Origin of the sequence: Bacillus sp. NMTD17, from assembly GCF_002998735.1 — a bacterium.
Lineage (GTDB): Bacteria > Bacillota > Bacilli > Bacillales > Bacillaceae > Bacillus.
The window spans coordinates 575,759-633,429 of sequence record NZ_PVRH01000001.1; the positions used below are offsets into that span (position 1 = coordinate 575,759).

The following is a 57,671-nucleotide window of genomic DNA, read 5'->3' on the forward strand; positions in this document are numbered from 1 at the left end:
GTGTGGTATGATTGAAGTAGAAACCATCAATGGGCTCATTGACCTGCGCGGGAAAAGTGAATCAATTGATGCCCAAAGCTTTAACGGAAACATTGCTGTTCAGCTGTCGGATGAAAAGTGCCGTTCCATTTATGCGAAAACGACAACAGGCAGTGTGGACGTCCAGATCCCGCGTACGTGTGCAGTGACCGCTGAACTGAAAAGCAATCTTGGGTCTATTTCTCATGATTTGCTTGATGCAGAGATGATTAAAGAGAAAAATGAAACATTACAAAAAGAGAAAATGATCAAAGCCAATCAACAGGCAGTGAACAGTATATCCATTTTTGCAGAAACAAAAACAGGTTCAATTCAAGTAAAGCACCAATCAGACAAGGAGTGATTCTACATGAAGAAGCTTTATCGTTCAGCAACAGATAAAAAAATAGCGGGTGTTGTTGGTGGACTTGCCGAATACTTAAGTGTCGATGCATCCCTGCTTCGCATTTTAACGGTCATCATCGGATTTTTGACAGCATTTATGCCTATCTTCCTGGTCTACTTCATCTGGTATTTTGTTGTTCCGGAAGAAGGCACTAACTAAATGCTTAGATGGATCGTCAGTATTTTAGTAAATGCATTACTTTTAATCGTCATTGCTGGATATTTTGATTCAGGCATTCTGCCAGGGCTCGGAAGCGTATATATTGAAGGGTTTGGGGCAGCCATTGTCGCAAGTATCATTTTATCCTTGCTCAATATTTTAGTGAAGCCGTTTTTGATCATTTTAACGCTTCCAGTAACCGTCCTTTCACTAGGATTGTTCTTGTTTGTGATTAATGCCATCACATTGATGATGACATCGAGCTTTATGGGTGATAGTTTTAACATTGATGGGTTTGGAACGGCCATTTGGATGGCTGTCATTTTATCCATTTTCCATCTGTTGATACAAAAAGGAATTGTGGAGCCGTTAGCGAAAAAAAGCTAACGGTTTTTTTGTACCATTTTGTATCGTTTCTCCGTTTCATCTGTCATAAAAACTTCCTTCAGGAGACACAATATCCGAAGGAGGCGGTGCACGATGGTGAACGTGAGCAGACAAATCATGCTTTTATGTTTTTTTATCATTCTTTTTTGTTTCAATCAGCCTGCTTCAGCAGGGCCTTTTATTCAAACACAAGTCAATATACCGGACAAGCCTTTTTCTCCTTTTATCTTTGATCGATTTCATGTGGATGTCCGTCCAGTTCTAGGGGAAAAAAGCCGTGATCTCCAGTTTCGTGCGTCTATTACGGATCCGGAACAAATTTTGTCTGCGAACTTGTACTATAAACAAAGTGATGAACTAGGGTACCGTTTGATCCCAATGGAACGGTTACCAGGTATGAAGCCAGAATTTACAGCGAAAATTCCGCCAGATCAATTATGGAATTCAACCGTTCGTTACTATACAGAGTTTCTTACGCAAAAGTCCGTGATCAAAACGGCAGAACATTCTGTCCACTTAAATGGATTTGAAGAGGATCTTTCTCGCATTCCGGACTTAGTCATCTCGGAAATTGTTGTCAATTCAAAGAATCGCAAAGGCAAAGATGCCTTTGAATTTATCGAGGTGTATAACACGACACATGAGCCAATCTCTCTTAAACATTATCAACTTCGCTACCGCAATCCTGCACAAGGAACTGAAATGGATGATGTGTATTCCTTTCACGCAAATCCAGTCACCATTTCACCTGGAAAACCTTATGTTTTCTGGCTGAGGAAAAAAGGGCAGGAGCATTTAACTGTAGCGGACTTCAATGCCATGTACAAAAGTCAATTAAAAGAGGGTGAGCATGTATCTGTCATCGAGAGCAAAGGGCTGTCCAACTCTAAATCTCGTCTTGTTTCAATCACAACAAATATAGGGGAGGAGATTTCTTCAGCAGCATTTCGTTTGAAGCCATCATGGTTTAGTGAGCATAAATCTTTGCTGTTTAAATATCCAATGGACGGTACTTCGCAAATGAAGCTGATCTCGAAAATTGAAGAAGAGCCTACGCCTGGAAAAGTGCTAAAAGCACAAATTCCATCTGAGAAAAAAGAAATTTCTCAAGATATCCATAAACCTGTGATTGAAGATATGACAGTGAGGAAACCAGTGAAACCAACTGAAAGCATAGAGATTAAAGCGGATGTACAGGATGATCAGGCCGTCAAAACCGTCAAGCTTCGCTATCGAACAAATCGGAAAGATGATTTCAAGGAAATACTGCTTCAAAAAGATCATAACGACCGGTTATTTCATCATATTATTTACTCACCCGAGTTGATTGGTAAAGAACAATTGGAATATCAGCTTGAAGCGTCAGACGGCGAAAATACAGCAATGACGATGAAAAAAATGATTGATGTGGAGCAGGTTAGCAAAGCCCACGGCCTTCGATTCAATGTAGAAGAAGGAGATACGGTTTCAGGATTATTTCCATTAAAGGCAACGTCTGATCGGAAAAAAAGCATTGAATTATTGATAGATGGAAAGCGGAATCAGCAAGTATTTTCTGCCCTTGAAGCAGATCCATATATCGCATTTGATGTCAAAGGGACAAATTTATATTTTAAAAATGGTGTGTCCATAGGTAAGCACTTACTTTCTATTTTTGATGATTCGACAAAAGTGTATCGTACCTATACAATGCCAATACCAGAAGCAGAGATGAAAAAAGCAGGTCCCCAAACGATCTCCTTCCATGCTGGAACGAAGTCTTCTCCAGTAGATCGGCTGCCTGGAGAGAATCACGATGATTTTGAATTAAAAAACGTCCGGATGATCCTGTCGAATGGAACACAAATTCCTCCAATCAATGCAAAGCCGCAAAAAGAATGGAAAATGGGAGACAGCGGTAACGCCAAAAAGGTAAGAATATTTCAATTTGAAATTCCAAAAGAAGCTTATGTTTCAACCTATATGAAGTGGGACACAAGAAGGCTGAAAGAGGGGCCACATTTGATTGAGGCCAAAACCTCAGACGAGCATGCATCTGTACATGTGAATGTCGATAACACAGGTCCGAAAATCAAGACCAACGTTCAAACAAAGGATCCATATAAAGGTGCCTTTACGTTAAAAGCAAAGGTTACGGATCGTTGGAGTGACATAGAGGAGATGAAGGCATATGTAAATGGCAAGCCAATTTCCTTGCCATATCAGACGTCCTCTAGCGAATTAAACCCGGGTGAGCACACATTGACAATTAAAGCAAAAGATGCCGCAGGGAACATGTCGACGTTGAAAAAAGAATTCAAAACGGTACATGAACACCCTGAGACACCAGAACGAGTAGCAGATAAGACGAAAATGAAATCGTCTAAGCAAACTGTGCTCACCAAGGATCCAACGAATGATAAGCTGGATTACTCCTTTTACCGTGCCTACCAATATACATCGCTGCATCCATCAATGAAGATTTTGAAATATGCAGCGGAGACAGAACCGCCAAAAAGCTTTAACGAAAAAGGAGAAATGATCTTTTCTAATCAAGAAAGGAATCGCATTGCATTTGCTGATGGTAAGTCAGTTGAAACGAAGGATTTACATCGTTTTCCCTATCATCGTTTTCAAATCAAGGTTCATCAAGATGTACGTGAAAAGGATGTCGTCGAAGCGATGTGGAAAGGGAGTTCATTGTCAGGGAGAAAGGTGACCATGTATGCATGGAATCATCAGCAAGAAAAGTGGGATAAAATCACTCATCATTTTGCTAAAGATCAAAAAGAATTTTACCTGAAAGGACTGCTGTCAGTAAGACAGTACATGAAGAATCATACGTTTGATTTGCTTGTACAGGATGAAATCAGCAAAGCGCAAAAGCCATATAAGATGGTTTGGATGTCTGACACACAATATTATGCAAAGAGCTATCCTCATATCTTTAAACAAATGGTCGAGTGGATCCGAGACCAGAGGGAGAAGTTAAACATTCAATATGTGTTCCATACAGGTGACATTGTGGATGATTCAAAGGATAAACAATGGCATCGTGCCGATACGTTTATGCGTGTGTTAGATGAGCATCAGATTCCTTACGGTGTTTTAGCAGGAAATCATGATGTTCGACATAAGGACGGCTTATATGCGGAATATGGGAAATATTTCGGGGAGAAACGCTTTGCAAATAAACCTTACTATGGTGAATCCTATCAAAACAATCGAGGTCATTATGATCTCATCTCTGCCGGTGGCAATGATTATATGATGGTATACATGGGCTGGGGGATTAAGCAAGATGAAATTGATTGGTTAAACCGTGTGATTTCTGAGCATCCAGATCGCATCGTCATTTTAAATTTCCATGAGTATTTGTTGGTGAGTGGCAACCGCAGCCCGATTGGCGACCTCATCTTCCATCAGGTGGTGAAACGCCATCCCAATATTGTGGCAGTATTTAGCGGCCATTATCACGGAGCAAGCAGGAAAGTAGATGAGCTTGACGATGACCAGGATGGCAAAGTAGACCGGAAAGTATATCAAATACTCGCTGATTATCAGTCAGGACCTGAAGGTGGACAAGGGTTTATGAGGCTGATAACAGCCGATCAAGAAAAAAACCAGCTTCATTTTACGACGTACTCACCTTATATGAATCAAGAGCATTTCTATGATCCTAAAACGTATGGAGAACAGGATGAATTTTCAATTGATGTGGATTTGACGCCGAAAATGAAATCTGTTAAAACCAATTATTTTGAACTTAATGTCTACACAAATGTCCTGATAGGAGAGGCACGCGGTGTAAAAAGCGGCAAAAAAGCAAGCTTTGAGTGGAAAGGCTTAAGGCCAAATGAAGACTATTATTGGTACACTGTAGCAAAAGATCGTTTTCAAGGAAAAGCAATTTCGCCTATATGGAAAATTCATACAAAAGATGATCGTGAAGCAACATTTCTTAGGAAATAAAAAACAGTGCTCCTCCTTTTATGAGGGCACTGTTTATCTTTCCATTGTATGAATGAGCTTGTAACGATCCCCTCTATACACGGAGAGAACATACTCAAACGGAATGTCATTCTGAAAATAAGTCGTTCTTGCGATTGAGAGCACGGGATCGCCTGTTGAAATAGACAGCACGTGTGCTTCTTCCTTTGAAGCTACATTCGCTTCAAGCTCTTGTTTTGCATGAGCAATTGCAAGGCCTGTTTGAGTCTCTATATATTCATATATAGAGCCAGTTAAATGTTCCTTTGTTAAATCTCCTGCAAATGCTTCAGGGATATAGCTCGTTTCAATCGCCATCGGTTCATCATTTGCAAGGCGTATCCGTTTGAGTTCAAAGATAGCATCGCTATTTGACAGTTGTAAGACAGGCAGTAAGTGCTCTGGACATACGGTTTTTTTGAAGTCAATCAGCTGGCTTGAAGCTTTAAGCCCACGCTGGCGCATATCCTCTGTAAAGCTTGTTAAGCCTTGAAGCGGCTGTTCAAACTTTTTTCGGCTAACAAAGGTGCCTTTTCCTTTTTGTCGATACAAATATCCTTCGTTCACAAGGTTCGATAAGGCTTGTCTGACAGTCATTCGACTTATATCAAAGCGTTCGGCATATTCTCTTTCAGAAGGAATGAGTGTATCAGGTGCTAATGTTCCATCCTCAATCTGTTTTTTCAAGTTCTCCATAATCTGATGGTACATCGGAATAGGTGACTGCTTATCAATAAACATGTGAAAATCCTCTCGTGTTTAGCTTTAGCGTAGTGAACCAGCTTCTCGATCAATCAAAATTGTCACATCTTCATGAAGTTTCAGAGCAGATGCTGGGAAGTCTGGATGTATCTCAGTCTGTTCTAAATATTGTATCACTTTCGCTTTTGATTTTCCTGATGCAAGAAGGAGAATCTTTTTACTTGAAAGAATGCTTGCAATGCCCATGGTAATGGCATGTGTAGGCACCTTATCAATAGAAGAAAAGTATCTTGCATTGGCCTCCCGGGTGTTTTCATCTAGTTGCACGACATGAGTCTTTGAGTTAAATGGGGTACCGGGCTCGTTAAAACCGATATGTCCATTTTGACCGATTCCAAGAAGCTGAAGGTCGATGCCGCCTATATCTTGAATGAGCTGATCATATCTTAAGCATTCTTTTTCTAAATCAGGTGCAGCGCCATTTGGAAGGAAATACTGATCCTGAGGGAGATCAATATGATCAAATAAATGACGTTTCATGTAGGTCATATAACTATTTTCATGATCTGGATCAAGTCCTGCATATTCATCTAAGTTGACTGTTTTTGTTTGTTTGAAAGACAATTGGTGTGCTTGATGAAGGTGAATTAACTCTTGATATGTATCAAGAGGTGTACCGCCCGTTGCTAGGCCAAGTACTGCATCTGGTTTAGAAGCGATTGTGCGTGCGATAAGGGCTGCTGCTTCTTTTCCTAATTGTTCTTTATCTTCAAATTCGATGATCTTCATTAGTGGTTGGCCTCCTTTTTCTCAAAGACGATTTGTCCACGGCAGATCGTCATCATTAGTTCGCCAGATTGATCCCAAATCACAAGGTCTGCTTGTTTTCCAACTTCGATCGAACCGAGCTGCTGGTCAAGTCCTAGCTGAATGGCTGCATTGGTTGAGGTCATCTTCGCTATCTCTGTCCATTCACAATGTGTAATCTGTTTCATCCGTTTGACGCCATCTTTCATTCTCAGGATCGATCCTGCAAGTGTACCATCTGAGAGTAATGCTTTTTCGCCGCTGACTGTGACTGTTTGACCGCCAAATTCGTACGTCCCATTCCCGAGTCCTTTTGCGCGCATCGAATCTGTAATCATGATCAAACGATCACTTCCTTTTGCCAAATATGCAAGCTTGATGGAAAGTGGATGGGAGTGAATCCCATCTGTAATCAGCTCAGTATGAAGATTCTCGTTCGTAAGAGCAGCCCCAACAGCGTTTGGTTCACGATGTTGAAATGAACTCAGTGCATTATAAAGATGCGTGACATGGCGTGCACCATGATTAGCTGCTAATTCAATCATGTCATGATGGGCATTCGTATGTCCAATAGAAGGAATGATGTTTTTTTCTTGCAACAGAGAAAGAAAAGCAAAGTCAGGGTCTTCCTCAGGTGCAAACGTGACAATTCGAATAAGCTGTTGAGAAGCATCCAGCCATTTTTCAAAAAGAGGGAGATCGGGCTGCTTTATCCATTGAACAGGCTGTGCCCCTGCTTTATCTTTAGAAATAAAAGGACCTTCAAGATGGATACCTAAACATTGTGCCTGAACTCCTGCTTGTTCTTCATTATAATGTTTCCACTGAGCGACATTTTTAAGTGCTTGCTCAATCTCATGATGGTTTTGAGTGATGGTTGTTGCTAAAAAACTTGTCGTTCCTTCTGACGGTAAGTAGTCAGCGAGTGTATTCATGGCTTCTGATGTCGCATCCATCATGTCTGCTCCATATCCGCCATGGATGTGAATATCAATCATTCCGGGAAGTAAATAAAAGTTTTCCCGGGAAATATATACTTTTTCATAATTTCCTGTCGGTGGTGATGTTGAAATATAGTCAATCTTGCCGTCGCGTAAACCGACAAAACCGTTTGCAATCATTTCAGTCTTTGTCACAATATGAATATTGGAGAGCAATAAAGAGCTGCTCATGATTGTGCCCCCTTTAGTCATTGTCTTTGACTTAGTTTACCCTTTTTAAGTATAGTTGTCTATACCAGTGAAACAGATGAAACAGGATCAGGATAAAATACTGTTTTGGGATCATCATTGAAAGTGATAAAATAGAGCTGTATTTCTGAATCGCCTGTGATAAAAGGAGGAAGAAACGTGCCGAAAGTTCGTACGAAGGACATAATGGAACAATTTCATCTTGAACTGGTAAGTGGGGAAGAAGGGATTAATCGTCCCATTACAATCAGTGATCTTTCCAGACCAGGTATTGAAATGGCTGGTTATTTTACATATTACCCAAAAGAAAGAGTTCAACTTTTAGGGAAAACAGAGCTTTCTTTTTTTGAACAACTCCCAGAACGCGAACGAAAGCAGAGAATGATGTCTCTTTGTACAGATATTACCCCTGCAATTATTTTGTCACGAGATCGTGAAGTGCCGAAGGAATTAATTGAAGCTTCAAATGAAAATGGCGTCCCTGTGTTACGATCAAGCCTAAAAACGACAAGACTTTCGAGTCGGTTGACCAACTTTTTAGAAAGTAAGCTTGCACCAACGACCGCCATTCATGGCGTGCTCGTAGATGTATATGGTGTAGGTGTATTGTTAATTGGAAAAAGCGGAGTAGGAAAAAGTGAAACAGCCTTAGAATTAGTGAAGAGAGGACACAGGCTGGTCGCAGATGATTGCGTGGAAATCCGTCAAGAGGATCAGGATACGTTAGTTGGAAGCGCACCAGAGCTGATTGAACATCTTTTAGAAATCCGTGGACTAGGCATCATTAATGTGATGACCTTATTTGGAGCCGGTGCTGTCAGAAGCTATAAGAGAATTACGATTGTGATGAACCTTGAGCTTTGGGAACAAGGCAAACAGTACGATCGTTTAGGACTTGAAGAAGAGAAGATGCGAATCATCGATACAGATGTACCGAAGCTGACCATCCCTGTCCGGCCAGGACGAAACTTAGCGGTCATCATTGAGGTGGCTGCGATGAACTTCAGGTTAAAACGCATGGGACATAATGCGGCGGAACAATTTACAAGTAAACTTGCCGATGTCATTGAAGACAATGGCCAGGATGAATAGGAGTTGTCTATATGAACGAAGCGATTCAGCCAATTGATCCGATTGCTTTTCAGCTCGGACCTATTTCGGTTCATTGGTATGGTGTGATCATTGGGGTCGGAGCCTTGCTGGGACTCTGGCTCGCACTGAGAGAATGTGAGAAGAGAGGAATCAATAAAGATACGTTTATTGACTTAATCTTATTTGCGATTCCAATAGCCATTATTTGTGCACGAATTTATTATGTATCCTTCGAATGGGATTACTATCAGCAGCATCCAAATGAAATCATTAAGATTTGGAATGGCGGAATTGCTATTCACGGCGGGCTGATAGGTGCTGTGCTGACAGCGATCGTCTTTACAAAAGTGAAAAAGGTATCCTTTTGGAAAATAGCCGATGTAGCAGCACCTAGTATTTTACTAGGGCAGGCGATTGGTCGCTGGGGGAACTTTATTAATCAGGAAGCGCATGGTGAGGCGGTTTCAAGAGCCTTTTTAGAGAATTTGCATCTGCCAGAGTTTATCATTAATCAAATGTATATTGATGGGGCCTATTATCACCCAACGTTCTTATACGAATCATTATGGAATCTTGCCGGTGTTGTGATCTTGATTTTATTACGCAGAACATCGCTGCGCAGAGGCGAAATCTTCTTGTCTTATTTAATCTGGTATTCAATCGGTCGTTTCTTCATTGAAGGGATGAGAACGGACAGCTTGATGCTGACAGAACATCTACGAATCGCTCAAATGATTTCGATTGCCATTTTTGCAGTGGCTGTTCTGCTGATGATCTTTAGAAGAATGAAAGGATACGCATCGATTCCTTATAAAGAGAACAACTCATCGAATTAAGCAGGGGGGATCAGAAGAGATGGGAGAGACATGGAAAAGCGGCTTAAAGGCAGGGCTATCGACAACTTGGACACTTGGAAAAGTCATCTTTCCGGTTACCATTCTCGTCAGTATCTTGCAGCATACGCCTGTTATGAATTGGATCATACAATTCATACGGCCATTTATGGGGTTGTTTGGTCTTTCAGGAGAAGCGGCCATTCCGCTTGTATTAGGAAATGTGCTGAACTTGTATGCGGGCATAGCCGCCATTCTGACACTAGATCTTCCTGTGAAGGAAGTGTTCATTTTGGCCGTGATGCTGTCCTTTTGCCATAACCTGATCATCGAATCGACAGTGGCAGCAAAGGTTGGACTCAGAGTGTCTATCATTTTGCTGGTCAGAATCAGCCTTGCTGTTATTTCGGCTATTGTCATTCATCTCGTTTGGCAGGGAGGCCAGGAGCCAGCACAATATGGACTGCTGACGGCAGCTCAGCCGGCTGATGAGCCTTCCAGCTGGTACATGATTGTCCTTCTCGCTTTACAAAAAGCCGTACTCGGTGTGGTCCAGCTCGCCTGTATCGTCATCCCTCTCATGATCATCATTCAATTCATGAGAGATTTAGGATGGCTCCATACGCTGTCTAAGTGGCTGTCTCCATTTACGAGAATGCTTGGAATGAAAGAAAATACGTCGATGACAATGGTAGCTGGATTAACCATAGGTCTGGCATACGGAGCCGGCGTGATGATGAAGGCAGTGGAAGAGGACGGCGTGAGTAAAAAGGATTTAACCCTTGCTTTCATTTTCCTTGTTGCCTGCCATGCAGTGGTCGAAGATACGCTGATATTTATTCCACTTGGGATTCCTGTGTGGCCGCTTCTTGTCATCCGTCTGATATCTGCTATTTTATTAACAGCTGCCATTAGCTATATTTGGCGGAAGCGGGAGCTTGCAGCTGTTAGAAAGGAAGCCATATGAACGAATCAACTATTAACACCGTGCTATTTGATTTAGATGGCACATTAATCAATACGAATGAATTAATTATTGCTTCATTTCAACATACGCTTGATCATTATTATCCTGGTCAGTACAGCCGTGAAGAGATCCTTCATTTCATTGGTCCATCATTGTTTGATACATTCTCTGCGATGGACCCTGAGCTAACGGATGATATGATTCAGATGTATCGAACGTTTAATCATCAACAGCATGATCTGCTTGTGACTGAATATGAGACTGTTTTAGATACATTGAAAGTCCTGCAGGATCGAGGATTTAAACTTGGGATAGTCACAACAAAAATACGTGATACGGTTTTAATGGGTTTGAAGCTGACAGGTTTAGAGCCATTCTTTGAGGTGATTGTGACGCTCGATGATGTCCAAAATGAGAAGCCGCATCCAGAACCTGTCCAGCTGGCATTATCCAAGCTTGGCAGTGATCCGCATGAAGCGGTGATGGTCGGTGATAATTATCACGACATTTTGTCTGGTCAAGCGGCAGGAACAAAAACAGCAGGTGTTGCTTGGTCGATTAAGGGAGAAGAGGCCCTTTTAAAGCATCGCCCTGATTTCATGCTGAAGAAAATGAGTGATCTCCTGGCGATTGTTGGAGCTGATTGAGTTGAGAAAAACAGATCGTTATCCTGTAAAAGGGGTCAATTCGTTACGACAAGTCTATCGGACGGTTCCCTTTTTCAAAGTGGTGAAAAACTTTATTTTCATTCAAATAGCACGGTACACGCCTTTTATGGGAATGAAAAATTGGATATACCGAACCTTTCTTCGTATGAAGGTCGGCGAGGATACGGCGTTTGCCTTAATGGTCATGGTGGATCTCATGTTTCCTGAGAAAATCACGGTCGGTCGAAATAGTGTGATTGGCTATAACACGACCATCTTGTCCCATGAGTATTTGATTAAAGAATACAGACTTGGGGAAGTCTATATTGGTGATGAAGTCTTAATTGGAGCCAATTCAACCATTTTACCTGGTGTAACCATTGGGGATGGGGCGATCGTATCGGCTGGTACACTTGTTCATAAGGATGTTCCAGCGGGCTCATTTGTTGGAGGAAATCCAATGCGCATGATTTATACGAAAGAAGAAATGAAAGCACGTCAATCTACGTCTGCTGAGTAGCTCGGCAGACTTTTTTGTTGACAATATGTTATGGTGTAACTATAATGATTACAACAGAGGTGAGAAAACATGAAAATCAGCAGCAGATTCACTGTCGCTGTCCATATTCTGGCCTTGCTATCACTTGAAAAAGGATCATTACAGACATCGGAGGATATCGCGGGAAGTGTGAATACAAACCCAGTGGTCATCCGCCGCATTATGAGTAAATTAAAAAAAGCAGGCCTAATCTCAACGAGTCTTGGCAAAGGTGGTTCTCAGTTGAACCGCAGTGAAGACGACATCACGCTGCTTGATGTGTATAAAGCGGTTGAAGTCGTGGATGAGGGAGAGTTGTTTCAAATCCATGAAAGCCCAAATCCTGACTGTCCGATCGGTGCAAATATTCAGGCTGTGCTTGAGTTAATCTTGTGCCGCGCTCAAAGTGCGATGGAGCAAGTGCTTGCTGAGATCAAATTAAGTGAACTAACGCATTTGTTAATCAAAAAAATTGGATGATTATTCAATTTTTTTTACCTCTGTTGTAACTATAATTGTTACACCTTTATTTATTAAATAAAATCATTTTACAGGAGGAATTCATATGAAGATTGGTATTATTGGCGCTACAGGTAAAGCAGGACAGGAAATTGTAAAAGAGGCTCAATCTAGAGGACATGAAGTGACAGCCATCGTTCGAGATGCACAAAAGGTGACAGATTCATCCGTAGCTGTTATCGAGAAGGATGTGTTTCATTTACAAGCAGAAGACATCAAAGGCTTTGATGTCATCGTCAATGCATTTGGTGCACCTGCTGGACAAGAGCACCTTCACGTAGAGGCTGGGAAAAAGCTTATTGATATTTTGAAAGAGGTACCCGATACGCGTTTAATCGTTGTGGGCGGAGCAGGCAGTCTATTTGTTGATGAGGCTCAAACAACAAGACTTGTTGATACACCAGAATTTCCAAAGGAGTATGTGGCGACTGCTTCACAGCAAGGTGAAAACCTAAAAGATCTTCAACAGACCGAAGGATTAAAATGGACTTTCCTCAGCCCTGCTGCATTCTTTGACCCAGAAGGCAAACGCACAGGTTCTTATGTGAAAGGGAAAGACCAGCTGATTGTCAATTCTAAAGGTGACAGCTATGTGAGCTATGCCGACTACGCCATTGCCCTTGTCGATGAAATTGAGCAGGCTGCCCATGTTGGAGAACGTTTTACCGTTGTATCTGAAGCAGAATAAGTCGTTTCACTGCCTCTAAAAACGATGAGTGAGAAGTCTAACGATCAAGAATTATCTCTCATTTTTACTAAAAAAAGGTTGAATACTTCATTGTAGGCGGAGGAGTAATGACAGCTGCAAAGCTTGAAGACCGCCTGAAGGAAATACTAGAAAGATCATCATGAAAAAAACATCCTCTATACGGCTAGAGGATGTTTTTTCATGTTTTCAATGAGAAAGGTGTTCTACGCTTTAATGATAATCGCCTGCCGGCCCATCTGTTCCCAAGAATCCTCAAACTGATTGCGATCGACTTTTTGATTCTTTTCACCGTATGGGTTATTTAGGTAGACATGTTCCTTGTCATAGCCCGTGATGACCACGCTATGCATATTAAAGCTCACATCTATTTTGCCATTTGGTGTATTCCATGTTTCGATGTTATCTATTTTGTCGAAGGTGGATGTGGTAATCACCCAAACAGGATACCCTTTTTCAAGTGATTGATAGATGGCCTTTTTGACAGGTTTTCCACTTAAATCGACGACTTGAGCGCCCGCATATTTTTTCGCAAGCTGATAAATAGGTTCATGGTAAACACCAAGACCTGGTCCATTCTCCATATCGCCTACAAACCCGTCATGCGGGTCTCCTTTTAAGCCATTTTCATAATTCAGCGGAACACGTTTGATTTCATTTGCCAATGCGTCTTTTGTCACTTGCTCATAGCCGCTGTAATGAAGAAGCATCGCTAAGCTTGTGACTTCGCATCCATTATAAAGCTTTGGGGCATCCATTTGATTGTAGAGGATGACATCCATGGCTTTTTTGCTTCCTTTTAAAGAAGAATATGTGTTGTCTGTTTTTTTCGTTGATCGTGTTTCTTCAGCTGCGAGTGCCGTATCGTTTTCTTTTTCTTTGGCTGCTTCGTGTGGTGAAGCTGCCTTCTTGACTTGGTCGATTTGTGTCACGTATATAAAGCCGAAATAAACAAGGCATGCGCACAACAAAGTTAAGATTAATGTCTGGATGAACTTCACTGTAATCTCCTGTGTTATTCAATATTTTTAAGTATTATATCACGTTCTTTTATCAAACATGCAGAAAAGGGACAGGTGTCACTTGAATGTAATAATTCCACAAATTTTTCATGAAAATAGAGAGAAAATAAAAATGATTGATTTAATTACTTTATTTTGTTAGCATATTATCATATTAGCGAACTAAAGGATTCGGAATTTTTTGTTTTAATGTGTTGGAGGTGCAGAAGAGCATGTTTATGTTTGAGAAACCATATGGTATGCGGGATTCATTACCAGGGTTGTATGAGACGAAGAAAAAAGTGAGACATTCATTAACAGAGGTCATGAATGGCTGGGGTTATCGTTTGATGGAGACACCAACGCTTGAATTTTACGATACAGTCGGTGTTCAATCGGCGATTACAGATACACAGCTCTTTAAGCTTTTAGATCAGAACGGGCAAACCCTTGTACTCAGACCTGATATGACGGGACCTATTGCGAGAGTGGCGGCTTCAAAGCTTCATGAACAGGCGTATCCGCTTCGCGTTGGGTATGCGGCCAATGTGTTCCGGGCGCAGGAAAGAGAAGGCGGAAGGCCATCAGAATTTGAGCAGGTCGGAATTGAGTTGATTGGTGATGGGTCGATTAGTGCAGATGCTGAAGTGATCGCGCTTGTCGTATTTGCATTAAAAAATGCCGGGCTAAAGTCCTTCAAAATCGCGATCGGGCATGTCGCTTTAGCAGAGACGTTATTTGTAGATGTATTGGGAAATACAGAGCGTGCAAACGTCCTCCGCCGATTCTTATATGAAAAGAATTATGTAGGATACCGCCAGCATGTGAAGCAATTGCCACTCTCCTCCATCGATAAAACGAGGCTGTTACAGCTTTTAGAGTTAAGAGGCGGCCAGGAAGTCACAGAGCGGGCAAAGGAAATCGTCGTTTCACAAGAGGGAAAAGAGGTGCTCACACAGTTAAAATCGCTTTGGGAAACACTTGAAGATTACGGCTGTACAGAATATATCCGTTTAGATTTAAGCATGGTGAGTCATATGAGCTACTACACGGGCATTTTGTTTGAAGTATTTGCAGATCATGTTGGGTCAGTCATCGGAAGTGGCGGCAGATATGACCAATTGCTGGCTCATTTTGATGCACCTGCACCAGCTACAGGATTCGGACTTCGATTAGACCGTCTGCTTGAAGCGCTTGATGCAAAAGAAATCAATGAGCCGCAGGAGGCAGTGATTTTTAGTAAAGAACAACGGCTGGAGGCTTTTGCTTTTGCAGAAAAGGAGCGGTCAAAAGGGAAAAAGATCGTCCTGCAAGACTTAGCAGGGATTGAAAATATTGACGCGATGACCAAGGCATTTGAGCAGGTGACTTATTTTATCGGCGCTAGAAAGGGAGAGTCAAATGGGTAAAGTGTTGACGATGGCGATGCCAAAGGGCCGGATATTTGAAGAAGCAGCTGGGTTGTTAAGACAGGCGGGATATCAGCTGCCAGAGGAATTCGAGGATTCAAGAAAGTTAATCATTGATGTACCGGAAGAAAACCTCCGCTTTATTTTAGCGAAGCCAATGGATGTGACGACTTATGTAGAGCACGGTGTAGCAGATGTTGGCATTGCAGGGAAGGATGTTATGCTCGAAGAAGCTCGTGATGTGTACGAAGTGCTCGATTTAAACATCAGCAAATGCCATTTAGCGGTTGCCGGATTACCGGGAGCCAGCTGGGGCGGTGTCGCGCCGCGTGTGGCAACAAAGTACCCAAATGTCGCATCTTCCTATTTTAGAGAACAAGGGGAGCAGGTGGAGATCATTAAGCTGAATGGTTCAATTGAATTAGCACCGCTCATCGGACTCGCCGATCGTATTGTTGACATTGTCTCTACAGGTCAAACACTCAAGGAAAATGGACTTGTTGAAACGGAGCATATTTGTGATATTACGTCACGGTTTATTGTCAATCCTGTGAGCTATCGGATGAAGGATGCGGTGATCGATGAAATGGCGCAGCGCCTTGCAAGAATCATTGAAGGGGAGGAAACATCATGAACATCACCTATATACAAGAAGGTGAGACAGAGACACTCTCACTCAAGCGGACTTTAGATACAGGCACGGAAGAGCAGCGCCTGGCTGTTCAGCGCATTATACAAGAAGTGAGGTTAAATGGTGATCAAGCGGTACAATCTTTTACAAAGCAATTTGATGGAGTGCTGCTTGAAGATCCGCTTGTCACAGAGGAGGAAATGACAAAAGCCTCCGAACGCATGGACCCAGCCATGATTCAGGTGATCCAAACGGCTATCCGTCATATTCGCACATACCATGAGCGTCAGCTGACATCCTCTTGGTTTTATCACCAGCAGGATGGCTCGATGCTCGGACAAAAGGTGACACCGCTCGATGCAGTCGGTGTGTATGTCCCCGGCGGAACAGCTGCTTATCCATCATCTGTTTTAATGAATGTGATTCCGGCGCTTGTCGCTGGTGTTGAGCGAATTGTCCTTGTGACACCCCCAGGGAAAGATGGGCATCTTTCAGATGCTGTACTCGTTGCTGCAAAGGAGCTCGGTATTTCTGAGATGTATAAAATGGGCGGTGCGCAGGCGATTGCGGCACTTGCCTATGGAACAGAAAGCATCCAGTCTGTTGATAAAATCACAGGTCCAGGCAACATATATGTAGCCCTGGCAAAGCGGGAAGTATTTGGCCTAGTAGACATTGATATGATTGCCGGTCCAAGTGAAATTGCGGTTCTAGCAGACGATACGGCATCGGCACATGAGGTAGCGGCTGATTTACTTTCGCAGGCAGAACATGATGCGCTGGCATCTAGTGTTTTGGTGACACCGTCTAAGACACTTGCTGAAAACGTGCAGGCTGAGGTGCAAGCGCAGCTGGACACCTTGCCAAGAAAATCAATCGCCGCACAATCCATACAAAATCATGGCCGTATATACGTGACAGATTCCATGGATCGTGCAGTAGACGTCGTCAACCAGTTAGCGCCAGAGCATTTAGAAGTGCTGACAGCATATCCAGAATCACTTCTTGGTCAAATCAAGCATGCAGGGGCGATTTTTTTAGGGCGTTATAGCCCTGAGCCGGTGGGAGATTATTTTGCAGGACCAAATCACGTGCTGCCAACCAACGGAACAGCTAGATTCTCCAGCCCGCTTGGTGTGACTGATTTTCAAAAGAAAACGAGCATTATTTCATATAGTCAAGAAGCCTTTGAGACACACAGGGATAGCATTGCGGCTTTTGCCAGATTAGAAGGGCTCGAAGCGCATGCAAGGTCGATTGAATCGAGAAAGCGGGAGGAATCGTCATGAGACAGGCGGAAACAGCGAGACAAACAAATGAAACGAATATTTCGTTAGCGTTAGAGATTGATGGGGAAGGAAAAGCAGATATTCAAACAGATGTCCCTTTTATGACACACATGCTTGATTTATTTACGAAGCATGGACACTTTAATTTGACCGTCGATGCGAAAGGAGATACGGATGTTGATGATCACCACACAACAGAAGATATCGGCATCGTGCTTGGGCAAATGTTTAAGGAAGCGTTAGGTGATAAAAAGGGAATTAAGCGGTATGGCTCCAGCTTTGTTCCGATGGATGAAACGCTTGCCCAGGTCGTGGTCGACTTAAGCAATCGCCCTCATTTGGAAATGAGAGCGGCCTTTCCAAGTCAAAAGGTCGGTACCTTTGATACAGAGCTCGTGCATGAGTTTCTTTGGAAGTTTGCGCTAGAAGCTCGTATAAATCTTCATGTGATTGTTCACTACGGAACCAATACGCACCATATAATTGAAGCCATTTTTAAAGCGATGGCACGTGCCCTAGATGAGGCAACAACCATTGATCCACGTGTGAAAGGGATTCCTTCGACAAAGGGGATGCTCTAATGATCGGAGTCATTGATTACGGAATGGGAAATTTGTTCAGCGTATCAAAAGCACTGGAACGAGCAGGTGCCAGTTATATCGTCTCCTCTGATGTGGAGGAGCTCAAAAAGGCAGATGCTTATATTTTGCCTGGGGTCGGTTCGTTTCGTGATGCGATGCAGCTGTTAAAACAGACAGGACTTGAAGAGTTTATCCACCAAGTTGTGCAGGAAGGAAAGCTGCTATTTGGTATTTGTCTCGGGATGCAGCTGTTATTTGAAGAAAGTGAAGAGGCAGGACGTACGAAAGGTTTGGGGCTGTTAAAAGGGCGTGTCGTTCTTTTAAAGGATCGCGACCAGGATGGGCAAAGGCTGAAGGTGCCTCATATGGGGTGGAATGAGCTCACATTTCATCAGCCCTCCCCATTGTTTGATGGTGTACCGGAAGGATTTGCGTACTTTGTTCACTCTTATTATGTAAGTGATATGAATCCAAAAGAGCAATTAGCAAGTGCGGATTATGGCGTTCAAGTACCAGCAGTTGTCGGCAAGGGGAATGTGCTTGGCGCACAGTTTCACCCTGAAAAAAGCAGTACAACGGGAATGGCGCTGCTCAAACAATTTATTCAATTAGCAAACGAACAGAGGGTGAACAAATGAGTGAATTTACATTGTATCCAGCGATTGATATGAGAGATGGCAAATGTGTACGGCTTGTGCAAGGAGATTATGATCAAGAAACCATTTATGGAGATTCGCCGCTTGATATGGCTGCGCGGTTTGCAAATGAAGGAGCAAAGTGGATTCATCTCGTTGACCTAGATGGTGCGAAAGCAGGGAATCGCGTCAATCATGAGCATGTACTGGCGATTGCTTCATCCTTAGATGTGAATGTACAAATTGGCGGCGGCATTCGGACTGAAGAAGACGTTGCCTTTTATATAAACAATGGTGTAGCTAGAGTCATCCTTGGCAGCTCCGCTGTTTCTAATCCCGCCTTTGTGAAAAAAATGCTTGCGCAATATGGGGAGAAAATAGCGATTGGGATCGATGCGCGAAATGGCTTTGTATCGACTGAGGGGTGGCTTGAAACGTCGAAAGTGAAGGCGGAGGAACTCGGCAAAGAATTGGCAAAGGAAGGCGCGGAGGTCTTTATTTTCACGGATATTCAAATGGATGGCATGCTGTCTGGCCCCAATGTGGAAAGTACAGTTCGCTTAGCGGAAGCTACCGGCAAACAAGTCATTGCTTCAGGTGGTGTAAGCGCGCTAGCTGATCTTCAAAAGCTGTCAGCACAAAAACAGTCAGGTGTTTCTGGTGCGATCATTGGAAAGGCCCTTTACACGAAGCGGTTTACTTTAGCTGAAGCAATTGAAGGGCTTGACCGCGTATGATGACAAAACGAATCATTCCATGTCTCGATGTGAAGGAAGGGCGTGTGGTCAAAGGGGTGCAATTCCTCGGCTTAAAGGATGCTGGTGATCCGGTAGAATTAGCGCAGATGTATGATGAGGAAGGGGCGGATGAACTCGTCTTTCTTGATATTTCTGCCTCTCATGAAGGCCGGAAAACGATGGTGGATGTGGTCAAGCAAGTGGCGTCCACTCTTGCCATCCCTTTTACGGTAGGCGGCGGGATTAACCACCTTGATGACATGAAGCGCATATTAAGAGCGGGTGCAGACAAAGTATCTGTGAACACAGCGGCAGTTTTAAGACCAGAACTGATTTCAGAAGGCGCCGATTTCTTTGGTTCCCAGTGCATCGTCGTCGCAATAGATGCAAAGTACGATGAAGAGAAAAAAGAGTACATGGTCTACACACACGGAGGGCGCCGTCAAACGGATATAGAGGTCAGCGATTGGGCAAAAGAAGCCGTGCTGAGGGGAGCAGGAGAGATTTTACTGACAAGTATGGATGCCGACGGTGAGAAAACAGGCTTTGATCATCGATTAACAAAGCTTGTGTCAGAAGCCGTCACCGTGCCTGTCATTGCCTCGGGAGGCGCTGGCAATGCCCAGCATATGCTGGAGGCATTTACAAAAGGAGAAGCTGATGCAGCATTAGCAGCCTCCATTTTCCATTATAAAGAGACTTCAATTCAAGAAGTAAAAACATACTTGAGAGAACACGGGGTGAAGGTCAGATGAAACAGGCAAACGAATTATCCTTTAATGAGGCAGGCCTGATACCTGCAATTGTACAGGATGCTCAAAGTAAGGAAGTATTGACATTGGCGTATATGAATCAAGAATCCTATGAAAAAACACTGGAGACAGGGGAAACATGGTTTTACAGCCGGTCGAGAAACGAGCTTTGGCACAAAGGCGCCACATCTGGACATACTCAGCGAGTCACATCCATTCGATATGACTGTGACAAAGATGCTCTGCTTGTTCTTGTCACACCAAGTGGACCAGCCTGCCATACTGGCAGCTATAGCTGCTTTTCGGAAGAAGGCGTGAAGCTTCAAACGGAAGAGCAGGATCGTTTTGCGATTTTAAATGAACTTGAACAGGTGATTGCAAAACGTCAGACAGAAATGCCAGAAGGCGCTTATACAACCTATCTATTTGAAAAAGGGGTCGATAAAATCCTAAAAAAGGTAGGGGAAGAAGCGTCAGAGGTCATCATTGCAGCGAAAAACCGGGATCAAGAAGAATTGAAGTGGGAAACAGCCGATCTCCTGTATCATCTGCTTGTGTTATTACGTGAACAGCAATTGCCGCTTGATGAGGTATTAAAAGTATTAAAAAAGCGTCATCAAGGTGAGTGAAAAGCCGGGGGCACCTCTGGCTTTTTGTTTTTGAGTGAAAAACAAATCCTTCCTTTTCTTTTGTTCTATGTGACGACTCGTGAAGTATGTTATACTACACACGGTACACTGTTCGAAATGGAGGGTATCGGTGAGTAAATACACTTCTCAAAATAATCACACACAAGTCGTCCAGCTATTCCAAGATGGGCATTACTTTTTTCATAAAGGTCTAAAAGCTTATAGAGAAAGAAATCTATCTAAAGCGAGTAAGCTGATACAGCGGGCTATCGTACTTGAGCCTGAAAATGTAGAAATGCTATCACAGCTTGCCATTATTTATACTGAAATGGGTCATTACCAACAATCAAATGAACTGCTTGATTTCATACTTGAACATATCGATGAAAACATGTCTGAGTGTCACTATTTTAAAGCCAATAATTATGCGAATCTAGGACTCTTTCAAGAGGCATATAAGTCAGCTACTGCCTATGCTTCATTGGAAGAGAACGGGGAATTTGCAGATGAAAATGACGATCTCCTCGACCTGCTCGATATGAGCGACGAAGAGGACGAAGATTTTCCTTACGATCAGGATGACCTGATTGTCAAGCAGGATCAAGCGAATCACTTGCTAGAAAGCGGCAGGCTTGATGAAGCCATTGAAATGCTGGAACAGATGATTGTTGAGTATCCAGAATTTTGGTCAGCGTATAATAATCTCGCTTTGGCCTATTTTTATTCTGGTCAAATCCATCAGGCGAAAGAGATGTTGAACCGGGTTCTTCATGAAAATCCGGGTAATCTGCATGCCCTTTGCAACCAGCTTGTCTTCTATCATTATGAAAAAGAAGAAGAAAAGGTCAATACGTTAGCGAAGCAATTAACGCACGTGTATCCAATATTAAGTGAACAGCGTTATAAGCTTGGCGCAACATTTGCCCTAGTTGGAGAATTTGAATGGGCCTTTAAATGGCTTTATTCTTTGTACAAAACAGGCTTTCAGGGAGATAGTACATTTTTATACTGGCTCGCAAGCGCAGCTTATTATACAGGCCACAAAACGCTTGCACAAACGGTTTGGAATAAGATGGTCGAAGAAGATATCGATGCAGATGAAATCAAGCCGTGGCAGGATAAACCCGAGGAGACTGAGCCAATGGTCTCCATTGAGGAGCGGCTGACTGCGTACTATGTGAGCAAACAAAAAGGGGAACGTGACGTTCTTCAATCTGTCCTTGATGCACACGCAGCGAAAACAGCCTTCGAACAGCAATTCATCGAACTGCTCTTATACGAAGATGAAATGGAAGTGCGGTCGTTTTCAGAAGATGCGGTTTTCGCAAAACAGGCGGCATCCAGCTTGGAAGAAGCTGTTCAGCCTGACAGCCATATGCCTTATTTTTGGTTATTCCATATTATTCAGCAGGCACGTGCTTCTGGCGTAGATAAGAAAAATGCGCCTGCATGGGCAGCAGCATCTTATTATTTATGGATGCAGGAGCAAGAAGGATCAGTTGTGAGCAAAAAAGAGATTGCAGCCTCTTTTCAAATCAGCGTTCAAACACTGTCTAAATATGAACAAGTCATTTGTGCGTTAATTGATTAAATAGGTAAATAGATTCAGCAGATTGCAGCATGGCCGAAAAGGTCATGCTTTTTTCTTGGATAAAAAGGTGGGATTTGCAAGGATTTGGCGAAGTATGACAATCACGACATGTTTTTGAAACATAAATGTAATAAAAATATTAGCTCATTTTGTCGATGTCTCATGTATAATGAAAATCGTGGATTAAAACAAAGACATATATTTAGATATTTTACTATACATAATGAAACACCTAGTGATAGAAACAATCTGGTCAACATCTGACTGATCAATCAGGAAGAAAGACATAGATAGCACAGATTGGCCGCAGAGAATTTGCTGCTTTCTCATGTCGCTTGGAAATTGTCAAAGGAGGAACTATTCGTGAAAAAGTTTATTACTTTCGGTTTAGCTTCGGTCATCGGAGCGAGCAGTTTATTTATCCCATTTACTCATGAAGCAAACGCACAGAACTTTGAACAAAAGAAACAAGAGCTGGACAGCAAGCAATCTGAGGTCAACAAAAACCTTCAAAAGAAAAAAGATGAGCTTTCAAAACTTGAAGCAAAACAAGAGGCACTTGCACTAAAGCTAAAAGAAATTGACGAGAAAGCTTTAAAAACAAGTGATCAAATCGAAGAAAAACAAAAAGAAAATGAAAAAACAAAAAAAGAAATCAAAGCACTGAAACAAGAAATTGCTGATACTGAAAAACGTATTGAAGATAGAAACAAGTTCTTGAAAAAGCGTGTACGTGCGCTTCAAGAAAGCGGCGGTTCTACGAAATACATAGATGTATTACTAGGAGCGAAAAGCTTTAGCGATTTCATCAGCCGTGCAGGTGCAGTATCTACACTCATCAACGCAGACAGCGAAATCATTAAAGAGCAAGAAAAAGACAAAGCTGAGCTTCAAAAGTCTGAAAACGAATTAAACACAAAGCTTGAAGATGTTCAAAAGACACTTGCAAAGCTTGAAACGCTTCAAACAGACTTGAATAAACAGCTTGATGAAAAAGACAAGCTATTCAAGCAAGTGAAAAAGCAAAAGGGAAGTGCATCTTCTGAAATCAGCGAGTTAAACAGTGAGGCTAACAGCATTGCATCTGAAAAAGACGCAACAATCGCTGCTCAAAAACAAGCTGAAAAAGAAGCGAGAGAAGCAGCTCAAAAAGCAAAAGAAGAAAAAGCACAAAGACAACAGCAGCGTCAAGCGAGTGTTCAAGCGGAAGACAACAGCTCAACTAACGACAGCAGCCCGTCTTCAAATAACAGTAACAGTGGATCTTCAAATAATAATAACAACAGCAGTTCACCAAGCAAGAAGCCATCTTCTGGCGGTGGATCACCTGTCAGCAGTAACGTAGGCGGAATCGAAGGGGCAATCAGCACAGGTTCTACCATCGTTGGACAATCTCCGTATAAATGGGGCGGCGGCAGATCACAAGCCGATATTGATGCACGTCGTTTTGACTGTTCTTCATTCGTTCGCTGGGCATTCGCATCAGCAGGCATCAACCTTGGACCAGTTGGCGGTACAACAACAGATACGCTTGTAGGTAAAGGAAGAGCTGTAAGTGCATCTGACATGAAACGCGGAGACCTTGTGTTCTTTGATACGTATAAAGTAAATGGACACGTTGGTATTTACTTAGGAAACGGTACATTCTTGAACGATAACAGCTCTCGCGGTGTTTCAGTTGACTCTATGAGCAATGTTTACTGGAAAAAAGCATTCAATGGCGTTGTGAGAAGAGTCGTTGAATAAATCGTTACTTACTATATAACCGTAAACAGGCTTCCTTAAACAGCAGTTTAAGGAAGCTTTTTCTTTTTTTGAAGATATGAGCAAATGATTCGCTTATTATCCGCAGATTTAATAGGATATGGTTAAGGAATAAAAGTAAGAGTGGAATTGATGCTCTCTGTCATGAATGGAAGCATCACCCAAGGGCATTCTAATAAGAAATGCTAGCAGCAATTGAAGAGGGAGTGACAGTTGTGTCAGAAGAAAAAATCTACGATACGATCATCATTGGAGCGGGACCTGCCGGAATGACAGCCGCTGTTTATACATCACGGGGAAATCTTTCAACATTGATGATTGAAAGAGGGATTCCAGGCGGTCAAATGGCAAATACGGAAGATGTCGAGAACTATCCTGGCTTTGAAAGCATTTTAGGGCCAGAACTTTCAAATAAAATGTTTGAGCATGCGAAGAAATTCGGTGCTGAGTATGCATATGGCGATATCAAAGAAATCGTAGACGGTGAAGAGTACAAAATCGTCAAAGCCGGTTCAAAAGAATACAAAGGACGCTCTGTCATTATTGCGGCAGGTGCTGAATACAAAAAAATCGGTGCACCAGGTGAAAAAGAACTTGGCGGCCGGGGCGTCTCTTACTGTGCAGTATGTGACGGTGCTTTCTTTAAAAACAAAGAGCTCGTGGTCATTGGCGGCGGAGACTCTGCGGTAGAAGAGGGTGTATACCTCACACGCTTTGCGTCAAAAGTAACGATCGTTCATAGACGCGATAAACTTCGTGCACAAAGCATTTTACAAGCGCGTGCTTTTGATAATGAAAAAATCGACTTCATGTGGAACAAAACCGTTAAACAAATTAATGAAGAAAACGGTAAAGTCGGCAGTGTGACCTTGATTGATACGGTGACTGGTGAAGAAGAAGACTTTAAAACAGACGGCGTCTTTATCTATATCGGGATGCTCCCACTATCTAAACCATTTGAAAATCTCGGCATTACAAATGAAGAAGGATATATCGAGACAAACGAAAGAATGGAAACAAGAGTGGAAGGCATTTTCGCCGCTGGTGACATTCGTGAAAAAACACTACGTCAAATTGTGACAGCAACAGGTGACGGAAGTATTGCCGCACAAAGCGCACAGCATTATGTAGAAGAGCTTGCTGAAAAGCTGAAAGCAGCGAAATAAATGGCTGTCGTAAATCCTTAATATAGCGTCATGGGCTTTTAACTGGAATGTAACACGGGTGAAATAATTATCCGTTATGATAAAACTAGTAATTGACCCCCTTTTATAAGGAATACATGTTTGGCACGGATGAGAATCCGTGTCCTTTTTTTTGCTTAAAATCAGAAATTCATGAGATGTTCACAAATGACGCATGGAGAACCATTAGATGCTGTAAAATAAAGAGTAGAGAAATTGCCCGCCACCTCTTTCAGACGAAATCCGGTCTGTTTTCGGTGAAGAAAGGGCATGTTCATTGTGGGAGTCAGGATGAACCTGTATAATAAGTTAAAGACATAAAAGAGTAGGTGACAGCTGATGCAACGAGTAACCAATTGTGTGCTGCATCACGAAGATCAAGTTCTCTTGCTGCAAAAGCCAAGACGGGGCTGGTGGGTAGCGCCGGGCGGCAAAATGGAAAGCGGAGAATCGGTCAAGGATTCAGTCGTTCGAGAGTATAGAGAAGAAACAGGAATTTATATTTTAAATCCTCAGTTAAAAGGTGTTTTTACCTTTATCATAAAAGAAGGCGATCAAATCGTTCAAGAGTGGATGATGTTCACCTTTATGGCAGATTCATTTACTGGAAAAAACGTGACAGAGTCAGAGGAAGGCATTTTAAAGTGGCATGAAGTAAAAGATGTGCCTCATTTACCGATGGCTCCAGGAGATTCCCATATTCTTGATTTCATGCTAAAGGGAAAAGGACTTCTGCACGGTACTTTTACGTATACACCTGATTTTGAATTGATTGCTTATCGGTTAGATCCTCAAGGAGACTAATACATGAACCGTTTTCATAAAGAAGGAGAGGAAGCAGGCATGAATACGAACAAACAAGAAGATATTCAGCTTGTGATTATTACAGGAATGTCAGGTGCGGGGAAAACTGTTGCCATTCAAAGCTTTGAAGACTTAGGTTACTTCTGTGTAGATAACTTGCCGCCATCACTTTTACCGAAGTTCCTAGAGCTCATGAAGGAATCGAATTCTAAGATGAGCAAGGTCGCCCTTGTGATGGATTTACGCGGACGAGAATTCTTTGACAGCTTAATTGCAGCTTTAGATGAAATGAGTGATCTTGGCTGGATCACACCAAGAATATTATTTCTAGATTCAAACGATAAGGTGCTTGTCTCAAGATACAAAGAAACGAGACGTTCGCATCCCCTTGCGACAACAGGTTTGCCCCTCGAAGGAATCGCAATGGAACGCGACCTGTTAGAAGAGTTAAAAGGCCGGGCTCAAATGATTTTTGATACATCGGATTTAAAACCAAAACAGCTTCGAGAAAAAATTGTCGCGCACTTTGCCACGAACCAAGGGCAGGTGTTTACAGTGAATGTGATGTCCTTCGGTTTTAAATACGGTCTGCCGATTGATGCTGATCTTGTATTTGATGTGAGATTTCTGCCGAATCCTTACTATATTGAGAGCATGCGTCCACAGACTGGAAACGATGAAGAAGTGCGCTCCTATGTAATGAAATGGAGCGAGACACAAAAATTCACAGAGAAATTAATTGACCTTCTCAGCTTTATGCTTCCGTCCTATAAACGAGAAGGAAAAAGTCAGCTTGTGATCGCTATTGGCTGTACAGGCGGACAGCACCGATCAGTGACGCTAGCTAACTACTTATCGGAGTATTTTAAAAATGACTACTACACTCATGTCACTCACCGGGACATTGAAAAGAGAAGCAGAAAATAGATGACGACACTTCCAAAGGTGGTCATTCTTGGTGGGGGCACTGGCTTATCTGTTTTGCTCAGAGGGCTAAAAACAAAGCCAGTGGACATTACCGCTATTGTAACGGTTGCTGATGACGGAGGCAGCTCAGGCAGACTGCGGCATGATTTGAATATTCCGCCTCCAGGCGATATTCGAAATGTCCTTGCAGCTCTCTCTGATGTTGAACCGCTTGTAGAAGACTTATTTCAGCACCGTTTTAACAAAGGGAATGACTTAACAGGCCACTCTCTTGGCAACCTCATTCTTGCGGCCATGACAAATATAACCGGTGATTTTTTTCATGCCGTCACAGAAATGAGCAAGGTCTTAAATGTGAGAGGAAAAGTCTTGCCAGCAGCGAATTCAAGTGTTGTACTTCATGCTGAATTAGAAAACGGGCAAGTGGTGACAGGAGAATCAAAAATCCCAACCTACGGTGAGCGAATTAAACGAGTGTTCCTCACACCCGATACGATTGAACCGCTCCCAGAATCGATTCAAGTCATTCGTGAAGCTGATTTGATCGTGATTGGGCCAGGCAGCTTGTATACGAGTATCCTGCCAAACTTGCTTGTACCGCATATTGGCGAAGAAGTGATTCGCTCGAAGGCGAAAAAAGTGTATATTTGCAATGTCATGACGCAGCCAGGGGAAACGCTTTCCTACAGTGCAGCTGATCATGTGCAGGCATTAAATGATCATATGGTTCGTCCATTTATCGATACCATTTTTGTGAACAATAAAGAAATTCCAGAAGAGATCAAAGCAAGATATGCAGAAGAACAGGCACAGCCTGTACAGTTCGACACAGATGTACTCAAGGCAATGGGACTGGAAGTCATCCCTGGGGAAATCATTACATATGACCAGCATGTGATTCGTCACGACACGCTGAAAGTAGCCTCGCTGCTTGTCGACCTGCTGCATAAGAAAAAATAGGAATGGGGGTGGCAAGGATGTCATTTGCATCCGAAACAAAAAAAGAGCTGACTAATCTGGACGTGAAGGACTGCTGCACAAAAGCAGAGCTTTCTGCCCTCATCCGTATGAACGGTTCATTATCTTTCTCTAATCGAAAATTAATTCTAGATATACAGACAGAGAACGCAGCCATCGCAAGACGGATTTATACGCTGCTGAAAAAGAAATATGATGTCACAGTCGAGCTGCTCGTTCGTAAGAAAATGAGATTGAAAAAGAATAATGTGTATATTGTCAGACTGGTAGAACGAGCGAAAACCATTTTAGAGGATTTGAAAATATTAGGTGAGCAATTTGTATTTGAGCGCAATATTTCAGAAGAGCTTGTAAAGAAAAGATGCTGCAAGCGCTCCTATATGAGAGGTGCTTTTTTAGCAGGCGGTTCTGTGAATAATCCAGAAACGTCTTCCTATCACCTTGAGATTTTTTCACTATATAAAGAACACAATGATGCCCTTTGTGAGCTGATGAATCAATTTCAACTCAACAGTAAAACACTTGAGCGTAAAAAAGGATACATCACGTATATGAAAGAAGCCGAAAAAATTACCGAATTCTTAAGCGTTGTAGGTGCGCATAATTCACTTCTTCGCTTCGAAGACGTTCGGATCGTCCGTGATATGCGAAATTCCGTGAACCGGCTCGTCAATTGTGAAACAGCAAACTTGAATAAAACGATTGGTGCATCACTGCGCCAGGTCGAGAACATTCAATTCATTGATGAAAAAATTGGACTTGATGCCCTGCCGGATAAGCTGCGTGAAATTGCAAAACTGCGAGTCGACTATCAAGAGGTCACGCTAAAGGAACTGGGAGAAATGGTGGAAAGCGGCAAGATCAGCAAATCAGGCATTAACCACCGCTTAAGAAAGCTAGATCAAATTGCAGAACAATTACGAAACGGACAAGCTGTTACACTCAAATAGGAGAATGAAAAAGGGAGGCAGATCATATGGTGGAAAAAACGGTCACCATCCAGTTAAAAACAGGCTTGCAGGCACGTCCCGCTGCTTTGTTCGTACAAGAAGCCAATCGCTTTGGGGCTGAAATTTTTCTAGAGAAGGACGGAAAAAAAGTCAATGCGAAGAGCATTATGGGTCTCATGAGCCTTGCGATCAGTTCTGGGGTCACTGTCACACTGATAGCAGATGGTGCGGATGAACAAGAAGCCATTGATGCGTTAACGGATTTTATCAATCAAGAAAACTGAGTCTCTTCACAGACTCAGTTTTTTTAGAAGGGAATGAATATGATGCAATCAGCATTTTTACAGAAGATCGGATACGAAGGCCAGTCCATCACCTTTGATGACCTGCCTGTATTATTAAAAAAGATGGCCTACACCTTTCCATTTGAAAATAGATCTGTGCTGAACAAACAATCCTATGCCTTGAATCAAGAGGGGTTGAAGCAGCATCTTCTTGAAGGAGAAAGAGGAGGTCTTTGCTACGATCTCAATCCTCTCTTATATTATGTGTTAAAAGAGGCAGGGCTTGCTGTACAGCTCGTTCAAGGGACCGTGTATAACAAAGAAGCGTGCACATGGGCAATTGATGGCACGCACGTAGCCATGACGTTGAACCATCACAACGAACGCTTCCTTATTGATGCGGGATTTGGTGTGAATTTACCTCTTCAGCCTGTACCTTTTACAGAAGAATGGGTGGAAGGAGCGTCTATTCGGTTTCGAGTCAAAGAAGAGGAAACCGAAAAAGGAACGCATCTGCTCCAATTAGATAAGGGGGAAGGCGCTGAAACAGGCTATGCTTTCACATTGGAAGAGGTGAGCGAGCCTACTTTGGTCCAAATGAGACATGAGATTTATGAAAATGAAGCCTCTCCTTTTAACAAAAGACCGCTTGCGTCAAAGCTCACACCAACAGGACGTGTAGTCGTCACCGAGGATCATGTCACCACACATGAACATGAAGAAGTGTCGAAAAAACCGCTGCCACTGCCTTTTGAGGAATACGTGAAAACTCTTTTGCCGTAAGCAGCATCAAAAAAACAGCCCTAGGTCAAATGGGGCTGTTTTTTTGATTGATTATCGAATACGTGTGAAAGTTGCATAATGGTCTGTTGTTTTGTAAATGAGCCAGTCACTTGAATACACGAGGCGGTCAGCATTTCGGAAGCCAGAGACGTAGTTGATATCTGCCTCACGCCATGTTCGGCCGCTTGCTGAAGGAAGACGTCCCTCCCGGTTAGAGAAAACATCTCCACCGATGCTTTTACCTGGGGCAACCTCTGCTAGATTTCCCTTTGATGCCACCCATCCAAGAGCACTTGCTTGTGATTTTGTGATGTAGTTATCAGGCAGTCGTTTGTAGCGAATTAAATAATCTGCTACACCATCAAACGTATTAATGACGGCAAGGGTATGAACATCTGATGTAAGTTGAATAGTAGCTGTTTCATTTGTGGCGGTCTGTGTAAGAGGTGTTTCGGCATAGGCTAGCTGCGGAATAAAACCAGAAAACAGAATAGCAGCGATCAGAGCAAACATAGTAAAAACCGAACTGATTTTTTTCATCTTCATCCTCCTATTAAGGAAATCGGATGCTGTCCTCTTGATGCTTGTCTACCTCATATTATAGCACCCGAACATGAAGGAAATGTAAAGAAACAGGTTCTTTGCTAAAATGAGGCTTTTTTCCTGATAACCTTCTGATGAAATAAATAAAAAGACGCAGCTCCGAATCCTGCGTCTTTTCCGATTAAGATGAAGCAAGCTCCTTCACAATATCAACAGGGGCTTTGCCATCAATTCCATGAATCACATTATGAATGGCTCGTTTCAGCATAAGATCCCGTGTTGTTTCAGTAGCAGAACCGATGTGAGGAGCAAGGGTGACATTGTTCATTTCTTTGAAAGGATGATTCTCCTGAAGCGGTTCCTGCTCAAACACATCAAGACCTGCGCCTTTGATCCATCCCTCCTGAAGCGCTTGAATGAGGCTTTTTTCATCCACTGTTTTCCCGCGTGAGATGTTTACAAATAAAGCCGTTTGCTTCATTAACTTCAATTCCCGTTCTCCAATCATATGATACGTTTCATTGGTCAGCGGTGTAATCAACACAATGATATCGGCTTGCTTTAGCAGGTCATCAAGTGTGCAATATAAAGCGCCATATGCTGATTCAGCCTTTTCATTCCGGCTGCGGTTATGATACAGGACGTTCATATCAAAACCATGTGCGGCTCGTTTGGCTACTTGCTCTCCGATTCGTCCCATGCCAATAATGCCAAGCGTTTGATGATGGACATCGATGCCAAAGATATCTTCTTCCTGTACAAATTTCGTCCATTTCCCCTCGCGGATAAAACGATCAAGCTCGGCAATTCTTCGCGCAGAGGAAAGAATGAGTGAAAATGCAAGGTCAGCAACAGTATGATCGAGTGTATGAGGCGTGTGTGTACCAATTACGCCTCTTTGCCTCATCAATTCTATATCGAAATTGTCATAGCCAACAGAGTTATTGCTCACTACTTTGAGTTTTGGTGCGTGATCTAATAGCTCTTGATCGATTTTCGTTCCAGACGTTAAAAGACCATCAGCATGCTGCAGTTTTTGAAATAAAGTATCTTTTGGAATGGGGTCTTTGGATTGCCACACCTCGTATGTACAATGTTCCTTTAGTATTTCCTCAAATGAAGCAGGTAATGGTTTGGCGACAAAAATGTGTGGTTTCACTGTCAACTCGCTCCTTTCACATGATCATCTTACTCCTTTTATTATAAAGCAACCATTTCGGCTGAACACGTTTGAAGGTTATCTGCTCAATATTTAATATACTAAAATAACGGAAAAGAGAGACATTTTCTTAGTGAAAAAGTATATTCATATGCCATCTGATCCATTTTTTACATCGATAAGAGTCAGCTAATGGGTGATGTGACATATGAAAAAGCCTGATTTTCTGAGAGATTATCTGACAAACTGGAAAATAGATCGAGATTTTTTGATAGAAAAATGATTATATTTGAAACGTATTAAACGGGAAGGTCGTTTTCTACTAAACCATTTCATCGTCTTTTGGCGATCTGAGAACGATAGATTGAAAGGAAGACCGCGTCTCCCTTACGTTGAAGCGGAAAATAGAGAAAATGATGACTTTTTTTCTCATCGTTTTCTCATTTTTTTCTTTTTTTTCTATCATTTTTCTTCTCTATGCTTGAGAACACACGAAAGAAAAGGGGGACAGGCAGGGACTTACGTGACTTATAAAAAGATGGGAGATGGCAAGATGGGATCAAAATTAGAACAGATTCTTCAGCACAATTCAGAGTTCGTACAAGAGAGACATTATGAGCCTTACAAAGCGGGGAAATTTCCCGAAAAGAAACTGGTCATATTAACTTGTATGGATACACGTCTTTTGGAATTATTGCCGCAATCCATGGGGCTGCGCAACGGTGATGCCAAGATCATTAAAAATGCGGGCGCCATTGTAACTCATCCGTTCGGCAGTGTGATGAGGAGTATTCTACTAGCCATCTATGAGCTAAAGGCAGAAGAGGTATGCATTGTAGGACATCATGAATGCGGAATGGCAGGTCTTGCGGCAGATCCTTTACTTGAAAAGGCGAAAGCACGCGGCATTGAAGAGAAATGTTTGAGCATTGTGAAAAACTCAGGAGTTGATTTAAAGGGGTGGCTGACAGGCTTTGATTCGGTTGAAGAGAGCGTGTCCCGAAGTGTGAAATTGGTCAAAGAGCATCCATTGATGCCAAGTGATGTGGCTGTTCATGGACTAGTCATTCATCCAGCAACGGGAAAGCTGGATGTTGTTGTGAAAGATAAACAGATTGACGCGCAGTATACCTAAATCATCTACACATACTTGAAGGAGGCCAACACATACCATGCGTTTTTATGGAAGATTTGAAGGATATGATTCATCAAAGTTTAGACGCGATTTAATCGCTGGGCTTGTCGTGGGCGTTGTGGCAATTCCTTTAGGCATGGCTTTTGCCATTGCATCTGGTGTCGGACCAGAATATGGATTATACACAGTCATCGTTGCCGGCATTTTGATTTCATTGTTTGGTGGTTCAAAGTATCAGATCGGCGGGCCGACTGGGGCGTTTGTTCCGATTTTATTTGGTATCGTCAGCCAGTATGGTATCGAAAACTTACTCATAGCCGGTTTTATGGCAGGCTGTATGCTTGTATTATTCGGAATATTCAAACTAGGGAAGCTCATGAAATTTATTCCTCGTCCGGTTATCATCGGCTTTACTGCTGGCATTGCTGTCATTATTTTTTCAGGGCAGATTGCCAACTTCCTCGGATTAAAGGGTGTTGAAAAGCATGAAAGCTTTTTCCTCAATATGAGAGAAATTGTGGTCCATCTCGGTACCGCAAACAGTCTTGCCATCATCACAGCCGCTATTGGGCTCATCGTGATTGTGGCGGCTCAAAAATACATTCCCAAAATACCTGGTGCTCTATTAGGTCTATTGGCTTCAACGTTTCTAGCTGTTCTCTTTTTCCAAGGACAAGTTGAAACGATTGGCTCGGCATATGGGGAAATTCCTCGTCAGCTGCCAAGCTTCGCTTTTCCTGAATTAACGATTGAAAAAATGATATACCTCCTGCCTCCAGCGATTGTCATTGCACTTTTAGGCGGAGTGGAGTCAATCTTGTCAGCTATGGTTGCTGATAATATGAAAGGCTCAAAGCATGACAGCAATAAGGAGCTTGTCGGACAAGGGATCGCCAATATGGCGGCACCGCTATTCGGAGGAATTCCGGCGACTGGTGCGATTGCCCGTACGGCAACAAACATCAAAAATGGTGGAGCAAGCCCGATTTCTGGTGTTGTGCATGGCGTCGTCGTGCTGCTCATCTTAATGCTGTTTGCGCCATATGCGTCGATGATTCCACTTGCTGCGATGGCACCGATTTTAATGTTTGTTGCTTGGAATATGAGTGAGAAAAAAGAGTTTATCAATATTGTAAAAGTGAAAAATGCGGATTCACTTGTACTTGTTGTGACCTTCCTGCTGACGGTCATCGGTGATTTGATTATTGGCGTCACCGCAGGTCTCATTTTAGCATTTATCGCTTTTATCAAAAAAATGAGCCAGACGACCAGCATTCATACTAATGTTGCGGTTCCCCAAATGGAAACGGCAGCTGCTTTAGAAAAACAGACAGACCAGCGAGGTATCAGTATGTACTCCATTGAAGGGCCGCTGTTTTTCGGAACAACAGATTCATTGGAAAATTCGATTTTGGACCATGTTCAGACAAAGCCGAAAACGCTCATTCTGCTCATGAATAAAGTCAATTATATGGACACATCAGCAGAAGCGGTTCTGATGAATATCTCCAATCGTTTAAAGCATCATAATGGAAAGCTGATGATTGTCGGACTTCAATCGCAGCCGAAAGAGCTTTTGCGTCGAACGGGTCTTTTTCATCATATTGGAAAGCAGCATTTCTTTGAACGAACAGATGATATCTCGCCACAGCAGTTATAAGGTGGAAAAAAAGCACGTGACAATGTGGTCACGTGCTTTTCACTTGCTCTATTTCTTCTGAAAAACGCTTTGTGAGTTTCTGTTGATGAGAGGAGAAGACCTCTTCTACTGTGACATCATAGAGATTGGCTAAAATAAGTAGATTCGCTAACACATCACCCATTTCTTCAACGAGTTCTTTCTTCAACTCGGATGATTTTTGTCTTTGCTCATCAGGCCGGTCACGTCCGATCTCTATTGCTCTAACAGCACGAGCGAGTTCTCCCGTTTCTTCCATGAGGAAGCCTAACCGGATAAACGGCCCGTATTTTGTCCAATTTCTCATTTCATAAAAATCCTTGATCCACTTCTCCATCTCCGTTGTTTGCATTTTCTTTATACATCTCCTTATATGGTGTTTACCTTTTGATTTTACACTATATATAGATGGATCGGCTGTTTTTTTACAATTAATTATAGTAGAATGAGTGGGAGAAGAAATCATAGAGAGAGATGGAGCTGTTCTGATGAAAACGATTTGTGTGTTTGCTGGTTCGAATCCAGGCGTGAAGGACGTCTACAAACAAAAGGCTGTAGAGCTGGGGACTTATATGGCAGAGCAAGACATCCGTCTTGTATACGGCGGTTCACGAATTGGATTAATGGGTGCCATTGCAGATGAGGTTTTAAGACAAGGCGGGCAAGTGATTGGGGTCATGCCTAAGGGGCTTTTTAGAGGAGAAGTTGTGCATCAAGAGCTGACAGAATTAATCGAGGTAACAGGAATGCATGAACGAAAAGCGAAAATGAGCGAGCTGGCTGATGGATTTATTGCGATGCCAGGCGGCTTTGGTACATATGAAGAATTATTTGAGGTGCTATGCTGGGCACAAATCGGCATCCACCAAAAGCCAATCGGCTTGTATCAAGTGAATGAGTATTTCAATCCGCTCATTGACATGGTGAAGTTTAGTGTACAGGAAGGTTTTTCGAATGAATCACACCTTCAATTGTTACATGCTTCCAGCGAACCGGAGGAATTAATCACGCAGATGGCTTCTTATCAAACACCATCTCTTCAGCAGAAATGGACAGAGTTGTCTTAAAGCGTTTTTGAATCACAAAAAACCGTCTGTTCAATGAGCAGACGGTTTGTTTTGTCATATTATTTTTGTTCTTCTGAATTACGGGTCAAGACTTTGTCAATGAGTCCGTATTCAAGTGCTTCTTCCGCTGTTTTGAAGTTGTCACGATCTGTATCGCGCTCAATCACTTCAATTGGCTGACCAGTACGTTCAGCAAGTACTTGGTTCAGTTTATCGCGTAAAGAAAGGATTCGTTTTGCCGCAATTTCAATTTCTGTTGCTTGACCTTGGGCACCACCTAGTGGTTGGTGAATCATGACTTCACTGTTTGGAAGGGCATAACGCTTACCTTTTTCACCAGCAGCAAGCAGGAACGCACCCATAGATGCAGCCATACCAATACAAATGGTTGATACCTTTGGTTTAATAAATTGCATCGTATCGTAAATGGCCATACCAGCTGTGATCGAACCGCCAGGGCTGTTAATGTAGATAGAAATATCTTTTTCTGGATCTTCAGCTTCTAAGAAAAGCAGCTGTGACACGATGGAGTTGGCAACATTGTCATCGATCGCAGAACCAAGCATGATAATACGGTCTTTTAAAAGACGAGAATAAATGTCGTAAGCTCTTTCCCCACGATTTGTTTGCTCAATGACTGTAGGTATTAAATTCATAATGTTCCTCCTTCACCTTTTAGGTAAGTATGTAATTCAATGATACATTTTTGGTCAATAAAGGTCAAACAAAACGCTGACCTAAATTCAAATACCCCTATCCATTTTCCCCAAACTCATTCCACTTCAAACCATCATTTTAGTCTATGTATCCAAAAGAAGAAAATACATGTTCAGGACTGATGATTAATCATTGCTTTCTTGCAGCATTTCCCTTATAATTTGATATGCTGACGTTCAAAAACATATCGTGCGCTCGTAGCTCAGTTGGATAGAGCGGTGGTTTCCGGTACCACGTCTGCCGGGGGTTCGAATCCCTCCGAGCGCGTACTTGATCTTGTTCACGATCGATAAAGGCCCAATGAAACCCTCTCCTTTGAGAGGGTTTTCAGATTGTTGACAAAGGGCTAAAATGATCTTTATTTTAGCCCTTTGTCTTCTTTTCAGCGTGATAGAAAACCTTTGAAGTCTAGGAAGGACGAGCACCGAAGCGGAGCGAATTTAACATTCGTGAGCATCGGCGCACAGGACTGACACCGAATGCGAGGGTTTGTCTACACGCTGAAACCCTCTCCTTTGAGAGGGTTTTTTCGTTTACACATATATATTATTCACTTTTAAAATTTTTCATTTATGACTAGCCATTTATGCTATAATTAATAATCATTCTCAATTAAAGGTGGTTTCACAAGTGAAAAAAATGATTTGGCTGGTCAGTCTGCTGGCATTATTATTAGTGGCATGCGGGCAGAAAGAGAATAAAGAGCAAGCAGCAAGTACACGTACATATACAACTGAAACGGGTGAAAAGATCACCATTCCCGCCAAGCCGAAGCGTGTTGTTGTGTTAACAGCGCAGCTTGGAAACTTTAAAAAGTTAGGTGTGACACCTGTTGGCATGACAGATGTTTACCCAGAATCGTCGTTTTTAGATGAATCAGGTGTGAAGCGGGTACCGATCGAAAATGTAGAGGCGATTGCCAAGCTAAAGCCTGATTTGATCATTGCATATTCCCAAAACGAACAGATTGAAAAGTATAAAAAGATTGCCAAAACGATCACGTTTACGACAAGTGAACACAGCTTCAAAGAGATGCATATTGAAATCGGAAAGATTCTTGGAAAAGAAGCGTTAGCGAAAAAACAAATACAAGAAATGGACGAGCAGCTGAAGAAAGACGGCAAAGAGGTCAAAGCAAAAATTGGTGATGACAAGACGTTCTCCATTATGGACGTGCAGCCAAAGCAAGTATACTTATTTGGTACAGACTTTGGCCGCGGCGGGGAAGTCATCTATCAAGGCTATGGGTTCAGCTTGCCTGAAAAGGCAGAAAAAGCTCTTCCGAAAGAAGGCTATCTTGGTATTTCATTAGAAGAGATGAACCAGTATACAGGTGACTATTTACTTGTACCCACAAAGGATGGAAAAGCACCGAATCTTGATATCACAAACAGCGGTGTATGGAAGAAAAATCAAGCAGTGAAACAAGGACATGTCCTGTACTATTCAATTAATGAATTTATCTATGCGGATCCAATCTCAATTGAAAAACAGTCTGCTGCGTTTAAACAAATGCTGCTCAAAAAATAATAGAAAAAAGACAAAGCACATAACATGGGGCTTTGTCTTTTTTCTTCTTGTCATCTCTTAAAATACTGGTCATAAGACTCATTTCTTCCCTTTACAGGCGTATTTGTTGAGCCTGCTGGCTGTATATGATTAACATGGAAGAGAATTGACAATGAGGAGGGATTTCTTGTGGCGAAGATTTTATTGATTACATTTCCAGCTGAAGGGCATGTGAACCCTATGTTAGGGATCATCAAAGCATGGGCGGATCGAGGAGATGAAGTACATGCGGTCACAACTGTACATTATGAGCAGCGAATCAAACGCTTAGGAGCTCACGTACATAAACATCCAGACTATATTCGTACATTACATGTGGATGAAGGAAATCTCGATTCCATGCAGCCGTTCTTTCATGCCATGCTGCAAACATCATTTGATATTTTAGAGGTGGTGGAAACACTTTCTCAGCAGCATTCATTTGATTTTGTCTATTTTGATATGTTTGGGGCAGGAGAGCTTGTTCGAGATTACTTACAAATTCCAGGGATCGGCTCAAACCCATCTTTTGTGCTGCAAGAGGCGCATTTTGATACACCGCTATACAGAAAGGATGAGAAAGCCGATCATCTGTTAGAAAACATACAAGAGCGTTTTGGCGTTCTGCCAACGCGTTTGATGCAATTCATGAAAAACCGCGGAGAGCTCAATATCGTGTATACAAGTGAATATTTTCAGCCGTCTGTCGATGCAGTGAACGACTCGTTTGTTTTCATTGGACCGAGCTTTCTAAAAAGGGCAGATCAGCATGATTTCCCGCTGGAAGCACTTGAGCAAGAAAAAGTCGTCTTTATTTCGATGGGCACCGTACTTGGGGATACAGAAGCATTTTTTAATATGTGTATTGATGCCTTTGCCGACTTTGACGGAAAAGTGGTGCTCGCAACAGGTGAAAAAGTGGATCGGTCTCTCTTGAAAGAGGCGCCTTCTCATTTTCTGATAGAACCTTATGTACCGCAGCTTGAAGTGCTTGAGCTGACAGATGTGTTTGTGACCCATGGCGGAATGAACAGTGTCAATGAAGGCATTCATTATCACGTTCCGATGGTCGTCATTCCGGTCGACAAAGATCAGCCGATGGTCGCACAAAGACTGACAGAGCTATCTGCTGCCCGTGCACTTGATAAAGATCAGCTGACAGCAAAGCAGCTAAGAGAAACGGTGGAATCTGTTCTGGGAAGTGACACGTACCGTGCTGGGATTGAAAAAATTGAAGAAAGCTTCCAAACAGCAGGTGGAACAGAAAAAGCATTGCGGGTGATCGATCAATTGTTGCAAACGAAACAGACTCAATCGTGAGTCTGTTTTTTTGATAAAAAAAGAGATTGTATTCCCCATTTCTGTATGATATTATTCAATTCGTAATCATTTCGATTAATAATCGTAATGATTACGATAATATAAATTTGGGGGAAGTACATATGAGTGATCAGCCTGTTTACATAAAGAAAAAGCAATCCTATGTAACATACACCTTGATGCTGTTTTCAGTCATGGCATGTTTTTTATTGGCATCATGCTCTGATAATAAAGCATCTTCCAGCATGAATGACAGAGAAGAAGATGAACTGGTGTATGCAAGTACAAAAGATATAAGGGACATCAATCCCCATTTATATGGTGGAGAGATGGCCGCTCAAAATATGGTGTTTGAATCGCTTGTCGTCAATACAGAGAAAGGCGTTCAGCCTGCCTTAGCGAAGAGCTGGGATATTTCAAAAGATGGAAGGACCTACACCTTTCACCTTCGAAAAGGCGTGACTTTTTCAGATGGCGAGCCTTTTAATGCAAAGGCAGTGAAAATGAACATGGACGCTGTCGTTAAAAATATTGAAAAGAACGCTTGGCTTAATCTCGTATCCGAAATCAAATCCACAAAGGCGGTGGATGACGATACATTTGTTCTTACGTTAAAAGAGCCTTATTACCCTACGTTAGAAGAACTGGGCTTAACACGCCCCTTCCGTTTTATTTCTCCAAAAAGCTTCATTGATGGAACGACAGCAAAAGGAGTTCAAAGCTATGCAGGCACAGGTCCTTATGTGCTAAAGGAACATAAAAAAAATCAATATGCCGTTTTTAAAGCGAATGACCACTACTGGGGGAAAAAGCCAAACATTTCAACAGTAAAGTGGAAAGTCATGCCGGATCACCAAACGATTTTACTTGCCCTGCAAAAAGGAGAGATTGATCTCTTATTTGGAGCAGATGGCGACATGATCGACGGAGACTCATTCCAGGCTTTAAAGGAAGCAGGTCAATACGGTGTGACCGTGAGTCCTCCTGTTGGTTCAAGATCGATCGTCATCAATTCAAACCAGCCAATGACAAAAGATCCGAAAGTCAGAGAAGCGTTTCAATATGCCATTCAAAAAGAGATGATCACAAAAGGCATTTTAAATGGAACGGAACAGGTGGCACATACGCTGCTTGCCCCGTCCGTTCCTTACGCAGATATCCCGCTGAAAAAGAAAACCTATCAAAAAGAGAAAGCAGAGGCATTACTGGATGAGGCAGGCTGGAAGCTGAAAGAAGACGGCTACCGCTATCAAAATGGCAAAAGGCTGAGTGTCGCCATTTACTATAATTCCGATAATGCAGGTGAAAGAACGATAAGTGAATCCATTCAACAAGATTTCAAGCAAGTGGGGATCAAGCTGGATATTAGAGGAGAAGAAAAACAGGCGTTTTTAGATCGCCAAAAAACAGGGAAATTCGATCTGATGTACTCGCTATCGTGGGGACTTCCTTATGATCCACAAACCTATGTTTCTTCGTTCCGCGTAGCATCGCATGCTGATTATCAAGCCCAGTTAGGATTGAAGAAGAAAAAGTGGCTGGACGAGACGATTACGAAAGTATTGGTAGAACCAGATGAGCAAAAGCGGAAACAAATGTATCGAGACATCTTGACGTATATCCATAATGAAAATGTCTACATCCCAATTTCTTATTCTGTGACAAAGGCTGTTTATAATAAGCGCCTGAAAGGCATAGGTTTTCATGTGTCACAGTATGAAATTCCCTTTGACCGTATGTATTTTTCTTCATAAAGCGGAGGCAGAAAGATGACACGCTATCTCTTAAAACGAATATTACTGCTTTTCCCACTCATGATCTTCATCACCTTCTTTGCTTTTGTACTGCTGACGATGCGGGCAAGTGATCCAGCTGAGGTCGCTTTGCGGGTGAATCAAGTCACTCCAACAGAAGACATGATTGAATCGATGCGGCAGGAGCTAGGCTTAGATCAGCCATTTCTTATAAGATATGCCACATGGCTTAAAGATGGATTAACAGGTGATTTTGGCAGGAGTTATGTTACACAAGAGCCAGTTTTTGATCTCATCATGGAGGCGCTGCCTGCCACATTGCAGCTTGCGGGAGCAGCGCTCTTTTTCATCATTGTATTGAGTTTGTTATTCGGAGTGATCTGTGCATATGCTGCTCATACATGGGTGGACCGAGTACTGAGAGCCTTTGTGTTTATCGCTGCTTCAATGCCTAGTTTTTGGTTAGGGATTTTGTTTATTTGGCTTTTTTCTGTCAAATTCAATTGGGTCAATACGAGTGGAATGGAAGGATTCAAATCAATTCTTCTACCAGCTGTCACACTATCACTTGGGTACTTATCAACCTATGTGAGACTGATCCGCAATCAAATCCTGAAATTTCAGCACGAGCCCTTTGTTTTTTATGCAAGAGCTCGCGGTTTAAAGGAACGGGCTGTTCAACTGAAAGTGATGAGACATGCACTTCAATTAGCTGTGACAGCACTTGGCATGTCTATCCCAAAACTCATTGCTGGCACAGTTATTATTGAAAATCTTTTTGCTTGGCCAGGGGTTGGCCGGTTGTGTGTAACAGCTATTTTTCATGCCGATTTCCCTATGATTCAAGCCTATTTATTTGTGATGGGGTTCCTTTTTGTTGTGTGTAACCTCATGGCTGATGTTGTGCAAATGACCATGAATCCGCAGTTGCGAAAGGAGGTCTGAGAATGATGATAGGATGGCATCAATTAAGAAAAGACCGTATGGCGGTTGTTTCTATCTGGCTGTTAGTACTTGTCGCTTTAGCAGGACTGCTTGCACCAGTGTTAGCACCACATGATCCAACAGAAACGAACATTCTTCAAAAATATGCCGGCATCAGCCTGACTTATCCGCTCGGAACGGATCAGCTCGGGAGATGCGTATTGTCACGGCTTTTATATGGCATTCGGACTACGATGCTTGCGGCCATGCTGACGATGTGTATCACGATGCTCATTGGCAGCACACTTGGACTCATGGCGGGCTTCTTCCGAGGAAAAGTGGATGGCGTGTTGATGAGACTGTGTGATGTCATGCTCTCCTTCCCAGCAGAAGTAATGATTCTAGCTGTTGTGGGGATACTGGGGCCTGGATTATTCAATATTATTTTGGCGAATGTCCTAGCGAAATGGGCCTGGTATACAAGAATGATTCGTTCGTCCGTTCTGCAGTATGCGAATGAACCATCTGTTCAGTATGTAAAAGTGTCTGGCGGCTCCCCATTTTACATACTGAGGAAGCATTTATTTCCTCGCATTTCAGGAGAAATTGCTGTCTTTGCGACACTTGATGCGGGCTGGGTCATCTTAAATATATCTGCTCTGTCTTTTCTTGGGTTAGGCGTGAGCGCACCTACACCGGAATGGGGGATGATGCTCAACGAAGCGAAGAATGTCATGGTGACACATCCAGCCCATATGCTTGCGCCTGGACTTGCCATCTTATTTGTAGTCATGGCGCTGAACTTTTTAGGAGACAGCCTTCAGCAGGCCACGACCCCTGCCATGCATCATAACAATCAAAAGGGAGGGAGACCATTTGCCTTTCATCGACGTAAAAAATCTGTCCGTACATGATCCAGTGCAGCAAAAGGATTTAGTGGCGAACATAACGTTCTCTCTACAGCAACAACGTTGTTTAGCTGTTATTGGAGAAAGTGGAAGCGGAAAATCAACCGTCGCAAAAGCGTTAATTGGCTTGATTCCTTCTTCGCTAGAAGTGGAGGGAGCGATCATGTTTGACGGCGAAACATTGACAACTCAGACAGCTGAGCAGTGGCGAGGCAAACGAATTGGCTTCATCTCACAAGATGCGATGAATGCGTTCAATCCCATCGAAACCATTGGTCATCAAATGATGGAAACGTTCCAGCGTCATTTGGGCTTACAAGGAAAAGAAGGGAAAGCACATGCCATCGCAGGACTTGAGAGTGTTCATTTAAAAAATCCAAATGAATTGTTGAAGCAATATCCTTATGAATTATCTGGCGGTATGCTTCAGCGAGTGATGATTGCGATCACGATGATGCTTTCTCCTGATGTGATCATTGCCGATGAGCCAACGGCGTCGCTTGATGCATATAATCGGCGTGAAGTCATCAGGCAATTACAGAGGCTGAAAGAAGAAACAGGCGCGGCCTTGATCATCATTTCGCATGATTTAGGCGTCGTTCAGGCGATCGCTGACGCGGTGTTGGTGGTGCATCAAGGCGAGATGCTTGAGCATCGCCCAGCTGATAAGGTATTCACATCGCCTGAGCATCCTCAAACGAAGCATTTACTTGAGACGAGGCGCCGATTATCTGCGCCCCTTGAAGCACTGCGGCAGCAGCAGAGAGTGAGGGCATTTCCATGTTGATTACAGCTGATAGCCTCATCAAACATGGAGAGAAGAAAGGTTTCTTCTCTCGACAAATGCAGTCAAAACCACGCATATCAAACGTCTCGTTTGAAATCGAAAAAGGACAATGTGCCGGGTTAGTCGGTGAGAGCGGCAGCGGCAAAAGTACATTGGCAAGAATTCTGCTCGGTTTAGAAAAAATAGATGGCGGCAGGGTACAGATTGATGGAAAGCCAGCTGACACATGGCGAAAGATGAACCTTGGAAAAATGAGTGTTGTCTTTCAGGATTATCGATCTTCTGTTCACCCCTCCTTTACGGTGAAAGAAATCGTTGCTGAGCCTATGCGATTGTTAAAGCAGGAAAAAAATGTGGATCAGAAGGTTTTATCGTTGCTTGAACAAGTCAGACTACCCTCTTCTTTGCTGTATCAATATGCACATCAGCTAAGCGGCGGTCAGCTCCAGCGAGTGTGCATCGCACGAGCCATATCAACGCATCCAGCCATTCTCATACTAGACGAAGTTCTGAGCTCACTGGATGTCTCTGTTCAGGTGCAAATATTGGAGCTGCTCGAGACATTAAAACAAGAGCTAGACATGACCATCCTTATGATTACTCATGATATAGAAGCGGCGGTGTATCTATGTGATCGTCTCCTTTTTTTACATGAAGGAAGCATAGTGGAAGAATGCAAAAAGGATGAACTGCTTGATGCGGTCCATCCATTTACGCTGAAATTAATGGACTCACTTATGCCATTTCAGCTTGACAAAAAATAACCAATCTTTTATCGTATACGTAACAAACGACGGAAGGGTGACCCAATGCAATGAAGTACTAATCCTATGACCTGTAAGCAAAATGAAAAAACGAAGGCAGTGAGCAAACGATTGGTTTGCCATGTTTGCTGCGTTTTCATTTTTTAGCTTCGGAATAGGATGGTACAGCTTGGGAATCAAAGAATGAGGTGATTGATACGGGGGATGTGTGTGTTCAGATAGGAACGCGGCACGTCATCCTGGATTGATCTGCTTATTTTTGTACACCATTTTGCCTCCTATTCTGAGAATGGGAGGCTTTTTCATGTCTCCTGATACGAAAGGAGAGGGTTGGATGTTAGTAAAAGCCAATCAGTTAAAGATTTTTCGAAAAGATCGATTGTTATTTGATATTGAGGAGCTTGCCATCCATCAAGATGACCGCATCGGCCTTGTGGGGACAAATGGCAGCGGGAAAACGACTTTATTGCATGTGCTGGCTGGGCAAGAGAAACCAGACAGTGGCACGTTTGCTGCCACAACGACCTGCACACTGCTTCCTCAGCTGAAACAAGCAGATGGCACACAGAGTGGTGGTGAGATGACCCAGACTTATATTGAAAGCGCGTTAAACCGTCCTTCTGCCCTTTTATTAGCAGATGAACCAACGACTCATTTAGATACAGAGCACATTGAGTGGCTGGAAGAGAAGCTGCATCATTATCAAGGGGCCCTCATTGTCGTTTCACATGATCGTGCTTTTTTAGATGCGGTATGTACGGAGATTTGGGAGCTGGATCATGGACGGCTTAATCAATACAAAGGCAACTACTCGCAATTTGCACAGCAAAAAGAGCTGGCGCATCGTCAGCAGGTGGAAGCGTACGAAGCTTATACACAAAAGAAAAAACAGTTAGAGCATGCGCTTGAAAAGAAAAAGAAAAAAGCCGACAAAGCAACAAAGCCATCCCAAAAGCTGAAATCCTCAGGGCCAAAAATTGCAAAGCCCTACTATGCAAATAAGCAAAAAAAGCTGCAAAAAACAGCCAAATCCATTGAGACAAGGATGGAGAAATTAGAAAAGGTTGAGAAAGTAAAAGACATTCAGCCCATTCAAATGACTCAGCATACAATGAAGGAAGTAGCGAGCCGTACTATTTTGCGAGTGAAAAATGTAGATGGCAAGGCGGGCGATCAATTGCTTTGGAAGCAGGCAAATGTGGAAGTGAGAGGCGGGGACAAAGTCGCCATTATCGGCAAGAATGGGAGCGGGAAAACGACATTTCTCCGAATGCTGGTGAATGGGCATCCCGGAGTGTCTCGCTCAGAAGCTGTCAAGCTCGGCTATTTTCGTCAGGATCTTTCAGGATTGAAGGTAGATGAATCGATTTTACAAAATGCGCTGAAAGAGGCTGTTCAAGATGAGACAGTGGTACGAACGGTTTTAGCGAGACTGGGATTTCGAGGGGATGATGTGCATAAACCTGTTAGGGTGTTAAGCGGGGGAGAACGGGTGAAGACCATGCTTGCGTCCTTGCTTGTCAGCGATGCCAATGTCCTCATGCTGGATGAACCGACAAACTTTCTAGATCTGTCGGCAGTTGAAGCGCTTGAAGGTCTATTGAAGGATTACCCAGGTACCGTTGTGTTTGTTTCCCACGATCGCAGACTGGTTGAGGAGGTGGCCACTCGCATTTTCCATGTTCATGAAAAGCGTATTGAAGCATTTGACGGCACATATGAAGCGTATAAACAAAAGGACGACAAACCAGCTGTTACACAAAGAGAAGAGGAGCTTCTTTTAATTGATATGCAGCTGTCTGAAGTGCTCAGCCGTTTAAGTATTGAGCCGTCTCAGGAGCTGGAAGAGACATTTCAAGCATTATTGAAACAAAAGAAGTCTTTGGAGTCATAAAGAAAACCCCTGTGTTTACTGCACAGGGGCTTGTTCATGCCGTTCTTTTGTTAATTGTTCAAGTTCACTTACTGTGACCAGCTGATAGCCTTGTTTGGTGAGCTCATGGATGATCTTCACTGCTGCTTGAGCTGAGCTGTCATAAATATCGTGCATTAACACTGTTCTGCCATCTGCTGCATGTGAGAGAACGTGGTTTGTGATCTGCTGACTGTTGCGAATTTTCCAATCCTCTGGATCAACATCCCATAAAGAGACCTTCATCCCAACCGCTTGATTGATGTCTTGATTTGTTCCACCATATGGCGGTCTAAAGTGCGTAGGTGTATACCCGCTCGCTTTCTCAATCAACTGCTGGGTGTCCTTCACTTGTTTCACCGCCTCCTTTAAAGGCAGTCTTGTTAATAAAGGATGACTGTAAGAATGGTTTCCGATTTCATTCCCGCCTTTTAGAATATCTGCAAGCATACTAGGATAATACTGCACCCTGCTGCCTAATACGAAAAAGGTCGCATGTCCTTTATTTGCCTTTAATGCATCTAAAATTTTTGATGTTGTCGCTGGGTTCGGACCATCATCAAATGTGAGGGCGATGGCTTTTTTATTTGGGTCAAGCTTTGACTTTTGCGGCAGCTTGACGGCTTTCCTTTTCGGATTTGGTTCTTTCATTTCATTTTGGTTTTTGGTTTTATTCATATATTCTGGCTTTAATATATCTTTCAGCAGCGTCTTTTTAATCGCGAGTGTTTGCGGACCAAGATCCTTGTCGGCTACTTGAGATGCTGGGAAATAAAATTCTACATATTTCTCTTTCAAGGCAAATTGACTGAAGTTTTGAGCAGTAGGGGCTGTTCCTTTCTGAAGGAGAGTCTGATCCTTAGATAAGGTTTTGTCCTTTTGAAGCTCTGAATATGTAATGTAGGATAATTTCTTCAAAAAGTTGGTTTTAGGTAGAAATAAATCTTTTGTGTCAAGAAAGGTTTTTTTCTGAAAATCATAGTTGATCGTGAGATGATTGGTGGTCCCATTTTGCTGACCTGTATAGGTATAAGTCGTAAAGCGAATAGCAGCAGACTGCTTCGCATAATGCACCATATCATAATCAATATTCAGTTCAAAGCGTTTGTTTTCATCGATGTCCTTGGCTTCACTAAACGTCTTTTTGAAATGCTCTAATGCTGAATTGGCGTAGCTTTGAATCTTGTCATCTAGCTGTTTTTGATGAAAAAGAGGATAGTTGACTGCATATCTCATAAATTTCCCGTCATTTACGAGAGTAACGATTTCGACATTTTTATAGTTCGTATCCTGCTTTACATTTTTCTTCTCTGTACCGCTTGCTTGTTGATTTTGAAAGAAAGCAACGACTCCAATGATGATCGCAAGTGCAAATAGGCTGATACTCCATTTTCCCTTTAATGACACAACGTTCAAATCTCCTCTCATGACGGGCCATTCTTTATCAGTTTGACATCTGTTTGTAATATTTTTATAACATTTGACTTACTTTTGTAATTTTAGAGGATGTTCAGGCGGAATGTCAACTATTTTCCTATTAAACTATGAGAAAAAATGATAGGCCATTCCAAACGAGCAAAAGACACCTCATTTTGCTGCCACGCACATACCTTCATTAATTAAAAAATAGGGTGTACATTGATTTTTCAGAGGCAGACGGCTATAATTTTGATGATTATGATTCTCATTTTCAAACTGACTTTTAATGAAGAAAAGGATGACACCGATTTTGCAGGATAAGCGAACACCTCAACAAAAACGTTCATCACATATTCTGTTCTTTTTGATATTTTTTCTCGCCGTCATTGGTTTGGCGGCTGCCATGTTTTTGGCTGTGTCATATGGTGCCAAAACATTGTCTCTGCAAACGGTTTGGACAGCTGTATTTGACTATCAGTCAGATGTCACAGAGCAGCAGATCATCCATGAATTAAGACTTCCTCGTGTTTTAGGAGCAGCTCTTGTTGGAGCGGCATTTGCCGTAGCAGGTGCGCTCATGCAAGGCATCACAAGAAACCCGCTGGCAGATGCGGGGATTCTGGGCATTAATGGCGGTGCGATGTTTGTGGTCGCTCTCTGTTTTGCCTTTTTCCCAGAAATGCCTTATTCGGCACTTATGTTTTTTTCCTTTATTGGTGCAGTGCTTAGTACGCTGCTGATCTTTGCGATTGGGGCGGCTGGTGGAGTTTTGACACCGCTGCGCTTAACTGTAGCAGGAGCCGTTGTGGCTGCATTGCTTCATGCGCTTAGCTCTGGGATCGCGATTTATTTTGACTTGAGTCAGGACCTTGCGTTTTGGTATGCAGGCGGTGTGGCTGGTGTGAAATGGCCGCAGCTGACGATTCTTGCCCCAGTCATTCTGATAGTGATCGTATGGGCGATGCTATTAGGGCGTTCACTGTCGCTGCTGTCGCTCGGTGAAGATGTAGCGGCAAATTTAGGGGTGAAAACACGACAAGTGCGAATACTAGGAATGGCAGCTGCCGTATTATTAGCAGGGGTTTCTGTATCAGCAGTCGGATCGATTGGGTTTGTCGGTCTTGTCATCCCGCATATCGCAAGAAAGCTGGTTGGTGTAAACTATCGTTTTGTCATTCCGATGTCGGCGATATTAGGCTCGGTGCTGCTAGTCTTTGCTGACCTTGCCAGCCGCACCGTTAATCCGCCCCGAGAGCTTGCCATTGGCGTGATGGTGGCACTTGTCGGTGTTCCTTTCTTCTTATATATTGCCAGAAAAGAAGGGAGGAACCTGTCATGAGAGAGAAACAGCGGGCTCTTGTCGTGACAGTCGTTTTGCTTTGTTTGACTGCGGCTGTTGTGCTGTATAGCTTAAATACCGGCACGCTGAAACTAAGTCCTCTTGTGGTCGTCAAAACGTTATTCGGCTTTGGGGATTTTCAAAGTGAAACGGTGCTGTTTGACTATCGTCTGCCTCGAATCGTGGTGACGATGCTGGCGGGAATTGGTCTTGGCATTGCGGGCGGCATTTTGCAGAGCTTATCTCGTAACCCGCTGGCCGATCCAGGAATTATTGGACTGAATGCAGGAGCAGCATTTGGCTTAATCGTGTTTGTGACGTATTTCCATGCACTAGAAGGCAATCCATCTCTTCTTATTCCGCTCTTTACATTTGGCGGAGGGCTTCTTGCGGCAGCGGTCATCGTGCTTCTGGCGTATAACCGGCAGGAAGGGCTTGTTCCCATCCGGCTGATCCTAGTAGGAATTGCAGTTGCGGCGGGATTCAGTGCTTTGACGTTATATTTGTCATTGAAGCTGGATGAAGATACTTACACATTTGCTTCAAGATGGCTTGTCGGTAATGTCTGGGGGAGAGACTGGATTCATGTGTTAGCGCTTCTGCCTTGGATTGTATGCCTTGTGCCGCTTACGCTGATGCAGTCAAACACGCTCAATGCATTGACATTAGGAGATGCTGTCGCCTCAAGTGTAGGTGTACGTGTCCAGCGTCAGCGTCTCCTTTTGCTGACCTTAGCTGTTGGTTTGGCGAGTGCAAGTGTTTCGATGACAGGCGGTATTGGTTTTATTGGACTTGTCGCCCCGCATTTGGCAAGGCGGCTTGTCGGCTCACTCCATCAGTATTTTTTACCGGTTAGTGCGCTGCTTGGCTTGTTGATTTTGGTCAGTGCCGATACAATAGGACGTTCCATCTTTGCCCCAAATGCCATACCAGCGGGTGTGGTTGTGGCTTTTATTGGCGCACCTTATTTTCTCTATTTATTAACAAAAACGAAATAAACGTGAAAGAGGAACTCATCATGAAAAAATTACTTGTGCTTGGTTTAACGCTCTGTTTCATTATGCTTGCCGCTTGTGGTCAACAGGAAACAAAGAATACAACAACTCAAAATGATCATGGAACACCGAAAATTGCTTCCTTGTCTATCCATTTAACCAATGACTTATTAGCACTCGGTATCAAGCCGGCAGGCTCTGTTGTAGGAGGGGACTTAAAAGATTTCCTTCCACATGCGAAAAAGCAGCTGAGTGGTACGAAGAAGCTGGGCATCGCAGCCGATCCCGATATGGAGTCACTACTTGCATTACAACCAGATGTCATTTATGTCGATGAAGAACTAGCTGGACAAGACTTATCGAAATATAAGAAAATCGCCAAAACGGAAGTGTTTAATTTAAATGACGGCACTTGGCGTGATCATTTGAAAAAAATCGGCAAGCTCGTCAATAAAGAAAAAGAAGCCGATCAATATATTCAGGATTACAATCAAGAAGCAAAAGAAGTCAAATCGCTCATCAAACAAAAGATTGGAAACGGGAAAGTAATGGCGATCCGTGTGACGGCAAAGGAGCTTCGAGTATTTAGCATGAAGCGCCCAATGGGTCCTATTTTATACGAGGATTTAGGTATGGCACCTGTCGATGGTGTGAAGAAACTGGACAGCAAGCGGCCATTTGAAGTGATTTCTCAAGAGGTTCTTCCTGACTATGATGCAGATGCTATCTTTGTCGTCGTGAATCGTGATGATAAAGCGCAGCAGGCATTCAAGCAATTAGAAAAGACTCCGATTTGGAAGGGTCTAAAAGCCGTGAAGAAAAATCAAGTCTATCCGATTGCCGATCAGCCATGGCTCGATTACTCAGCACTAGGCAATAAAATGGCATTGGATGAAGCAAAAGAGATGTTTTCTACATCAAAATAAAATGAAATCAGGCATCATTCCTTATATGGGAATGATGTCTCTTTTTTTGATCCGGTCTTCTATTCATTCGGTTTTTGCATACATATGAGAGAGAACGAGCAGTACCGCCCGTGAAGGGGAAGAAAGGGAGGGGATACAGTTGAAGGTTCAAAAAATTAGTGCAGGTACAATCGCAAGGCTTGTGCTGCTTTTGCTCGCGCTTGTCAACAGTGCTCTAACCGCTGCGGGAAAAAGCCCAATTCCTATTGATGAAGAAGGTATTCAGCAATTTATCACGTTAGCCTTTCTTGGGATTACATCACTATGGGCCTATTGGAAAAACAATGATATAACGAAAAAAGCACGAACAAAAAAAGAAGAATAAGAGAAAAAAGAGCCTTTTCATGATAAAAGGCTCTTTTTCAGCGAAGCGTCAAACGCCTCTCCCCGCAATTTGACTCTTCCTGAAAGGCTTACGCCCGTCGTTCTCCCATGTTGGCGAGGAATGCTTTTACTTCCTCAATGCTTAAGCCGATAGCTTTCGCCTCACTCATCAGACGCTTCCACTCTGATATATTCGAATCCGTCAGCTTTCTATGAGTGACATGTAACGTCTTTTCTTCCTGCTCCTTTCGGTACGTTTGGAGCAGCTGATAGAGTTCTTCTTTCGGCATGCCGGATTGGACGGCATTGACGATATGCTCCCGCCATTCGTGTTCACCACCCTCAGAGTAATGAAACATCATCGTCTCTGCATCAAACAGCTCTTGTAAATCAATTTCTAGTGAAGAGGATACCTTTTTTAAAAACTGGACAGATGGATTTCTGTGGACACCACGCTCAATTTTACTCAAATACGACTTAGAGACATGGGCATCTTCAGCCAGCTGCTGAATGGAGTATCCTTTCCTCTTTCGGTAAATGCGTATCACCTTTCCTATCATTCTTATCAATGATCTCCCTTCTCCCTGGCGAATCGTACTGCGACCTTTTCGTTCATTATAAGAAATAAATTGTTCTTTATAAAATTCAAAAACGTAAGAAACAGGAAGTAAACAAAAGAAAACGAACGATTTCGTTCTTTAAAAAGAACTATAAGACCTATTATGACATTTTTCTTTGCGGGTATTATCTTTTATAATCCAATCATTAACAAAAAGAAACCATATATAACCTTTTTATGATGAAATCGGGAGGTATCTATGAATGAGAATATAGGTTTTAAGCAGCTGTTTTCTGTCATTAAAGAGAAAATGGCCCTTCTGATTCTGATTGTCCTGATCGTAACGGGCACTTCAGCCTACTATCAGTTCTATGTCTCGACTCCTGTATATCAGGCAACCACTCAAATTCTTGTTCATAAACGCAGCAATGACGCACAAGCAAACTTAAACGATATTCAGATGAACCTTCAATATACACGTACCTTTCAAGTTTTATTAAAAAGTCCGATCGTCATTGAAAAAGTAAAAGAAACACTCAACCTCACAGAATCAGCTGAAGGATTAAAACACAAAATTGCCACAAGTACAGAAAATGAGTCTGAGGTCATCAATATTTCTGTACAAGATGAGGATCGCGCAAAGGCAGTCGCCATTGCGAATACCGCAACAGAGGTGCTGCAAGAAGAAATCAAAAAAACCATGAATATGGATCGCATTAATGTTTTGTCTGAAGCCAAGCTGTCCAATACGATTCTCATGAATTCAAGAAAATTCGTTCATATCGTTCTGGCACTAGGTGCCTCTTTATTAGGGGGGATGACACTCATCTTCTTAATGAATTTACTCGATGATACTGTAAAACGAACACATCAAATAAGAGAAGAGATCGGATTGCCGTCGCTCGGAAGTGTCTATCAGATGCAGGCAGACAGGAGGGCAAAAAAAGACAAGCAGTCCGTCATAACGGGAGGACAGAACATTGATCTTTAAGAGGAAGAAAAGAGAAAAGAGAGATTTATCCTGTATTTCTGTATTAAATCCTCACTCTGTCATTGCAGAACAATTCCGTACAATCCGAACTAACATCGAATTCACATCAATCCAAACAAGGCTGAAATCCATATTGGTGACATCCTCCTTGCCGAAGGAAGGGAAATCATTTACGGCTGCAAACCTAGCAGCTGTTTTTGCACAGCAGAAAAAGCGGGTGCTGCTGATGGATGCTGATTTGCGAAAGCCGTCTGTTCATGAATATTTTGACCTGAGTCATCACACGGGTTTGACCAATGTACTATTAAATAATTGCAGCTTGGAGGAAGCTATTTTGCCTACACCCATTGAGCATTTAGAGCTGCTTCCGAGCGGAACCATTCCGCCGAATCCAGCTGAGCTGCTCTCCTCTTCTGTCATGAAGCAGCTGTTTTATGAAATTGAACAGCAATATGACATGGTGATTGTTGATTCCGCGCCGCTTCTGCCAGTGGCCGATGCAAAGATCCTGGCGAACCGGACCGATGGGAGCATTCTTGTTGTCTTAAGCGGCAAAACAAAGATAGCGGCTGTGAAGAAATCAAAAGAAGTGTTAGAAGGAACAACAGGTAAACTGCTTGGGGCTATGCTAAATGGCAAGAAAGAGAAAAAGGGAAGGCTGTATATGTATTAACAAGATTGATAGGTGATGTCTCCTAATCTTTAACAATGGAGGCACTCGATCCTGCTGTGGGCATGACAAATGCCTTAGATGCTCGTCATCAATAGTGGGGTGTGAGGACGGGTTTGATGCCCATTTTACGTAAGAATAGTGATGTTGAAAAAGGGGGAGGAGCGTTGACTTACGCCCAAAGATTATCAATCATCGTGGCACTAGATTCATATCTCATCTTAGTGGCTGTCTTTTTTGGCTTTCAATTTGTCCAAGAAGCGGCGTTAACTGTTTATACATTTGAAATGCTCGTCATTTCTTCGCTCAGTCTGCTCATTGGGCACCATTTGTTTTCGTATATTTTTCACGTGTACAAGCAAGTATGGGCTTATACAGGGGTAAGAGAGCTATTTTCTTTAATGAAGACCTTTGTGTGTTCTTTTTTATTTTCAATGGCAATGCTGTACCTTTTCGTGCAGACATGGCCCTTTCGGTTTTTGTTCATTGTGTGGCTTTTCCACGTATTATTCATCGGTGCATCTCGAATGGCCTCTCGGCTATTTCATGATGGTGCAAAGCGGCTGCAGGTAGAAAAGGAGCGGGCCTTAATCATTGGCGCCGGATCAGCCGGGACCATCATCGTTCGTCAGCTTCAGCAATCGAGTGATGTACATATTGAACCAGTCGCCTTCATAGATGATGACAAGACGAAGCATAAGCTTGAAATCATGGGACTGCCTGTTCTAGGGGGAAAAGAACAGATTCAAACAGCTGTTGTGATGATGGATATTCAAAAGATCATCATCGCCATTCCGTCCAAAAGCAGCCATACCTTAAAAGGGCTGTATAAGGAATGCGTAGCGACTGGGGTCAAAACGCAGATCATGCCAGAGATGGAGCAGATTTTAAAAGGAACTCATGCGCTGAATCAATTACGGGATGTACAGCCAGAGGATTTACTCGGAAGAGAACCGATTCAATTAGATTCAAGCCGTCTATCTGTCCATTTAAAGGGGAAAACGATTATGGTCACAGGAGCAGGCGGATCGATTGGGTCAGAAATCTGTCGTCAAATTTGTGTGTTTGCTCCTCAAGCGATTGTGCTTGTGGGACACGGGGAATTTAGCATTCATTCTATTTTACTAGAGCTGAAAGAAATTTATGGGGACACCATCAGTCTCTATCCACAAATTGCAGATATCCAAGATAAACAGAAAATGAGTGAAATCGTTCGTCAGTTTCAGCCGGATATGATTTATCATGCCGCGGCACATAAGCACGTCCCGCTCATGGAGATCAGTCCAAAAGAAGCAGTGAAAAACAATATTATCGGGACAAAAAATGTCGCAGAAGCTGCACATGAGCATGGCATTGAAACATTCGTCCTCATTTCCTCTGACAAAGCGGTCAATCCTGCCAATGTGATGGGCGCCACAAAGCGATTTGCTGAAATGCTGATCATGCAAATGGGGGCAAGCAGTGAAACAAAATTTGTAGCGGTTCGATTTGGAAATGTACTCGGAAGCAGGGGAAGCGTCATTCCAATTTTTAAGAAACAGATCGAACAAGGCGGGCCGGTCACGGTCACGCACCCAGCCATGACAAGATATTTTATGACCATTCCAGAAGCATCAAGGCTTGTCATTCAGGCGGGTGCACTGGCAGAAGGAAGACAGATTTTTGTATTAGATATGGGGGAGCCAGTGAAAATTGTTGACCTCGCAGAAAACCTCATTCACCTCTCAGGCTATACCACAGACCAGATTCCGATTACGTTCACAGGCATTCGTCCTGGGGAGAAAATGTATGAAGAATTACTCAACCAGCATGAAAAAGCACAGGAACAAATTTTTCCGAAAATTCATATCGGTCATGCGCTGGATGGGGACCCATATGTGCTGAACCGCTTTATCCATGAATTTGACATGATGAGTGAAGAGCAAATGAGAGAAGCATTGTTTGCTGCCATCGAATCGCATGATTTGTTGTCTGAACAGATGACCAGAGAGGAGGAAGCGCTTGCCAATGAAGAAAAAAGTCTTGTTTTGCGCAACGGTTGACTATCATTTTAAGGCATTTCACCTTCCATATTTCCGGTGGTTTCAGGAACAAGGATGGGAAGTGCATACAGCAGCAAATGGTCAGCTGGAGCTGCCCTATGTGGATCAAGCGCACTCAATTCCGATTCAGCGCTCACCTTTTCATGTGCACAACCGGTTTGCGTATGTGGAGCTGAAGAAGCTGTTAGCGAAAGAGCACTACGACTTCATCCATTGTCACACACCAATGGGAAGTGTTATTGGCAGACTTGCAGCCAAAAGCGCGCGCAAACAAGGGACGAAGGTTCTTTACACAGCACACGGCTTTCACTTTTGGCAGGGGGCGCCGCTTCAAAACTGGCTGCTCTATTATCCGATTGAGCGATGGCTCGCCCGCCATACAGACGCTTTGATCACTATTAATGGAGAGGATTTTAAAAGAGCAGATCGTCTATCAAAAGAGCGTTCATCTGTCTATTATGTTCCCGGTATGGGTGTGGATATGAAACGATTTGCACCAGTTGATGAAAAAGAGAAGCAGCGTCTTCGTGCAGTCTATGGCTTTTCCTCGGAAGATTTTATTGTGCTGTGTGCTGGTGAATTAAATGCAAATAAAAACCAAGGGATGCTCATCAAAGCATGTGCCCAGATATATAGGAAAATATCAAATGTGAAGATCGTATTTGCCGGGGAAGGCACAATGAGGCCGATGTATGAAAAGCTGGTTTGCGGGCTCCATCTTGAAAAGCATGTCCACTTTGCTGGTTTTTGCAAACAAATTGAGGAATGGATGCATATGAGTGATGTATGTGTGTCGACTAGTTTGAGAGAAGGGCTCGGCATGAATCTGCTTGAAGCAATGTCTGCGGAAAAGCCGGTCATTGCAACAGAAAATAGAGGACACTGTGAGCTGATCAGACATGGCGTCAATGGTTTTTTAGTCAAACCGCATGATGTAAATGGCTTGGCTGAATATTTGCACCAGCTCTATCACAAAAGGGATCAGCTGCCCCTCATGGGAAAAGCGGGACGCTCCTTAGCGCATGCATTTGCACAGGAGCAGGCGGTGAGTGCTATGGAAGAAATTTATACAACCTATATGGATCAAGCAGAGAAGGTGATGTGAGCATGCGTAAGCCAAAGGTGTCTATCATCATGGGCGTCTACAATTGCCAAGACACAGTAGAAGAAAGTATTGAATCCATTCTTCATCAAACATATGACAACTGGGAGCTCATCATATGTGATGACGCATCAACAGACGGCACCTATGAAAAAGTGCTGTCTTATACAAAACGAGACCCTGAAAGAATTCGCCTTATCCGCAATGAGCATAATCAAAGGCTCGCTGCCAGTCTGAATCGCTGTCTCGCTGAAGCAAGGGGAGACTTGATTGCACGGCAGGATGGCGACGATGTATCAGTACCAGTTCGTTTAGAAAAACAGGTTCATTTCCTAGAAACACATCCTGAATATGATGTGGTCGGTACGGCGATGACGGTGTTTGATGAATCGGGTACAAAAGGTGTACGTGCACTGATTTCAGAGCCTGATCGGAAAGTGCTGGCAAGAGGGACGCCGTTTTGTCATGGAACCATTATGATGAGGGCTGCTGCATACAAGGCTTTACATGGGTATCGCTCTGTGAAAACAACAAGGCGGATGGAAGATATCGATCTTTGGATCCGTTTTTTTGCTGCGGGGAGAAAAGGCTTTAATTTACAAGAGCCGTTATACCTTGTGAGAGAGGATGAAGCGGCCTTTCAGCGCCGTAAGTTTCAATATTCGATGGATAATGCCTGGCTCGTTTTAAAAGCATGCTGGTTATTAAAATTGTCGCCGGTTCATTATCTGTTTGCACTAAAGCCGGTGGTCCGCGCCTGTTTATCACCGAAGATCATGAAATTTTATCACCAGCGGAAGTTGGAGGCGTCTTTGTTGAAAAGGAGGACGATTCGGGATGAGTGAGCCAAAGCGTGTACTCCATATTGTGGGCGGGATGAACCGCGGCGGGGCTGAAACGATGATCATGAACATCTATCGTGCACTCGATAGAAATGTCCTTCAATTTGACTTTATTACCCACCGAAAGGATGTCTGTGATTATGATGAGGAAATTCAGAGGCTCGGGGGACGCATCTTGTACGTCCCAAGTATTGGGGCGTCCTCTCCTTTGGCATTTGTGAAAACATTGACAAAGACAATCAAACGAACAGGACCGTATCAGGCAGTGCATGCCCATACGGATTTTCAAACAGGTTTCTCCGCACTTGCTGCGAAATTGGCGGGTGTGAAGGTGCGGA

Annotated in this window: 58 protein-coding genes, 1 tRNA gene and 1 pseudogene (2 of these 60 running past the window's edge); 50 read left to right on the forward strand and 10 right to left on the reverse strand. The window is 42.9% G+C overall.

The genetic code is table 11. From position 1 onward, the window contains the following. The 4 genes from C6347_RS02845 to C6347_RS02860 all read left to right on the forward strand — a co-directional run. A protein-coding gene (locus tag C6347_RS02845) for a DUF4097 family beta strand repeat-containing protein (RefSeq protein ID WP_066031696.1) crosses the window boundary here: on the forward strand, positions 1–382 show its 3' portion. The gene continues 710 nt to the left of window position 1, outside the view; only the last 382 of its 1,092 coding nucleotides appear in the window; the start codon falls outside the window, past its left edge; its stop codon occupies positions 380–382. 6 nt (positions 383–388) lie between these two features. After that, positions 389–583: a PspC domain-containing protein gene (locus C6347_RS02850; protein ID WP_060597366.1), complete on the forward strand. Its 195-nt coding sequence runs from the start codon at positions 389–391 to the stop codon at positions 581–583. Next, positions 584–970: a phage holin family protein gene (locus tag C6347_RS02855; RefSeq protein ID WP_024423577.1), complete on the forward strand. Its 387-nt coding sequence runs from the start codon at positions 584–586 to the stop codon at positions 968–970. It begins immediately after the preceding gene. Between the two features lie 93 nt (positions 971–1,063). Next, positions 1,064–4,921 carry a lamin tail domain-containing metallophosphoesterase family protein gene (locus C6347_RS02860; protein ID WP_106071372.1) on the forward strand — a complete coding sequence of 1,286 codons (3,858 nt, stop codon included), beginning with the start codon at positions 1,064–1,066 and terminating at the stop codon, positions 4,919–4,921. A 33-nt stretch (positions 4,922–4,954) separates the two neighbouring features. Here the strand turns inward: C6347_RS02860 and C6347_RS02865 are convergent, their stop codons facing one another. The 3 genes from C6347_RS02865 to nagA are packed head-to-tail and all read right to left on the reverse strand — an operon-like array spanning position 4,955 to position 7,620. Further along, entirely contained in the window at positions 4,955–5,680 is a 726-nt protein-coding gene (locus C6347_RS02865; protein ID WP_066031698.1) for a GntR family transcriptional regulator, read from the reverse strand. 24 nt (positions 5,681–5,704) lie between these two features. Beyond that, positions 5,705–6,430, reverse strand: coding sequence for a glucosamine-6-phosphate deaminase (gene nagB, locus C6347_RS02870; RefSeq protein ID WP_066031699.1), 726 nt, complete (start codon positions 6,428–6,430; stop codon positions 5,705–5,707). Beyond that, entirely contained in the window at positions 6,430–7,620 is a 1,191-nt protein-coding gene (nagA, locus tag C6347_RS02875; protein WP_066031700.1) for an N-acetylglucosamine-6-phosphate deacetylase, read from the reverse strand. The genes nagB and nagA overlap by 1 nt, the downstream gene beginning before the upstream one ends. Before the next feature lie 177 nt (positions 7,621–7,797). Here nagA and hprK point away from each other — a divergent pair, with 177 nt between their 5' ends. From hprK to C6347_RS02910, 7 genes are all read left to right on the forward strand, one after another. After that, positions 7,798–8,730, forward strand: a complete 933-nt coding sequence (hprK, locus tag C6347_RS02880) for an HPr(Ser) kinase/phosphatase (RefSeq protein ID WP_003212943.1) — start codon at positions 7,798–7,800, stop codon at positions 8,728–8,730. A gap of 11 nt (positions 8,731–8,741) precedes the next feature. Next, complete coding sequence (gene lgt / locus C6347_RS02885) at positions 8,742–9,566, forward strand: prolipoprotein diacylglyceryl transferase (protein ID WP_106071373.1); 825 nt, start codon at positions 8,742–8,744, stop codon at positions 9,564–9,566. 19 nt (positions 9,567–9,585) lie between these two features. Next, positions 9,586–10,530, forward strand: a complete 945-nt coding sequence (locus C6347_RS02890) for a nucleoside recognition domain-containing protein (protein WP_106071374.1) — start codon at positions 9,586–9,588, stop codon at positions 10,528–10,530. After that, positions 10,527–11,177 (forward strand): pyrophosphatase PpaX, encoded by a 651-nt coding sequence (gene ppaX, locus C6347_RS02895; RefSeq protein ID WP_066031702.1) that lies wholly within the window; start codon positions 10,527–10,529, stop codon positions 11,175–11,177. Before C6347_RS02890 ends, ppaX begins: the two co-directional genes overlap by 4 nt. A gap of 1 nt (position 11,178) precedes the next feature. After that, positions 11,179–11,697 carry an acyltransferase gene (locus tag C6347_RS02900; RefSeq protein ID WP_060597361.1) on the forward strand — a complete coding sequence of 173 codons (519 nt, stop codon included), beginning with the start codon at positions 11,179–11,181 and terminating at the stop codon, positions 11,695–11,697. A 69-nt stretch (positions 11,698–11,766) separates the two neighbouring features. Beyond that, positions 11,767–12,195, forward strand: a complete 429-nt coding sequence (locus C6347_RS02905; RefSeq protein WP_060597360.1) for an Rrf2 family transcriptional regulator — start codon at positions 11,767–11,769, stop codon at positions 12,193–12,195. An 85-nt stretch (positions 12,196–12,280) separates the two neighbouring features. Beyond that, entirely contained in the window at positions 12,281–12,922 is a 642-nt protein-coding gene (locus C6347_RS02910; protein ID WP_066031704.1) for an NAD(P)-dependent oxidoreductase, read from the forward strand. 224 nt (positions 12,923–13,146) lie between these two features. Here the strand turns inward: C6347_RS02910 and C6347_RS02915 are convergent, their stop codons facing one another. Continuing rightward, on the reverse strand, positions 13,147–13,941 hold the full coding sequence (locus tag C6347_RS02915) for a C39 family peptidase (protein ID WP_060597358.1): 795 nt from the start codon (positions 13,939–13,941) through the stop codon (positions 13,147–13,149). Between the two features lie 233 nt (positions 13,942–14,174). Here C6347_RS02915 and C6347_RS02920 point away from each other — a divergent pair, with 233 nt between their 5' ends. The 17 genes from C6347_RS02920 (at position 14,175) to C6347_RS03000 (ending at position 29,869) form a co-directional block, all read left to right on the forward strand. After that, positions 14,175–15,350 (forward strand): ATP phosphoribosyltransferase regulatory subunit, encoded by a 1,176-nt coding sequence (locus tag C6347_RS02920; RefSeq protein ID WP_034660086.1) that lies wholly within the window; start codon positions 14,175–14,177, stop codon positions 15,348–15,350. Further along, entirely contained in the window at positions 15,343–15,984 is a 642-nt protein-coding gene (hisG, locus tag C6347_RS02925; protein ID WP_003213329.1) for an ATP phosphoribosyltransferase, read from the forward strand. Before C6347_RS02920 ends, hisG begins: the two co-directional genes overlap by 8 nt. Then, positions 15,981–17,270 carry a histidinol dehydrogenase gene (gene hisD / locus C6347_RS02930; RefSeq protein WP_060597356.1) on the forward strand — a complete coding sequence of 430 codons (1,290 nt, stop codon included), beginning with the start codon at positions 15,981–15,983 and terminating at the stop codon, positions 17,268–17,270. Before hisG ends, hisD begins: the two co-directional genes overlap by 4 nt. Further along, entirely contained in the window at positions 17,267–17,851 is a 585-nt protein-coding gene (gene hisB, locus C6347_RS02935) for an imidazoleglycerol-phosphate dehydratase HisB (protein ID WP_106036493.1), read from the forward strand. Before hisD ends, hisB begins: the two co-directional genes overlap by 4 nt. Next, the gene (gene hisH, locus C6347_RS02940; RefSeq protein WP_034660083.1) at positions 17,851–18,489 is read left to right on the forward strand and encodes an imidazole glycerol phosphate synthase subunit HisH; all 639 of its coding nucleotides are present in this window, start codon (positions 17,851–17,853) and stop codon (positions 18,487–18,489) included. The genes hisB and hisH overlap by 1 nt, the downstream gene beginning before the upstream one ends. Further along, positions 18,486–19,223: a 1-(5-phosphoribosyl)-5-[(5-phosphoribosylamino)methylideneamino]imidazole-4-carboxamide isomerase gene (hisA, locus tag C6347_RS02945; RefSeq protein ID WP_060597355.1), complete on the forward strand. Its 738-nt coding sequence runs from the start codon at positions 18,486–18,488 to the stop codon at positions 19,221–19,223. The genes hisH and hisA overlap by 4 nt, the downstream gene beginning before the upstream one ends. After that, complete coding sequence (hisF, locus tag C6347_RS02950; RefSeq protein WP_060597354.1) at positions 19,220–19,978, forward strand: imidazole glycerol phosphate synthase subunit HisF; 759 nt, start codon at positions 19,220–19,222, stop codon at positions 19,976–19,978. Before hisA ends, hisF begins: the two co-directional genes overlap by 4 nt. Then, positions 19,975–20,604 (forward strand): bifunctional phosphoribosyl-AMP cyclohydrolase/phosphoribosyl-ATP diphosphatase HisIE, encoded by a 630-nt coding sequence (gene hisIE / locus C6347_RS02955; RefSeq protein WP_034660080.1) that lies wholly within the window; start codon positions 19,975–19,977, stop codon positions 20,602–20,604. The genes hisF and hisIE overlap by 4 nt, the downstream gene beginning before the upstream one ends. Positions 20,605–20,734: 130 nt before the next feature. Further along, entirely contained in the window at positions 20,735–22,195 is a 1,461-nt protein-coding gene (locus tag C6347_RS02960; RefSeq protein WP_106048192.1) for a tetratricopeptide repeat protein, read from the forward strand. A 363-nt stretch (positions 22,196–22,558) separates the two neighbouring features. Next, positions 22,559–23,941, forward strand: coding sequence for a C40 family peptidase (locus C6347_RS02965; protein ID WP_060597352.1), 1,383 nt, complete (start codon positions 22,559–22,561; stop codon positions 23,939–23,941). A 233-nt stretch (positions 23,942–24,174) separates the two neighbouring features. After that, positions 24,175–25,125: a thioredoxin-disulfide reductase gene (gene trxB / locus C6347_RS02970; RefSeq protein WP_034660715.1), complete on the forward strand. Its 951-nt coding sequence runs from the start codon at positions 24,175–24,177 to the stop codon at positions 25,123–25,125. Positions 25,126–25,482: 357 nt separating this feature from the next. Then, the gene (locus C6347_RS02975; protein WP_003213484.1) at positions 25,483–25,947 is read left to right on the forward strand and encodes an 8-oxo-dGTP diphosphatase; all 465 of its coding nucleotides are present in this window, start codon (positions 25,483–25,485) and stop codon (positions 25,945–25,947) included. 39 nt (positions 25,948–25,986) lie between these two features. Further along, positions 25,987–26,874, forward strand: coding sequence for an RNase adapter RapZ (gene rapZ / locus C6347_RS02980; RefSeq protein WP_034660713.1), 888 nt, complete (start codon positions 25,987–25,989; stop codon positions 26,872–26,874). Further along, a complete protein-coding gene (locus tag C6347_RS02985) occupies positions 26,875–27,834 on the forward strand; it encodes a gluconeogenesis factor YvcK family protein (RefSeq protein WP_106071375.1) in 960 nt (319 codons plus the stop codon). 17 nt (positions 27,835–27,851) lie between these two features. Beyond that, positions 27,852–28,802 carry a DNA-binding protein WhiA gene (whiA, locus tag C6347_RS02990; protein ID WP_034660076.1) on the forward strand — a complete coding sequence of 317 codons (951 nt, stop codon included), beginning with the start codon at positions 27,852–27,854 and terminating at the stop codon, positions 28,800–28,802. Between the two features lie 26 nt (positions 28,803–28,828). Beyond that, positions 28,829–29,086 carry an HPr family phosphocarrier protein gene (locus C6347_RS02995; RefSeq protein WP_034660075.1) on the forward strand — a complete coding sequence of 86 codons (258 nt, stop codon included), beginning with the start codon at positions 28,829–28,831 and terminating at the stop codon, positions 29,084–29,086. Between the two features lie 39 nt (positions 29,087–29,125). Next, positions 29,126–29,869 carry an arylamine N-acetyltransferase family protein gene (locus C6347_RS03000; RefSeq protein ID WP_034660073.1) on the forward strand — a complete coding sequence of 248 codons (744 nt, stop codon included), beginning with the start codon at positions 29,126–29,128 and terminating at the stop codon, positions 29,867–29,869. Between the two features lie 51 nt (positions 29,870–29,920). Here the strand turns inward: C6347_RS03000 and C6347_RS03005 are convergent. After that, a pseudogene (locus tag C6347_RS03005) lies at positions 29,921–30,259 on the reverse strand (ribonuclease); the annotation flags it as partial. 334 nt (positions 30,260–30,593) lie between these two features. Then, the gene (locus tag C6347_RS03010) at positions 30,594–31,571 is read right to left on the reverse strand and encodes a 2-hydroxyacid dehydrogenase (protein ID WP_060597351.1); all 978 of its coding nucleotides are present in this window, start codon (positions 31,569–31,571) and stop codon (positions 30,594–30,596) included. A 553-nt stretch (positions 31,572–32,124) separates the two neighbouring features. On the opposite strand from C6347_RS03010, the gene C6347_RS03020 reads away from it, so the two are divergent. Together C6347_RS03020 and C6347_RS03025 are read left to right on the forward strand one after the other, a co-directional pair. After that, positions 32,125–32,706: a beta-class carbonic anhydrase gene (locus tag C6347_RS03020; protein ID WP_060597724.1), complete on the forward strand. Its 582-nt coding sequence runs from the start codon at positions 32,125–32,127 to the stop codon at positions 32,704–32,706. A gap of 37 nt (positions 32,707–32,743) precedes the next feature. Beyond that, complete coding sequence (locus C6347_RS03025) at positions 32,744–34,366, forward strand: SulP family inorganic anion transporter (RefSeq protein ID WP_060597350.1); 1,623 nt, start codon at positions 32,744–32,746, stop codon at positions 34,364–34,366. A gap of 28 nt (positions 34,367–34,394) precedes the next feature. On the opposite strand, the gene C6347_RS03030 is transcribed toward C6347_RS03025, so the two are convergent. Beyond that, complete coding sequence (locus C6347_RS03030; protein WP_034660068.1) at positions 34,395–34,736, reverse strand: MazG nucleotide pyrophosphohydrolase domain-containing protein; 342 nt, start codon at positions 34,734–34,736, stop codon at positions 34,395–34,397. A 136-nt stretch (positions 34,737–34,872) separates the two neighbouring features. Here C6347_RS03030 and C6347_RS03035 point away from each other — a divergent pair, with 136 nt between their 5' ends. Further along, positions 34,873–35,451 (forward strand): LOG family protein, encoded by a 579-nt coding sequence (locus tag C6347_RS03035; protein WP_034660067.1) that lies wholly within the window; start codon positions 34,873–34,875, stop codon positions 35,449–35,451. 59 nt (positions 35,452–35,510) lie between these two features. Here the strand turns inward: C6347_RS03035 and clpP are convergent, their stop codons facing one another. Then, positions 35,511–36,107 (reverse strand): ATP-dependent Clp endopeptidase proteolytic subunit ClpP, encoded by a 597-nt coding sequence (gene clpP, locus C6347_RS03040; RefSeq protein ID WP_034660066.1) that lies wholly within the window; start codon positions 36,105–36,107, stop codon positions 35,511–35,513. Between the two features lie 252 nt (positions 36,108–36,359). Here clpP and C6347_RS03045 point away from each other — a divergent pair. The 9 genes from C6347_RS03045 (at position 36,360) to abc-f (ending at position 46,067) form a co-directional block, all read left to right on the forward strand. Next, positions 36,360–36,435: transfer RNA gene (locus C6347_RS03045), tRNA-Arg, on the forward strand. A gap of 372 nt (positions 36,436–36,807) precedes the next feature. Beyond that, entirely contained in the window at positions 36,808–37,698 is an 891-nt protein-coding gene (locus C6347_RS03050) for an ABC transporter substrate-binding protein (protein WP_060597723.1), read from the forward strand. Between the two features lie 168 nt (positions 37,699–37,866). Next, the gene (locus C6347_RS03055; protein ID WP_106036496.1) at positions 37,867–39,036 is read left to right on the forward strand and encodes a macrolide family glycosyltransferase; all 1,170 of its coding nucleotides are present in this window, start codon (positions 37,867–37,869) and stop codon (positions 39,034–39,036) included. A gap of 122 nt (positions 39,037–39,158) precedes the next feature. Beyond that, complete coding sequence (gene nikA, locus C6347_RS03060; protein ID WP_106036497.1) at positions 39,159–40,790, forward strand: nickel ABC transporter substrate-binding protein; 1,632 nt, start codon at positions 39,159–39,161, stop codon at positions 40,788–40,790. A gap of 15 nt (positions 40,791–40,805) precedes the next feature. Continuing rightward, the gene (gene opp1B / locus C6347_RS03065; RefSeq protein ID WP_034660061.1) at positions 40,806–41,735 is read left to right on the forward strand and encodes a nickel/cobalt ABC transporter permease; all 930 of its coding nucleotides are present in this window, start codon (positions 40,806–40,808) and stop codon (positions 41,733–41,735) included. Positions 41,736–41,740: 5 nt separating this feature from the next. Beyond that, complete coding sequence (opp1C, locus tag C6347_RS03070; RefSeq protein WP_066031726.1) at positions 41,741–42,628, forward strand: nickel/cobalt ABC transporter permease; 888 nt, start codon at positions 41,741–41,743, stop codon at positions 42,626–42,628. Beyond that, the gene (locus C6347_RS03075; RefSeq protein ID WP_106071377.1) at positions 42,591–43,409 is read left to right on the forward strand and encodes an ABC transporter ATP-binding protein; all 819 of its coding nucleotides are present in this window, start codon (positions 42,591–42,593) and stop codon (positions 43,407–43,409) included. Before opp1C ends, C6347_RS03075 begins: the two co-directional genes overlap by 38 nt. Beyond that, positions 43,403–44,173 carry an ABC transporter ATP-binding protein gene (locus C6347_RS03080; protein WP_066030338.1) on the forward strand — a complete coding sequence of 257 codons (771 nt, stop codon included), beginning with the start codon at positions 43,403–43,405 and terminating at the stop codon, positions 44,171–44,173. The genes C6347_RS03075 and C6347_RS03080 overlap by 7 nt, the downstream gene beginning before the upstream one ends. Positions 44,174–44,507: 334 nt before the next feature. Beyond that, positions 44,508–46,067, forward strand: a complete 1,560-nt coding sequence (gene abc-f / locus C6347_RS03085) for a ribosomal protection-like ABC-F family protein (protein WP_212040910.1) — start codon at positions 44,508–44,510, stop codon at positions 46,065–46,067. A 15-nt stretch (positions 46,068–46,082) separates the two neighbouring features. Here the strand turns inward: abc-f and C6347_RS03090 are convergent, their stop codons facing one another. Then, positions 46,083–47,492, reverse strand: coding sequence for a polysaccharide deacetylase family protein (locus tag C6347_RS03090; protein ID WP_106071378.1), 1,410 nt, complete (start codon positions 47,490–47,492; stop codon positions 46,083–46,085). 322 nt (positions 47,493–47,814) lie between these two features. Between C6347_RS03090 and C6347_RS03095 the strand changes: the two genes are divergently transcribed. The 4 genes from C6347_RS03095 (at position 47,815) to C6347_RS03110 (ending at position 51,128) form a co-directional block, all read left to right on the forward strand. Further along, positions 47,815–48,843, forward strand: a complete 1,029-nt coding sequence (locus C6347_RS03095; protein ID WP_181185428.1) for a FecCD family ABC transporter permease — start codon at positions 47,815–47,817, stop codon at positions 48,841–48,843. Next, on the forward strand, positions 48,840–49,841 hold the full coding sequence (locus tag C6347_RS03100; RefSeq protein ID WP_060597343.1) for a FecCD family ABC transporter permease: 1,002 nt from the start codon (positions 48,840–48,842) through the stop codon (positions 49,839–49,841). Before C6347_RS03095 ends, C6347_RS03100 begins: the two co-directional genes overlap by 4 nt. 17 nt (positions 49,842–49,858) lie before the next feature. Continuing rightward, positions 49,859–50,764, forward strand: coding sequence for an iron-hydroxamate ABC transporter substrate-binding protein (locus C6347_RS03105; RefSeq protein WP_181185442.1), 906 nt, complete (start codon positions 49,859–49,861; stop codon positions 50,762–50,764). 139 nt (positions 50,765–50,903) lie between these two features. Further along, positions 50,904–51,128: a phage holin gene (locus C6347_RS03110; protein ID WP_034660052.1), complete on the forward strand. Its 225-nt coding sequence runs from the start codon at positions 50,904–50,906 to the stop codon at positions 51,126–51,128. A gap of 88 nt (positions 51,129–51,216) precedes the next feature. Here C6347_RS03110 and slrR read toward each other — a convergent pair whose 3' ends face one another. After that, a complete protein-coding gene (gene slrR, locus C6347_RS03115) occupies positions 51,217–51,687 on the reverse strand; it encodes an HTH-type transcriptional regulator SlrR (protein ID WP_034660051.1) in 471 nt (156 codons plus the stop codon). A gap of 258 nt (positions 51,688–51,945) precedes the next feature. On the opposite strand from slrR, the gene C6347_RS03120 reads away from it, so the two are divergent. The 6 genes from C6347_RS03120 to C6347_RS03145 all read left to right on the forward strand — a co-directional run. Continuing rightward, positions 51,946–52,677, forward strand: coding sequence for a YveK family protein (locus tag C6347_RS03120; protein WP_034660050.1), 732 nt, complete (start codon positions 51,946–51,948; stop codon positions 52,675–52,677). After that, positions 52,667–53,350: a CpsD/CapB family tyrosine-protein kinase gene (locus C6347_RS03125; protein ID WP_034660048.1), complete on the forward strand. Its 684-nt coding sequence runs from the start codon at positions 52,667–52,669 to the stop codon at positions 53,348–53,350. Before C6347_RS03120 ends, C6347_RS03125 begins: the two co-directional genes overlap by 11 nt. Before the next feature lie 164 nt (positions 53,351–53,514). Beyond that, the gene (locus C6347_RS03130; protein WP_106071380.1) at positions 53,515–55,389 is read left to right on the forward strand and encodes a polysaccharide biosynthesis protein; all 1,875 of its coding nucleotides are present in this window, start codon (positions 53,515–53,517) and stop codon (positions 55,387–55,389) included. Next, positions 55,355–56,494: a glycosyltransferase family 4 protein gene (locus tag C6347_RS03135; protein WP_060597341.1), complete on the forward strand. Its 1,140-nt coding sequence runs from the start codon at positions 55,355–55,357 to the stop codon at positions 56,492–56,494. Before C6347_RS03130 ends, C6347_RS03135 begins: the two co-directional genes overlap by 35 nt. Before the next feature lie 2 nt (positions 56,495–56,496). Continuing rightward, entirely contained in the window at positions 56,497–57,336 is an 840-nt protein-coding gene (gene epsE / locus C6347_RS03140) for a glycosyltransferase EpsE (RefSeq protein ID WP_060597340.1), read from the forward strand. Then, positions 57,329–57,671, forward strand: the 5' portion of a protein-coding gene (locus C6347_RS03145) for a glycosyltransferase family 1 protein (protein ID WP_106071381.1). It continues 788 nt past the right edge of the window; the window shows 343 of its 1,131 coding nt (coding positions 1–343); the start codon lies at positions 57,329–57,331; the stop codon falls past the right edge of the window. Before epsE ends, C6347_RS03145 begins: the two co-directional genes overlap by 8 nt.

Excerpts from the sequence above, each read along its gene's own strand:
- C6347_RS02850 (WP_060597366.1), top strand. The coding sequence starts at position 389 with ATGAAGAAGCTTTATCGTTCAGCAACAGATAAAAAAATAGCGGGTGTT.
- C6347_RS02855 (WP_024423577.1), top strand. The coding sequence starts at position 584 with ATGCTTAGATGGATCGTCAGTATTTTAGTAAATGCATTACTTTTAATC.
- C6347_RS02860 (WP_106071372.1), top strand. The coding sequence starts at position 1,064 with ATGGTGAACGTGAGCAGACAAATCATGCTTTTATGTTTTTTTATCATT.
- C6347_RS02865 (WP_066031698.1), bottom strand. The coding sequence starts at position 5,680 with ATGTTTATTGATAAGCAGTCACCTATTCCGATGTACCATCAGATTATG.
- nagB (WP_066031699.1), bottom strand. The coding sequence starts at position 6,430 with ATGAAGATCATCGAATTTGAAGATAAAGAACAATTAGGAAAAGAAGCA.
- nagA (WP_066031700.1), bottom strand. The coding sequence starts at position 7,620 with ATGAGCAGCTCTTTATTGCTCTCCAATATTCATATTGTGACAAAGACT.
- lgt (WP_106071373.1), top strand. The coding sequence starts at position 8,742 with ATGAACGAAGCGATTCAGCCAATTGATCCGATTGCTTTTCAGCTCGGA.
- C6347_RS02890 (WP_106071374.1), top strand. The coding sequence starts at position 9,586 with ATGGGAGAGACATGGAAAAGCGGCTTAAAGGCAGGGCTATCGACAACT.
- ppaX (WP_066031702.1), top strand. The coding sequence starts at position 10,527 with ATGAACGAATCAACTATTAACACCGTGCTATTTGATTTAGATGGCACA.
- C6347_RS02905 (WP_060597360.1), top strand. The coding sequence starts at position 11,767 with ATGAAAATCAGCAGCAGATTCACTGTCGCTGTCCATATTCTGGCCTTG.
- C6347_RS02910 (WP_066031704.1), top strand. The coding sequence starts at position 12,281 with ATGAAGATTGGTATTATTGGCGCTACAGGTAAAGCAGGACAGGAAATT.
- C6347_RS02920 (WP_034660086.1), top strand. The coding sequence starts at position 14,175 with ATGTTTATGTTTGAGAAACCATATGGTATGCGGGATTCATTACCAGGG.
- hisG (WP_003213329.1), top strand. The coding sequence starts at position 15,343 with ATGGGTAAAGTGTTGACGATGGCGATGCCAAAGGGCCGGATATTTGAA.
- hisD (WP_060597356.1), top strand. The coding sequence starts at position 15,981 with ATGAACATCACCTATATACAAGAAGGTGAGACAGAGACACTCTCACTC.
- hisB (WP_106036493.1), top strand. The coding sequence starts at position 17,267 with ATGAGACAGGCGGAAACAGCGAGACAAACAAATGAAACGAATATTTCG.
- hisH (WP_034660083.1), top strand. The coding sequence starts at position 17,851 with ATGATCGGAGTCATTGATTACGGAATGGGAAATTTGTTCAGCGTATCA.
- hisA (WP_060597355.1), top strand. The coding sequence starts at position 18,486 with ATGAGTGAATTTACATTGTATCCAGCGATTGATATGAGAGATGGCAAA.
- hisF (WP_060597354.1), top strand. The coding sequence starts at position 19,220 with ATGATGACAAAACGAATCATTCCATGTCTCGATGTGAAGGAAGGGCGT.
- hisIE (WP_034660080.1), top strand. The coding sequence starts at position 19,975 with ATGAAACAGGCAAACGAATTATCCTTTAATGAGGCAGGCCTGATACCT.
- C6347_RS02975 (WP_003213484.1), top strand. The coding sequence starts at position 25,483 with ATGCAACGAGTAACCAATTGTGTGCTGCATCACGAAGATCAAGTTCTC.
- rapZ (WP_034660713.1), top strand. The coding sequence starts at position 25,987 with ATGAATACGAACAAACAAGAAGATATTCAGCTTGTGATTATTACAGGA.
- C6347_RS02985 (WP_106071375.1), top strand. The coding sequence starts at position 26,875 with ATGACGACACTTCCAAAGGTGGTCATTCTTGGTGGGGGCACTGGCTTA.
- whiA (WP_034660076.1), top strand. The coding sequence starts at position 27,852 with ATGTCATTTGCATCCGAAACAAAAAAAGAGCTGACTAATCTGGACGTG.
- C6347_RS02995 (WP_034660075.1), top strand. The coding sequence starts at position 28,829 with ATGGTGGAAAAAACGGTCACCATCCAGTTAAAAACAGGCTTGCAGGCA.
- C6347_RS03000 (WP_034660073.1), top strand. The coding sequence starts at position 29,126 with ATGATGCAATCAGCATTTTTACAGAAGATCGGATACGAAGGCCAGTCC.
- C6347_RS03020 (WP_060597724.1), top strand. The coding sequence starts at position 32,125 with ATGGGATCAAAATTAGAACAGATTCTTCAGCACAATTCAGAGTTCGTA.
- C6347_RS03025 (WP_060597350.1), top strand. The coding sequence starts at position 32,744 with ATGCGTTTTTATGGAAGATTTGAAGGATATGATTCATCAAAGTTTAGA.
- C6347_RS03030 (WP_034660068.1), bottom strand. The coding sequence starts at position 34,736 with ATGCAAACAACGGAGATGGAGAAGTGGATCAAGGATTTTTATGAAATG.
- C6347_RS03035 (WP_034660067.1), top strand. The coding sequence starts at position 34,873 with ATGAAAACGATTTGTGTGTTTGCTGGTTCGAATCCAGGCGTGAAGGAC.
- clpP (WP_034660066.1), bottom strand. The coding sequence starts at position 36,107 with ATGAATTTAATACCTACAGTCATTGAGCAAACAAATCGTGGGGAAAGA.
- C6347_RS03050 (WP_060597723.1), top strand. The coding sequence starts at position 36,808 with ATGATTTGGCTGGTCAGTCTGCTGGCATTATTATTAGTGGCATGCGGG.
- nikA (WP_106036497.1), top strand. The coding sequence starts at position 39,159 with ATGAGTGATCAGCCTGTTTACATAAAGAAAAAGCAATCCTATGTAACA.
- opp1B (WP_034660061.1), top strand. The coding sequence starts at position 40,806 with ATGACACGCTATCTCTTAAAACGAATATTACTGCTTTTCCCACTCATG.
- opp1C (WP_066031726.1), top strand. The coding sequence starts at position 41,741 with ATGATAGGATGGCATCAATTAAGAAAAGACCGTATGGCGGTTGTTTCT.
- C6347_RS03080 (WP_066030338.1), top strand. The coding sequence starts at position 43,403 with ATGTTGATTACAGCTGATAGCCTCATCAAACATGGAGAGAAGAAAGGT.
- abc-f (WP_212040910.1), top strand. The coding sequence starts at position 44,508 with ATGTTAGTAAAAGCCAATCAGTTAAAGATTTTTCGAAAAGATCGATTG.
- C6347_RS03100 (WP_060597343.1), top strand. The coding sequence starts at position 48,840 with ATGAGAGAGAAACAGCGGGCTCTTGTCGTGACAGTCGTTTTGCTTTGT.
- slrR (WP_034660051.1), bottom strand. The coding sequence starts at position 51,687 with ATGATAGGAAAGGTGATACGCATTTACCGAAAGAGGAAAGGATACTCC.
- C6347_RS03120 (WP_034660050.1), top strand. The coding sequence starts at position 51,946 with ATGAATGAGAATATAGGTTTTAAGCAGCTGTTTTCTGTCATTAAAGAG.
- C6347_RS03135 (WP_060597341.1), top strand. The coding sequence starts at position 55,355 with ATGAAGAAAAAAGTCTTGTTTTGCGCAACGGTTGACTATCATTTTAAG.
- epsE (WP_060597340.1), top strand. The coding sequence starts at position 56,497 with ATGCGTAAGCCAAAGGTGTCTATCATCATGGGCGTCTACAATTGCCAA.